The organism is Planctomyces sp. SH-PL62 (assembly GCF_001610895.1).
Lineage (GTDB): Bacteria > Planctomycetota > Planctomycetia > Isosphaerales > Isosphaeraceae > Paludisphaera.
This window is the reverse complement of the sequence record NZ_CP011273.1, coordinates 5,983,074-6,040,744: the sequence shown is the minus strand read 5'-3', so window position 1 is coordinate 6,040,744 and position 57,671 is coordinate 5,983,074. Positions and strand designations below refer to the sequence as shown.

At 67.1% G+C, this 57,671-nt stretch carries 36 protein-coding genes and 3 pseudogenes (2 of these 39 cut by a window edge); 12 read left to right on the top strand and 27 right to left on the bottom strand.

The annotated features are described in order from the left end of the window. The 8 genes and pseudogenes from VT85_RS27990 to VT85_RS23565 all read right to left on the bottom strand — a co-directional run. Positions 1 to 2,087: the 5' portion of a hypothetical protein gene (locus tag VT85_RS27990; protein WP_156513057.1), read on the bottom strand. 112 nt of this gene lie to the left of the window's left edge; the window shows 2,087 of its 2,199 coding nt (coding positions 1–2,087); the start codon lies at positions 2,085 to 2,087; its stop codon lies beyond the left edge, outside the window. Then, positions 2,084 to 2,500 (bottom strand): hypothetical protein, encoded by a 417-nt coding sequence (locus VT85_RS27985; RefSeq protein ID WP_156513056.1) that lies wholly within the window; start codon positions 2,498 to 2,500, stop codon positions 2,084 to 2,086. Before VT85_RS27985 ends, VT85_RS27990 begins: the two co-directional genes overlap by 4 nt. Before the next feature lie 490 nt (positions 2,501 to 2,990). Beyond that, positions 2,991 to 3,554, bottom strand: coding sequence for an IS5 family transposase (locus VT85_RS27085; protein ID WP_197490967.1), 564 nt, complete (start codon positions 3,552 to 3,554; stop codon positions 2,991 to 2,993). Then, positions 3,506 to 3,814, bottom strand: a pseudogene (locus VT85_RS29715) (transposase); the annotation flags it as partial. The pseudogene VT85_RS29715 and the gene VT85_RS27085, both read right to left, overlap by 49 nt. Before the next feature lie 480 nt (positions 3,815 to 4,294). After that, a complete protein-coding gene (locus VT85_RS23580; RefSeq protein ID WP_068420476.1) occupies positions 4,295 to 4,591 on the bottom strand; it encodes a hypothetical protein in 297 nt (98 codons plus the stop codon). Positions 4,592 to 4,655: 64 nt separating this feature from the next. After that, on the bottom strand, positions 4,656 to 4,937 hold the full coding sequence (locus tag VT85_RS23575) for a hypothetical protein (protein WP_068420474.1): 282 nt from the start codon (positions 4,935 to 4,937) through the stop codon (positions 4,656 to 4,658). Further along, entirely contained in the window at positions 4,934 to 5,221 is a 288-nt protein-coding gene (locus tag VT85_RS23570) for a hypothetical protein (protein WP_068420470.1), read from the bottom strand. The genes VT85_RS23575 and VT85_RS23570 overlap by 4 nt, the downstream gene beginning before the upstream one ends. A gap of 83 nt (positions 5,222 to 5,304) precedes the next feature. Next, the gene (locus VT85_RS23565) at positions 5,305 to 5,910 is read right to left on the bottom strand and encodes a hypothetical protein (RefSeq protein ID WP_156513054.1); all 606 of its coding nucleotides are present in this window, start codon (positions 5,908 to 5,910) and stop codon (positions 5,305 to 5,307) included. 307 nt (positions 5,911 to 6,217) lie between these two features. Between VT85_RS23565 and VT85_RS23555 the strand changes: the two are divergent. Beyond that, positions 6,218 to 7,272 (top strand): annotated as a pseudogene (locus tag VT85_RS23555) (IS3 family transposase); the annotation flags it as partial. Between the two features lie 656 nt (positions 7,273 to 7,928). Continuing rightward, a complete protein-coding gene (locus tag VT85_RS27080) occupies positions 7,929 to 9,320 on the top strand; it encodes a hypothetical protein (protein WP_082858841.1) in 1,392 nt (463 codons plus the stop codon). A 98-nt stretch (positions 9,321 to 9,418) separates the two neighbouring features. On the opposite strand, the gene VT85_RS23550 is transcribed toward VT85_RS27080, so the two are convergent. Further along, on the bottom strand, positions 9,419 to 9,655 hold the full coding sequence (locus VT85_RS23550; protein ID WP_068420468.1) for a hypothetical protein: 237 nt from the start codon (positions 9,653 to 9,655) through the stop codon (positions 9,419 to 9,421). Positions 9,656 to 10,187: 532 nt separating this feature from the next. Here VT85_RS23550 and dcm point away from each other — a divergent pair. The 7 genes from dcm (at position 10,188) to VT85_RS23515 (ending at position 23,310) form a co-directional block, all read left to right on the top strand. Continuing rightward, positions 10,188 to 12,257 carry a DNA (cytosine-5-)-methyltransferase gene (dcm, locus tag VT85_RS23545; RefSeq protein WP_068420466.1) on the top strand — a complete coding sequence of 690 codons (2,070 nt, stop codon included), beginning with the start codon at positions 10,188 to 10,190 and terminating at the stop codon, positions 12,255 to 12,257. Positions 12,258 to 12,261: 4 nt separating this feature from the next. Then, the gene (locus tag VT85_RS23540; protein ID WP_068420464.1) at positions 12,262 to 14,328 is read left to right on the top strand and encodes an ATP-binding protein; all 2,067 of its coding nucleotides are present in this window, start codon (positions 12,262 to 12,264) and stop codon (positions 14,326 to 14,328) included. Between the two features lie 110 nt (positions 14,329 to 14,438). Next, complete coding sequence (locus tag VT85_RS23535) at positions 14,439 to 15,956, top strand: DNA cytosine methyltransferase (RefSeq protein ID WP_082858838.1); 1,518 nt, start codon at positions 14,439 to 14,441, stop codon at positions 15,954 to 15,956. Between the two features lie 196 nt (positions 15,957 to 16,152). Next, on the top strand, positions 16,153 to 17,634 hold the full coding sequence (locus VT85_RS23530; RefSeq protein ID WP_197490966.1) for an ATP-binding protein: 1,482 nt from the start codon (positions 16,153 to 16,155) through the stop codon (positions 17,632 to 17,634). Beyond that, positions 17,631 to 20,435 (top strand): Z1 domain-containing protein, encoded by a 2,805-nt coding sequence (locus VT85_RS23525; protein ID WP_068420456.1) that lies wholly within the window; start codon positions 17,631 to 17,633, stop codon positions 20,433 to 20,435. The genes VT85_RS23530 and VT85_RS23525 overlap by 4 nt, the downstream gene beginning before the upstream one ends. Further along, entirely contained in the window at positions 20,432 to 21,436 is a 1,005-nt protein-coding gene (locus VT85_RS23520) for a PD-(D/E)XK motif protein (protein WP_068420454.1), read from the top strand. The genes VT85_RS23525 and VT85_RS23520 overlap by 4 nt, the downstream gene beginning before the upstream one ends. Further along, the gene (locus VT85_RS23515; protein WP_068420451.1) at positions 21,433 to 23,310 is read left to right on the top strand and encodes an AIPR family protein; all 1,878 of its coding nucleotides are present in this window, start codon (positions 21,433 to 21,435) and stop codon (positions 23,308 to 23,310) included. Before VT85_RS23520 ends, VT85_RS23515 begins: the two co-directional genes overlap by 4 nt. A gap of 1,095 nt (positions 23,311 to 24,405) precedes the next feature. Here the strand turns inward: VT85_RS23515 and VT85_RS29420 are convergent. The 4 genes and pseudogenes from VT85_RS29420 to VT85_RS23490 form a co-directional block, all read right to left on the bottom strand. Next, positions 24,406 to 25,526: pseudogene (locus VT85_RS29420) on the bottom strand (ATP-binding protein). 171 nt (positions 25,527 to 25,697) lie between these two features. Further along, the gene (locus VT85_RS23500) at positions 25,698 to 26,477 is read right to left on the bottom strand and encodes a hypothetical protein (RefSeq protein ID WP_068420443.1); all 780 of its coding nucleotides are present in this window, start codon (positions 26,475 to 26,477) and stop codon (positions 25,698 to 25,700) included. Positions 26,478 to 26,570: 93 nt separating this feature from the next. Next, a complete protein-coding gene (locus VT85_RS23495; RefSeq protein WP_156513052.1) occupies positions 26,571 to 27,401 on the bottom strand; it encodes a hypothetical protein in 831 nt (276 codons plus the stop codon). Then, positions 27,398 to 28,111, bottom strand: a complete 714-nt coding sequence (locus VT85_RS23490) for a hypothetical protein (RefSeq protein WP_156513051.1) — start codon at positions 28,109 to 28,111, stop codon at positions 27,398 to 27,400. Before VT85_RS23490 ends, VT85_RS23495 begins: the two co-directional genes overlap by 4 nt. A gap of 257 nt (positions 28,112 to 28,368) precedes the next feature. Between VT85_RS23490 and VT85_RS23485 the strand changes: the two genes are divergently transcribed. After that, positions 28,369 to 29,055, top strand: a complete 687-nt coding sequence (locus VT85_RS23485) for a DDE transposase family protein (RefSeq protein ID WP_068420436.1) — start codon at positions 28,369 to 28,371, stop codon at positions 29,053 to 29,055. Positions 29,056 to 29,301: 246 nt separating this feature from the next. Here the strand turns inward: VT85_RS23485 and VT85_RS23480 are convergent, their stop codons facing one another. The 3 genes from VT85_RS23480 to VT85_RS23465 form a co-directional block, all read right to left on the bottom strand. Beyond that, the gene (locus tag VT85_RS23480) at positions 29,302 to 30,105 is read right to left on the bottom strand and encodes an IS5 family transposase (protein WP_068420434.1); all 804 of its coding nucleotides are present in this window, start codon (positions 30,103 to 30,105) and stop codon (positions 29,302 to 29,304) included. 161 nt (positions 30,106 to 30,266) lie between these two features. Then, complete coding sequence (locus VT85_RS23475; RefSeq protein ID WP_068420432.1) at positions 30,267 to 30,704, bottom strand: hypothetical protein; 438 nt, start codon at positions 30,702 to 30,704, stop codon at positions 30,267 to 30,269. Positions 30,705 to 31,508: 804 nt separating this feature from the next. Next, positions 31,509 to 32,870, bottom strand: coding sequence for a hypothetical protein (locus tag VT85_RS23465; protein WP_156513050.1), 1,362 nt, complete (start codon positions 32,868 to 32,870; stop codon positions 31,509 to 31,511). Between the two features lie 263 nt (positions 32,871 to 33,133). Between VT85_RS23465 and VT85_RS28785 the strand changes: the two genes are divergently transcribed. Beyond that, positions 33,134 to 33,469, top strand: coding sequence for a hypothetical protein (locus tag VT85_RS28785; RefSeq protein WP_068420423.1), 336 nt, complete (start codon positions 33,134 to 33,136; stop codon positions 33,467 to 33,469). Positions 33,470 to 33,570: 101 nt separating this feature from the next. Here the strand turns inward: VT85_RS28785 and VT85_RS23455 are convergent, their stop codons facing one another. The 4 genes from VT85_RS23455 to VT85_RS23435 form a co-directional block, all read right to left on the bottom strand. Continuing rightward, positions 33,571 to 34,725 (bottom strand): DUF5677 domain-containing protein, encoded by a 1,155-nt coding sequence (locus VT85_RS23455; protein ID WP_156513049.1) that lies wholly within the window; start codon positions 34,723 to 34,725, stop codon positions 33,571 to 33,573. A 485-nt stretch (positions 34,726 to 35,210) separates the two neighbouring features. Then, a complete protein-coding gene (locus VT85_RS23445; RefSeq protein ID WP_068420415.1) occupies positions 35,211 to 36,680 on the bottom strand; it encodes a DUF1501 domain-containing protein in 1,470 nt (489 codons plus the stop codon). A gap of 10 nt (positions 36,681 to 36,690) precedes the next feature. Then, on the bottom strand, positions 36,691 to 39,984 hold the full coding sequence (locus VT85_RS23440; protein WP_068420413.1) for a DUF1553 domain-containing protein: 3,294 nt from the start codon (positions 39,982 to 39,984) through the stop codon (positions 36,691 to 36,693). A 180-nt stretch (positions 39,985 to 40,164) separates the two neighbouring features. Continuing rightward, entirely contained in the window at positions 40,165 to 41,496 is a 1,332-nt protein-coding gene (locus VT85_RS23435; protein WP_068420411.1) for a transposase, read from the bottom strand. A gap of 33 nt (positions 41,497 to 41,529) precedes the next feature. Here VT85_RS23435 and VT85_RS23430 point away from each other — a divergent pair, with 33 nt between their 5' ends. After that, positions 41,530 to 41,955: a hypothetical protein gene (locus VT85_RS23430; protein WP_068420409.1), complete on the top strand. Its 426-nt coding sequence runs from the start codon at positions 41,530 to 41,532 to the stop codon at positions 41,953 to 41,955. A gap of 189 nt (positions 41,956 to 42,144) precedes the next feature. Here the strand turns inward: VT85_RS23430 and VT85_RS23425 are convergent, their stop codons facing one another. The 7 genes from VT85_RS23425 to VT85_RS23395 form a co-directional block, all read right to left on the bottom strand. Then, positions 42,145 to 42,675, bottom strand: a complete 531-nt coding sequence (locus VT85_RS23425; protein WP_068420408.1) for a hypothetical protein — start codon at positions 42,673 to 42,675, stop codon at positions 42,145 to 42,147. Positions 42,676 to 42,858: 183 nt separating this feature from the next. Next, positions 42,859 to 44,187, bottom strand: a complete 1,329-nt coding sequence (locus tag VT85_RS23420; RefSeq protein ID WP_068420407.1) for a reverse transcriptase family protein — start codon at positions 44,185 to 44,187, stop codon at positions 42,859 to 42,861. 8 nt (positions 44,188 to 44,195) lie between these two features. Continuing rightward, positions 44,196 to 46,073, bottom strand: coding sequence for an SWIM zinc finger domain-containing protein (locus tag VT85_RS23415; protein ID WP_068420406.1), 1,878 nt, complete (start codon positions 46,071 to 46,073; stop codon positions 44,196 to 44,198). Next, positions 46,070 to 52,444 carry a HEAT repeat domain-containing protein gene (locus VT85_RS23410; RefSeq protein ID WP_068420405.1) on the bottom strand — a complete coding sequence of 2,125 codons (6,375 nt, stop codon included), beginning with the start codon at positions 52,442 to 52,444 and terminating at the stop codon, positions 46,070 to 46,072. Before VT85_RS23410 ends, VT85_RS23415 begins: the two co-directional genes overlap by 4 nt. Then, entirely contained in the window at positions 52,441 to 55,680 is a 3,240-nt protein-coding gene (locus VT85_RS23405) for a BRCT domain-containing protein (protein WP_082858836.1), read from the bottom strand. The genes VT85_RS23410 and VT85_RS23405 overlap by 4 nt, the downstream gene beginning before the upstream one ends. 504 nt (positions 55,681 to 56,184) lie before the next feature. Then, positions 56,185 to 56,883, bottom strand: a complete 699-nt coding sequence (locus VT85_RS23400; protein WP_068420399.1) for an ester cyclase — start codon at positions 56,881 to 56,883, stop codon at positions 56,185 to 56,187. 164 nt (positions 56,884 to 57,047) lie between these two features. After that, positions 57,048 to 57,671, bottom strand: the end of a protein-coding gene (locus tag VT85_RS23395) for a ThuA domain-containing protein (RefSeq protein WP_068420396.1). The gene runs 3,537 nt beyond the window's last position; 624 of the gene's 4,161 nt are visible here — the last part of the coding sequence; its start codon lies beyond the right edge, outside the window; its stop codon occupies positions 57,048 to 57,050.

Below are 57,671 nucleotides of genomic sequence, written 5' to 3'. Positions count from 1 at the left end.
GCCACTTCGAGAATCAGCATATTGTGGCGCTCGTACTGCGTCTCGGGCGTCGACCCTTCTGTATAGCGCTCAATGAGCCCGATAGCGCGTGCCTCGTTCAGCCGCTCTCGGGTATTCAGCGGGTGGATGCCATGTGACCGAGCCAGCTCCTCTAGCCATTTCCCCGTCAGAACGTACTCCTCTCGGCCTCTCAGATTCTTGTAAACCGCAAGCGCCGTGGGCGCGAATTCTGACGGGGGTGGGGTGTTGGGGGTTCCGTAGATACCCTCATCAGGGATGTCGAGTGCCGCGCAGCTGATCTCGGATAACCCCACGTAGGTCGTGAACGCGAACTTCCCGATGCTTTTAATCTCGTCCCGCGTAACCGGCTTGCCGACTGTCAGCTCATCGAGGAAGGACGTGAACGAAGGCACTCGGCAGAATTGCTCCTTGAGGGATTTCAGATCCGGGGTCCTGATTGCGGTGATCAGATCGTCCATCGCGGGGAGCTTCCTTAGGCCGCCCTTATCCCGCTCCGCGAATTGCCCCGACAGGAAGAAATTCCTGAAATCTTGATAGCGCTTAACTGTTTTCATTTTTACGATCTCGGTTCCGTCCTTGTCCGAGATGAAAGCCTTTCGAGCGAACGCCAGTGCCAACCTGAGAAGCGAACCGACCGGGAACCGGTAGGACCCCGTCAGTCCACCGGTCGCCTTGCCAGCGTAGCCGCGCGACTCGAAGCTCCTGTCGTCACTCCCGCCAACAGAATCGCCTTGCCGAGGAGCTACCGACGTGGGTTCGGTGGGGGGGGCCTCCACACCAACGGGCGGATCTCCACCATCATTTGCAGGCGGCGGCGGTGCGTCATCGGGCGGCTGTTCACCGGCCGGTGGCTCATCATCGGTAGGCGGAGCGGGCGGCGGAGGTATCGTCCGAAAGCTCCAAAGCAGATCGTCGTGAGAGTGATACGGATGCCAGGAGAGGTCCTCGCCGATAGCAGAAACCTTCAGCGATGCCGAGCCATCTTCGACAACGACTCGGACGCTCCCGAAAGTGCTCGCCAGCTCCCAAAGAAGCGATGTCATAGGGATGTGGTAAAGCGAAGATTCGTTGAAATTAAAGATGAATGGTCGAAAGCTTGTCCCCGAGAGCATCTTTCCGCAGATGCTCTCTAGAGGAGGAGTTGAGAAGAACAGGGGGTGAAGCCCTTCCGCCAGCGTCATCCGAGCGAGACCTTGGTCCGCCGTAAGCACCATGATCGGATGATCTGGACTCAGGCGATCTCGATGCTGAATAGCGGTCTCCAGGATCAGCCGATCGGCGAAGCTGCGTTGTATCACCTGGAGGCCGAGGCTCTTGTCTTCCGCGTCTGAGTCGGGCTGGACGACTCCTCGCAGGGGATCGGAGCCGAGCCTGGGTCGCTCGATTTCAGCCTCAGTCTGCAGTTCCAGGCGGAGCACCGTGCGTTGGGGACCCAGACCAGTCACGTGGTCGAGAAGTGTGGCGGCGACGGGCGATTTCTTCCTCGCTCTTCTCAGCGTGAGATAGCGGTCCGCCTTGAGCAGAATCTCCATGTGAACGATGGCTGGAATCTTAATCCGCGCCATCGGGTATAGATTCCTAACGACGAAGTCCAGACCACCCTGCATCGCCGCAGAAGTGTCTACCACAACGGTCGTCGGCCTCTTGAAGGGCATGTCGGTGACTGCGCGAGCATCGAAGATCGGATTAACAAACCCGCATTTGACCGCACAGTGCATAACCGATTCGAGTGCTCGTCGCGTCCTGTCGCCGTGCGAGGCTTCCTTCTCGCCAGCCCGCCCATTCTCCGGTAGGTAGGCCGCGTTTACTCGAGCTACGATGTCTGCATAGCCGGGAAGAGTCCAAGAATAGGAGCCAAACTGAATCGCTTCTTCGACCGGGGCCTCCACCGCACCTTGCTCATCTCCGGACGGATGAACGGCAAGCTTCCCGAGGCGCAGCCACTTATCCGCTTGGAAGCACACATCTTCGTGCACTTCCAAATACGCCACATTGCCCCCAGCCTCGAAGACTTCGGCCAGGTGCTCGATGGCTTCTTCGGGTGATCTGAGGCAGATACCATTCATCGAATCATCACCGAGGCTCCGGGAAGGTGCCCAAAAGTCTGGGATATCCATTTCATGTGATGCCAAAGGGAGAGCGAAGCATTACCACGCAGGTTCACCGGCTCCTTGCGACCGACGCTTACAGTCTGTATGGTGTCCGACCAGGAGCTTGCTGCCTCATCTTCGAGAACCTTGCCCAGATCATTTACCGCCTTTCTGAAGTGTCCCATCGACCGCTGCTCCGGGGAGAGTCTTGGGGCAAATCCATCAACGAATAGATCTCGCATCTTCGTCGCTACCCCGGAGCCCTTGAAACATCCCCACACGTCTTCAGATCCTGGATGCCAGAGATAGATCTCCTCAAGCAGTCGGGCGCTGTCGAAATTGATCGCCGTTTTTATTTGCTCGTCGTCTTTCCTGGCGTAGTCGAGCAACCTGCCTCGCCGAGCAGGCTGCCAGATAGAAAGACGGAAAATCGGACTATCCGCCCCCATAGACTGTGCACTCTGCGTAATTTGGGTTGTCTGAGGTGTTGGTAACTAGACTCGATGAGTCCAGTAAGTCGCAAGGTCGTGGGAGCCTTATCCCGAAAATCGCCTTAAAGCGAAAGACGGTTTCAGCTGCCCTGGTCTCCCCATGGACCGACAACGGGAGGTGCCGGTTCCAAGCACGGAAGACGAGCTTGCTGCCAGCAATCTCGTTCGTCGATCCAAGCTCCAACCGGACAGAGGTTTCGGCAGTTTGCCGAAACTGTCGAGCGAAGGATTCGACGGAGCGAGGCTTGGCGACGAGCGTGCGCCCGGCCGAGATGGTCACCCACGCGTAGTATCATACGAAACCGCCGCTACGCGGTCGATCGAGTAGCCCGGGATAAGGTCGTGCCGTTGACGGCGGGGCGCATTCAGCCGTCGCTCGGGCTCGTCTCTAGGCCGTCTTGACGGATTGAGCGAGCTTTCGGACATGGATGAATCCGAAGACGAGGCGGGCCACGCCCAGGTAGACATCCTTCAGCTTCTCATATCTCGTGGCGAAGCGGCGGAACTGCTTGGCCTTGGCGAACGCCCGCTCGACCCGGTTCCGCTGCTTGTAGATCTCCTGCGTCTCGTCGTCCCACGGCCAGGGCTCCTTGCGGTTCCTCCGGTTCGGGATCACCGGCAGGGCGTCGAGGTCGTCCAGGACCACGTCGCGGACCGCGTCGGAGTCGACCCCCTTGTCGCCGAGCACCTCGGCGACCTCGCCGACCGCGTCGCGGGCCTGGATCAGGACGGATTTCGCCAGCGGGGCGTCGTTCCGCTGCCCCTCGGCGACGTCCACCGCCACGACGCCGTCCTCGTCGCAGGCGACGGCGATCAGCTTCGTCGAGAAGCCGCCGCGGGACCGGTCGAGGGCCTGCGCCGCGGCACCCCCTTTTTTCGCCCGCCCCCCGCGGCGTGCTGATGGGCCCGGACGACCGTCGAGTCGACCATCAACCGGCGGGCGTCCTCGCACTCGGCCCGCTCGGCCATCAGGTCGAACAGCTTCTTGAGCCGCCCCGAGTGGATCCAGCGGCGGAGCCGGTTGTAGACCGCGTCCCAGGCCCCGAACTCCGCCGGCAGGTCGCGCCAGGGGACTCCGGTCCTCGCCCAGTAGAGGACGGCCTCGAAGAACATCCGGTCGGGCAGCTCCGGCTCGGGGCCCAGCTTCGAGCGGCAGCTCTCGACCATCGGGCCGAAGACGGCCCAGATCTCGTCGGTGATGAGATATCGCATGGCGGTCGGCTCCAAACCGGTTGTCGATCCGCCTTAAAGTCTTACTGAATCGGCCCCTGAGCCGTCAACACGGCCTAGAATGACGCTTCTCTAGCCCGATCCCCATCTGCCCTTCTTCCCGATAATCCCCGCAAATTCCATTAGCATCAGCTTGTCGAGAGCTGGGAAACGATCTAATCCTGGGGCCCATCCCGATCCGCGTCTAGCTGCCGTCTCAATCCTCATCCTCACCCTGACGGCCCGGGAATCCTCCCCAGCTCCAAGGCGATAGCCTCCCAGAGTTACAGGTCAAAGCCTGCAACACCCGTCCCGAAATCGGACCGGTCGCGGGTCGTGTCCCCACCGGGGCCGGATCAGGATCAGAGTTTTCGCCGTCGGGCTGGTGGCGACCACGCACGGAACCGACCTCTCCCTGGCTGCAGGGGCCCCGCGGTCGCACTCGGGACGATCCCCTGATCCCCCGCCCCTATCCGTGGAAGCTCAAATCCTCGACCTCATCTCATCCGGAGCTTCGATGACCTCGACGATCCTGACGGTCACCAGCTCGATCCTCCCATCGGGATAGCGAACCTCGAAGCCGCCCGTGCCCCGGCAACGCGACCATCCCCACCGTCTCTGCCAATCCCTCAGGTATTTTCGTGCGTCCCCGCGCCTGGCGAACCGCCTCGACTTCGCGGAGTCGCCGGTCTCCCCGCCGACGGCCGCGACGTAGGTCACGACGCCCGGCTCGAGGTCGCTCGCGACCGCGAGCGCGTACCATCCCCTTCGGACCTGCATCGCCCCGGCCCTCCTCGCGGTGTAAATCCCCCGGGCCGCGACCGCCCGGGGGCTCGTTCGGTGTTCAGTATTCCGAAGGCAGCAGGCAGCAGGTCGAACTGCGGTCGGCCTCCGTGATCAACCAGACCTTCACTCCGGTCCGGAGCGTGTAGGCGGAAAGGACGCGGAACCCGTTACGCACGGAGAGCTCGTTCTCGCGCCGGTCGTGGGCGTCGACCTCCCCCCAGTCCCCGGCGGCGTGACGCCGCAGGAGCTCGCCGAGGTCCTGGTCCGCCCGCCTCAGGGCCTCCAGGACCTCGGCGGTCGCGACCACGCGCCCGAGGACGAAGCGGGGCGTTGTGCTCATGGCACCACCTCGTCTCCATCCTCGTCCTCGTCGCCGTCGATCGCCAGCTCTCGCGCGAGCCGCTCGGCCTCGCGCCCCATCCAGTCGCCGTACGATTCGGCGAGGTGACACCCCTGGTAGTAGGCGAGCTCCACCTCCCCGTCCTCGGGGGTCGGGACCTCGCCGTGCGCGGCGAACCAGTCCTCGTCGTTGAGGTGTTCGGCCGCCCACTTCAGGTCCTCCTCGGACGGGTCGTACGGCTGCCCTTCGCCCCCGTCCGGGGCGTCGATGTCTTCGGTCATCATCGGTCCTGACTCCGGTGTCCGCGTTGTTCACACGCTGCATCCCGGCACCCGCGAGGTAGACGACTCGCGGGCGCCACGGCGAGTCAACCCAACTCCAGCGGCAGGTGATCGGGCGGGGATGCGCCCTCGGGGTCGTCGAGGATCGCCCGCCTCACTTCGGGGAGCTGGAGCGTCAGGTCATAGACGACGCTGGCGGTCACGGAGCCGTTGAAGAGCTCCGAGGGTCCTCCCACCTTCCCGCCGAGGATCGGCGCCAGGCGGGTCTGCTTGGAGCCCCGGGCGATGAACGCCAGGTAGCCGCGTCCGGGGACGTGGACCACCTTTCGGACGCCCGTCCCGGTGCGGTCCTTCGCGGGCTTGGCGTTCCGCGAGGGCTGCGCCCGCTCGACGATGGTCAGCAGATGCCGGGGTTGGCAGAGGAACGACAGATGCCCGGGACCGTCCTCCGGTGCCACCCGGAACTTCCCCTTCGCGCCGACGCCGACGACCACATGCGGTCTCGAGGCGTCCACCCCATTCCGAACGATCCTCACCTTGTCGCCACGCCGCAAGGCCTCGGCTCGCCCCGCCGAGGGATCGGTCCCCGTAGGCGCCTCGCCCGGAGGAGGGAAGGCCCCCTCCTCGACCTCCACGAGCTGCACGACCTCGGCCACCTTCACCTCTTTCACAGTCGTCTTCCGCTTCGCCATCGACGTGACCTCCGGAGCGGAGGCGCTGGGCCGGACGCGGGGCACGCCCCCCGCACTCGCCGCCCGTTTCCGCCTCCGATCCCCTTACTGCGGGATCGTGCCGCTGAGAACGGACTCACAGGAAAGAATGGGCGAGGGCCCGCGGGTGGAGATTTTCGACCCTGGGCAGTATGGTCGAGGGAGGCACCGGCCTGCGGCGATCAACCCTCCACGCGACACCAGGTCCAAGAACCCTCATCAGGCGTTCGCGAGAAGACTTGACCTCCCCCCGGGAAAGATGAGGCTCCCCCAAAAGGAGCCTTGATCCATGAGGAAGTCGAAGTTCAACGAGGAGCAGCTCCTCTTCGCTGAGGCAGGCGGAGGCCGGCCTGGGCTTCGAGGCCACGTGTCGGAAGTTGGGCGTGAGCCAGGCCACGTTCTTCCGATGGAAGGCCAAGTACGGCGAGCTCGGGACGCCCGAGGTGAGTCGGCTGCAGCTCCTCGAGGAGGAGAACCGGAAGCTCAAGCAACTCGTCGCCGACCTGAGCCTCGACAAAAAGACGCTCCGGGACGTCCCGGCGAAAAAGCCTGACCCCGCCGCAACGCAGGACGATCGTGGCGGACCTCGCGGTCCGCTACGGCGTCGGCGTGCGGCGGCCCTGCGAGGCGACCGAATTCCCGCGAGCGACCCATAACTACAAGCCCCGTCACGAGTCGCAGGAGGCGTCGCGGATGCGGCTCCGCAAGCTGGCGACGGACCGCGTGCGGTACGGATACCGTCGGCTCCACGTCCTGCTCCTTCGCGAGGGCTGGGCCGTCGACGTCAAGCGGGTCCATCGCCTCTACGGCCTGGAGCGGTTGACGTTGCGGCGGAAGAGCCCGAGGCGCCGGGTGAGCTCTCGCCATCGCGACGACCGGCCAGCCGTCGAGGCGGCCGATCAGGCCTGGGCGATGGACTTCATGAGCGACGCACTCGCGGACGGGCGCAAGCTCCGCGTACTGACCGTCATCGACCTGTTCACGCGCGAGAGCCTAGCCATCCGCGTCGGCGTCCGCTTCACCTCGGGCCGGGTCGCCGAGGTCCTGGCGGAGGTCGCGCGGGGACGAGGAGCCCCCAGTGAACTCCGGGTCGACAACGGCCCGGAGTTCACGGGCAAGATGCTCGACCTCTGGGCCTACCTCAACGGCGTGCCCCTGGATTTCAGCCGGCCGGGCAAGCCGACGGACGACGGCTTCATCGAATCCTTCAACGGTCGGGTCGGGGAGGAGTGCCTCGACCAGGGTTACTTCACCGACCTGGAGGACGCCCGGGAGAAGGTGGAAGCCTGGCGGATCGATTACAATGAAGTCCGCCCGCACAGCGCCTTGGGATACCTGCCCCCAAGGAGTTCGCCTCAACCCCGGCCGGGAAGAAGACCGCCTCGTCCGACCGAAAAACTCTCGTTTAGCCGGTCCAACTTCCCGGGGCAGGTCAGCCTATACGAGGCGTTCCCGCCGGAACAGGCCCGGCGGATCGCCGAGAGGCTGGAGATCCACCACACTCCGAAGCACGGCGCGTGGCTGAACGTCGCCGAGATCGAGCTGTCGGTCCTCTCCCGCCAGTGCCTCGACCGCCGGATCGGGTCGATGGACGAGCTGGAGCGGGAGGTCGCCGCCTGGGAGGAGGAGCGGAACGAACGCCGGGTCGAGACCCGCTGGCGGTTCACCACCGCCGACGCCCGCATCAAGCTCCACCGAATCTAGGGCCTGTTGACGGTTCGGTCGTAAATCCCGTAGCAGTCAAGATTGGCGGTCGGCCCGACCGAGTTTGCCTCTCGCCGTAAGGTCATGCCCGAAAAGGTCTTGCGGAATAATCCGTCAACAGGCCCTACCCATCATTGCCGTAGTGGCGGACTACTCGGAGGCCGCCTCTGACGCAAGCTGCTTCCGGCAAAACGATTAGGAAAACCGAGCGTTGCTGTCGTGACGAAAGCTTTCTAACATATTAGTCTTGTTGTCCGATCTAACCTTCGATTCTCAGGCTCCAAGAGAGAACGGACATGGCCGAGCGGTACGCAGACGTGTTAATCGTGACCGTAAATCCGCATGAGACCACCGCTTTGTCGAAAGCCCTCTCATTAGCAACCGGACAGCCCCATGCGCCGAAAACCATAGGAAAACGCGTGTACAACGATTTTGGCACCCTAAATGGCGCCAGTATTTTCCATCTGCTCACAGAGATGGGTTCTGGCGGCCGAGGAGGCTCGCAAAGATCAGTTGACATGGCGATCGACACGATCAATCCTGAGGTCGTTATCGCCGTAGGAATTGCATTTGGCGTCGACGAGAAGAAGCAGAAAATCGGCGACATTCTCATTTCATCGCAGTTGTGGACTTACGAACTCCGACGAGTCGGGACAGAAGAAGGAAAAGAAATTGTACCTAGGGGCGACAAACCCCACGCCTCGACTCGACTGATAAATTTCTTCGAGAACTTTAATCAGCTCAAATGGGAAGGGGCTAAAGCCAAGGCAGGTCTAATCCTAACGGGCGACAAATTGATCGACAACATCGACTATCGAAACGAACTCCTGAAGTATGAGGGCGAGGCGATCGGCGGAGAGATGGAAGGAGCAGGGGTCTATATTGCGTGCGAGGAGAATAAAGTCGATTGGATTGTCATCAAAGCGATATGCGATTGGGCGGACGGCAAGAAAAACTTGAGGAAGAATCAACGTCAGGCGAAAGCGGCCGCGAACGCGGCCGCATTTGTAGCTGAGGCCTTGAAATCGTTTGTGCTTATCGAGAAATCGCCTCGATCAGAATCGGCGAAAGCTCACCCGCCCGCTATCAGTGTTGATGCCCTCGATGAGACCCGGCGTAAGTCAGACTTGAAAACCCTAACTGTGCTGTTTGGATTAATGCCTAGGCCATTGGTAAGTCATTTCCTAGAGGAAGCAAACGAGGATAGGTGGATTTACGATATTCTCACAGAGGTCGAGCCTGCTGAGAAGTATGTGGGATCGGCGATGATTCATTTTTATGATCAACAGCTAAAGGCGAGGGTTGATGGTTTCTTCAAGTATTGGTTGCAAACCCAGGAGGATTCGGCGGGGTTTTTTGAGGATCCTCTGAGCACCGGCATCGCACGCCGCGTTCACTGGAGTCGCGAACCAACCGATTTCGATAAGAGATATCCGCGATTTCACAAGCGGGTTAAATTGGCCTATGAGTCGTTCAAGCAGTTGAATGCGTATCTAAGAGATAACTTTCCAGAGCTAGACCTGGAATCGCTCGATCGAGGTGGTGTCGCCAGATATGTCGAATGGACGGACGAGATCAAGAGAGAAGTCGCCGAGATTAGAAAATCTCTTCTGAAAGAAAAGCAGAAAGATAATGAAGGTCGATCCGCTTCTGCTGGCGAGACCTTGGAGAGTGATGGGGCGACGTGAGCTCCGACTATCAAAGCCCCCCGCCGTGACCTACCCCGTAGATGGCGCCAAAGGCTATGTTAGTGCCTGGGCCGGTTCGCTCGACCCCGGAATCGAATTCATCGCATTTGAGACCGGCAAGGCAATAATCGGTCCTCTAGGGCAAGGTCGATCCCGTGACGAAGTCGAAGTTCACCGACCCAGTCGCGGTAGGCCCAGCCGGCGTTATCCTCGATGGCCGCAAGCTGTCCGTCGAATCGCTCGATCTTCACACCCCAGAAGCGGTTCCCCGGCATCGGGAAGACGGCCTCGCCACCCACAGTGACGGCGAGCGATCTGGCTGCCTGTTCGGTCATGGCGTCCTCCTTCCGGCTGATCGATTATCGTCGGATTGATTTTACCCGAATCCACGACACGTCGTGAGCGAGCGCGGTGTACGAAATCGCAGTGCAGGGACGGGACGCCATCGCGTGAATCGCCTTAATAACCACATAAAGAATCACTGTTGCAATCAGAAAATCTGGTCCCGCAGACAAATAACGTTTCGTGGCCGCTTCCTCAGAATCGTCCGTCCGCAGGACATCGCCACGACCGCAACCGGCGTCTACAGGCGCAGAATGTTCCTGGTGGGATCTCCGCCGGTGCGGCCTGGACGGTGGGGCCGTATCCCTGCGAGAATGCGGTTAACAACGGTGGCGGCGGTCGATCCGGGGACATCGGTCGCCCACCGAGCCGTGGGGCTGCGACGAGCCCGTGAATCGGGTGGCGTTACCGGTTCGCGCCCGAAATGGTTGTCCTGGATTGGGATGGGTGATGAAGAAGGCTGGTCCGTCAAATCAATCAGCGGAGGTGGAGGCAGCCTCGGCCGCCGAGGAGGATTGCACGCCCGTGGCCCCCGACCGCTCGGGCTGGACCCCGCACCCGAGCGAGCGCCGCGATTTCTGGAATCGCATTCGCGCCTTCCCTTCCGAGGTCGTCCGCTGGAGGAAGCGGTTCCTGAAGGAGCTCCTCGAAACGCCCGGACGGTTCACGCTCACCTCTGGGCTCCCGTCGGAGCAACTGACCGAGCGACTCGATTCCGGCATCAGCCATCTTCGCGAGGTAGCCCGAATCCTCGCCGAGCTCTACGGTTCGCCCGACCTCGGCAACAAGAAGGATCCCACCGACGAGCTTGTCTACATCCTGCTCGCTCGGCACACCCGGGAAGGTGCCTACCAGACGGCTTTCGAGTCATTGAAACGCCGGTTCCCGACCTGGGACCAGATGCTAGACGCCCCGCGGGACGAGGTCGAGCGGCTCGTCTATTCGGGCGGCCTGTCGGGGAAGAAGACTCTCGCGCTCTACTCCGCGCTGGGCAAGCTCCGGGAGACTTTCGGTTCCTGCACGCTGGAGCCAGCTCGCGACTGGTCCGACGAGAGGCTCGAGGCCTTCCTTTGCGAGCTGCCCGAGATCCAGCGGAAGAGCGCCTACTGCGTGATGATGTACGCCTTTGGTCGTCTGGTCTTCCCGGCTGACACGCACGTCGGGCGGGTTCTCAGCCGGATCGGCCCTTACCGCGAGTTGGGGCTCTCCCTAGACGGTCTGGACCACAAGAAGCTTCAGCGTGAACTCGCGGATCTGATCCCACCCAACCTCCGCTACTCCCTGCACGTCAACCTCGTCGAGCACGGGCGGACCGTCTGCAGGAGCCCGAAGCCGCTCTGCGGCACCTGCGAGATCCGCAACCTCTGCCAGTATTACCGCAAGGCCGAGTCGGAGCGTGCCATGGCGGCGGAGTCGCCCACGGTCATGGATCTGTTCGCCGGGGGCGGAGGCCTCTCGGAAGGCTTCTCGCGGGCGGGCTTCAAGACGCTCGCGGCGGTCGAGATGGACGAGATGGCCGCTCGCACCTATCGGCTCAACCACCCTGGCGTGCCGGACGAGCGGGTGATCGAGCAGGATATCCGCACCCTCGCGACGGGCGACCTGAAGCGGCTGGCCGGGAAGTCGCTCGACGTCCTCGCTGGTGCGCCCCCTTGCCAGGGGTTCTCTTCGGTCGGATTCCGCTCGAAGAAATCGCTTCTTGGTTATCGCCCCCAGGATGACGACCGTAACCACCTGTACGAAACGATGGTCGAGGCCGCGCTGGTCCTCCGTCCGAAGCTCTTCCTGATGGAGAACGTGCCGGGCATGAAGTCCGCGAAGCGTGAGGACCATTCCTTCCTCGACACGGCGGCACGACTGCTCGAACAGAAAGGCACCTATCAGACCGAGGTCTGGCGCCTGAACGCTTCAGCGTTCGGCGTGCCGCAGGACCGCATCCGGATGTTTCTCGTTGCCTCCCGCCTGAAGGTCATGCCGCTCGTGCCCACGGCGGACTACCAGGACACTCGCAGTCAGCACCTCGACCATGACGCGTTACCTCCCGTCGGCCTGTCCGAGGCGATATTCGACCTGCCGGAGCGGGCCGCAGGGGAGGGCAAGTCGACCGAGGGCTGGTCGACGCCGCATGCCTTGACCGATCCGCGGTTCCGCCGTTACCTCACGAAATTCGGCATACTCCGCGCGTCTCGCCTCCTGTATCAGCACACCGTCCGCTACCACAACCCGAACGACCTCGAACTTTACGCCATGCTCCGGCCTGGCGAGGACAGCATCCACGCCCTCGAAAGACACGGTCGCAGCGACCTGATGCGTTACCGCCGGGACGTGTTCGACGACAAGTACGCGAGGCTCCGGGGCGACCGACCGTGCAAGACGATCGTGGCGCACCTCGCGAAGGACGGCAACGGCTACATCCATCCCACCCAGGTGCGGTCCATCAGCCTCCGCGAGGCGGCCCGCGTCCAGTCGTTCCACGACGGATACATCTTCTGCGGTTCCCCGTCCGAGCAGTGGGTCCAACTCGGAAATGCGGTCCCGCCTGTGCTGGCCGAGGCGATCGCCCGCAGCTTCCGCCGCGCCCTCGAAAGGAGCTGACCCCGTGAGTGTCGCAGCCAAGAATGGCAGCATCGCCTTCCAGCCCCGCGCCCGCCTGCTCAAGCTCATAGGTGAGGAGCTTATCAGCGACGAGGTCGTGGCGATCAGCGAGCTGGTCAAGAACGCGCACGACGCGGACGCCCACAGGGTCACCATCTCGTTCGAGGGCGTGACCGGCCCGGACGGATTCATCAGCATCCGCGACGACGGTCACGGGATGGACGTGGACACGCTGCTAGGACGCTGGATGGAGCCGGCTGCGAGCACGAAGGTCGGCAAGGGGAGGCAGGTAACGCGGCTCGGGCGGCGAGTTCTCGGCGAGAAGGGGGTCGGACGGTTCGCGGCCGACAAGCTGGCTCGCAACCTCACCATCGTCTCTCGGTGTCCGCGGCACGCCGAGGAGGTGCACGCCGTCGTCGACTGGGACCGATACGATGACGAGGCGATTATGCTCTCCGAGGTGTTGAACCGCTGGGAGGTCCGGCAGGCTCGGGAGATCGATGGACACGGGACGTTGCTGCGCATGGGCGGGCTCCGCTCCCAGTGGACGGAGCGTATGTTCCGACGGCTGTCGCTACGCCTTTCCCGCCTGCTCTCGCCGTTCAGGACGGACAAGGACAGGTTCGTCATTCACATCGAATCCGACGACTTCCCGGAATACTCGGGAGAGCTGCGCCAGGATTTTCTCGAGAAGGCCCCATACCGCGTTGAGGCGGAATTCGACGGCGAGCAGACCGTCACCATCGCGCTCAATAACCGCCGCCCGGTGGCACAGCGGTGGAACGGCCATGGGGAAATCTCGTGCGGGCCGGTCAGGATCAGGATCTTCGCGTTCGACCTCGAGGGCGAGTCTCTGGCCAGGATCGGCCCCCGCATGGAGGTGCGGGCGTGGCTGCGGGAATGGACCGGGGTCAGTATCTACCGCGATGGTTTCCGGGTCTGGCCCTACGGCGAGCCCCACGACGATTGGCTACGCCTCGACCAGCGGCGGGTGAACAACCCGGTCGAGAAGCTCAGCAACAATCAGGTGATCGGTTTCATCGACATAGGGAGGGACCGCAACCCCGACCTGATGGACCAGACCAACCGCGAGGGTCTGATCCACAATCAGGCCCTGGACGACCTCCGCAGACTCGCCGGCTTCGTCCTCCAGAGCATCGAGGCGGAACGCCAGTCGATCCGCCACCCGGTGAAGCGGGGGACGAGGCCCGGCGAGGAGCGAGCGGCCGAGGTGGATTCCATCACGGCGAAACTGGAGAAGCTGGCAGGCAAGGCAGGCGGCGAGGTCGGGCAGGAACTCAGGGCCATCAGGCACCGGCTCCAGGAACGGGCCCTGCGGGACGTCACCGACCGCAAACGCATGGTCGAAGGGTTTTCGAGCGTCGCGGCGATCGGGCAGATGACCGCCGGGATGCTTCCGGTCATCCCCCACGAGATGAAGCGAATTCGCGACGAGCTGGAGCGGCTGAAGGCCGTCCTCCACCACCGGCGAATCCCGGAGGTCCGCGATTCGATCTCAGGCCTCGATGCCTCGCTAGGCAAGATCGACGAGACCCTCCGCGTGATCACCGCTGCAACCGGCGGCTCCGAGCGGCGACGGGCGATCGACCTGGTCGCGGAGACCCGGGCTTTCCGGCAGCTCATCGAACCCCTCCTCGCCGCCCACGGCGCCGAGATGGAGCTGGTGATTCAGGAGACCGATCTCCTGCGGACCGAGATGCGGCCGGAGAATCTCTGCTGCCTGCTCCAGATCCTGATCTCGAATGCGCTCGACTGGAGCCGGGGTGAGGAAGGGCCGAGGATCAGGCTGACGCTGAAAGGGTCGAGAGACCATTGCGAGATGATCTTCTCCGATGGTGGGCCGGGCGTTCCCTTCGAGCTGGCGGAGCGAATCTTCGACCCGCTGTTCAGCAGCAAGGAAGGCGGCCGGGGTATGGGGCTGACCATCGCCCGGCAGATGGTCGAGGCACACGGCGGCACGATCGTCCTGATGACGGACGCTCGCAGGCGTGGCGCCAATTTCCTCGTCACGTTTTCCAGAAAGCGTTCCCGGGCGACGGGATACGCGTGATCCCGACCGCAAGGCGATTTGGGGGTATAATCCACCAATTCCGACGGGGTCCAGGATTCGCGCACGACGTGCACCTCACGCCCCGCCGACTTCGGGAACGGATTCATGGCATGCCGGTAGGCGGACCTGTCGTAATCGATCTATTTTGCGGCGCAGGCGGGATGTCCCTCGGATTCCAGGCGGCCGGGTGCCGAATCCTCGCTGGCATCGATGAGGACGACTCGGCGAATGCAACTTTCTTGGAGAACTTTACTCGCCTGCAGCCCGAGGCCCCACCGGTTGTACCGTCTCCCGGGGAGGGCGACCTCCATTCGTATGACCTGGACGGCATCCCGGGAGTCGAGAACGTCGATATCGTGATCGGCGGCCCGCCATGCCAGGGGTTCTCGCGGATCGGCCGGGCCAAGCTCGACTCCCTGCGCGACGAGGGGCAGAGGGAGGAAGGGTTCGAGGAGGACCCGCGGAACGAGCTCTACAAGATCTTCCTGTCGGCCGTGCGCCGCTGGAAGCCCAAGGCGTTCGTCATGGAGAACGTCCCGGGGATGCTCTCCATCGGCGGCCAGAACGTCGCGGAGGAGATCGGGGCCGACCTCGCCGAGTCCGGCTACCGCGTCGGTTATGCCGTCCTGAACGCGGTGTGGTATGGCGTACCCCAGTTCCGGGAGCGGCTGTTCTTCACTGGGGTCAGGGAGGACCTGGCTGCTCGGCCAGCCATGCCTCCGGCGACGCATCGCATCGGCGTGATGCCCTCCGGCTACTTCACCACCGCCGCCTCGGCGAGGACGACCCACTACGCGACCTATCTGCCGTTCGTCATGCACTACGACCTCGACGTGAGTCACGGGCAGGCCCGCTTCCCGGCCACCTCAGTGTTCGAAGGGCTCGATGACCTGCCGCGACTGGAGGACCACCTCAGCGAGGGGCACCTTCCACGCGGCGATTTCCGGCGCCGCATGGCATACGACCGGCCGCCGCACTCGGCCTACGCTCGGCTAATGCGATCCTGGCCGGGACTCGGGAGACCAGAGGGGATCGTCGACCACGTCATCCGCCGGACGCGACGCGACTACGAGACGTTCGGCCTGATGCGGCCGGGAGACCGCTATCCCGAGGCCATCGAGATCGCCACCGAGAGGGTGCGCTGCAAGTTCCGGGACAGGCTGGAGGGCGAGAGCGGGGAGGAAATCGACGCGCTCCGCGTCCTGCGGGAGGAGTTCGAGCGAGTCCGGAGCATCGGCCTGCCGTTCAAGGAGTGGTCGCCCGAGCTGGTCGGCTTCGCACGAGAACTCTTCCCGCCGTATCCCGAGGACAAGTTCGTCGACAAGTGGCGGAAGCTGGTGCCGGGCGGGCCGTCCTGGACCGTCACGGCGCACCTGGGGAAGGACTCCTACTCGCACATCCACTACGACGGGACGCAGAAGCGGGCGGTCTCCGTCCGGGAGGCGGCTCGTCTCCAATCATTCCCTGACGGCTTCGCGTTCTCGGGTAACATGGGCGACTGCTACCGGCAGATCGGCAACGCCGTGCCGCCGCTCATGGCCTGGGCCATCGCCCGCACCGTCCTGGGCCTGCTAGGCGAGCCGGCGAGGTCGCCGGAAGACGCTGGAAGGGGAGGAGAATCCGAATAATCCGGACCATGTGGCAGAACTGAACTTGCGGCGGAGATGATGGTATGCGAGCTCATTGGCGCGATCACCCAAACCTGCTTGAATTGAACGTCTAAACCGGCCATGTGCTGCTGGAAAGTAACAGACCGAGGCGATGCCAAGGGGTTCCCGGTCGGCGAAACCTGGCTACGACTTGGTGGCCCCGGATGCGGCGGCCATGATCGAGTCGCTGCGCGCCTTCGGTTACGACCTCCCCACCGCGATAGCGGATCTGGTCGATAACAGCATCTCGGCCGAGGCCAGGAATATATGGCTCACGTTCTTCTGGAACGGCCCGGAATCGCATGTGGCGATCGCCGATGACGGTGCCGGGATGGCGGAAGCCGATCTGGTCAATGCGATGCGCGCCGGGAGCCGGAGCCCGCTGGCCCCGAGGACTCCAGGCGATCTCGGCCGTTTCGGACTGGGCCTGAAGACCGCCTCTTTCTCCCAGTGCCGCCGCCTCACCGTCGCCAGCACGACTGATGGAACTCAGCCCGCCGTCCGGAGGTGGGACCTCGATCACGTCCAGAAGGTCCGCGACTGGCAGCTTTTGCGCGAGGCGGCCTCGGGGTCCATGCCGCGCCTGGCCCAGATCGGCAAGCTGCGACACGGGACGGTGGTCCTGTGGGAGCAGATGGACAGGCTGGTAACGGGGACCGAGACCACGAACAAGACGGACCACCAGAGATTCCTCGAACTGGTACAGCATGTCGAGGAGCACCTCGGGATGGTGTTCCACCGGTACCTCAAGGGGAAGGGCTCGATCAGGCTCTTCATCAACGGGCAGGGTGAACGGGAGCGGGTCGTCCCCTGGGACCCCTTCCTGGAGGATGAAACGGCCACCCAGGCCGGGCCGGTCGAAACGCTCGAGACCTCTTCTGGCAGCGTCGAGGTACAGGAGTTCGTTCTGCCCCACCACGACCGATTGACCAGGGACGCCCACCGCGCCGCCGGCGGGCCGGCGGGGTGGAACGCCCAGCAGGGCTTCTACGTCTACCGGAACCGCCGCCTCCTCGTGCCCGGCGACTGGCTGGGGCTGGGCTTCACCAAGGAGGAACATTACAAGCTCGCACGGATCCGGGTCGACATAAACAACGCCGCGGACCGGGAGTGGGACATCGACGTCAAGAAGTCGACAGCGAGGCCGCCCGCGCACCTTCGCAAGCGGCTCCGCTGGATCGCCGAGGGGGTCCGCAAGAAGGCGGTAGCGGTCTACCGGCACCGCGGTGGCGCAGCCGCGCCGCGACGGACCGGACCGGTCGATCCTGTCTGGAACGCGGCCGAGCGGGCGGGGAAAATCGGGTACGTCGTCAACCGTGAGCACCCGCTGATCGCCCGATGCCTCGCCGAATCCAAGGAACTCCGCCCAACTCTTGTCGCGCTCCTGAGGCTGCTCGAGGAGACCGTGCCGATCCGGAGGATCTGGCTCGAAGAAACCGAGAAGCCCGATGCGCACTCCCAGCCCTTCGAGAAGGCGCCCGACAAGGACATCTCGGGAGTCATCCGGCAGGTTTACGCCGCCCTGCGAGCGGCGGGGCTCTCCGATTCCGAAGCCTCGGAGCGGTTGCGGGGGATGGAGGCGTTCGCAGAGCACGGGCATCTGGTCGAGGCGATCCTGCCTCCTGCCTCGGTGAAAAAGAAGGGCACCAGGTCATGACGACACCGTACGAGCAGGTCAGGCAGGTGGCGCAGGTGCTCCTCAAGTCCGCTCCTCGCCCGCTCCCCGATGGTTGCATCCGGGAGCAGGTTGAGCAGGCACGCAAACTGGTACCGCTGGACGATGAGGATCGTGATCGGCTCGTGAGGGAGCTTGAGACGCTCTTCAACGTGACCATAGGTATTGGCGCGATCCTGGTTGATCAGGCCGGCCACGAGCCGTGGCTGGAAACCCGCCATGCCGAGATCGAGGCCGCCACGGGCTGGCGGTACTGGAAGCGGTACGCCCGGCTCCTCGAGGAGGAGGCGAACTGGCCCCCGAAGGTCATTGACCGAACGGACAAGCTTATCGAAGAGGTACTCGGCTGGATCGAATACCCTGCCCGTCCAGGCGCATGGGATCGGCGGGGCCTCATCTGCGGCAATGTCCAGTCGGGGAAGACGGCCCACTACACCGGGCTGATCTGCAAGGCGGCCGACGCGGGGTACAAGCTCATCGTCGTCCTCGCCGGCGGGCACGACAACCTCCGCAGCCAGACGCAGCTCCGCCTCGACGAGGGGTTCCTCGGCTACGAGAGTAGCCAGATCTTCCAGGAGGGGGGCATGAAGCTGGTCGGGGTCGGCAACCTGGACCCCAGTTGCCCCGCGCCGGACACCATCACCAACAGCTCCCAGAATGGGGACTTCAACCGGGCCGTGGCCGACAGGTTCAAGATTCAGCCGGGCGGGAAGCCACTCCTGTTCGTGGTCAAGAAGAACGCCGGAGTGCTGAAGAACCTGCTGCGCTGGGTGGAGTTCTATGCCACCCCGGGGGCCGAGGGCAGGAAGCTCGTGCGTGGCGTGCCCCTCATCGTGATCGATGACGAGGCGGATTACGCGTCCGTAGACACCGGCGTTGGCAACATCAATGAGGACGGGAAGCCCGACCCCGATCACGACCCGAAAGCCATCAACGGGCTGATACGGAAGCTCCTGTACCACTTCGAGCAGACTGCATATATCGGGTACACGGCGACGCCGTTCGCCAACATCTTCATCCACGAGAAGGGAAAGACGGCGAAGCACGGCGAGGACCTGTTCCCCCGCAGCTTCATCAAGAACATGCCGGCCCCCTCCAACTACGTCGGCCCGGCCCGGGTATTCGGCCACGACGCCGACCCGGAGGCCGGCCTGGAAGAGAGGGAACCCCTGCCGATCATTCGCCCAATCGCCGACTATCAGGGATGGGTTCCGGACAAACACAAGAATGGTCATGTACCCGGGGAACTCCCCGATACGCTCAAGGAGGCGATTCGGGCCTTCGTGCTTGTCTGTGCCGCCCGGCGCGCCCGCGGGCAGGCGATGAAGCACAGCTCGATGCTGGTCCATGTCACGAAATTTACAAACGTCCAGGAAACCATCTCACGGCAAATCGCTGAGGAGATGACCTGGATCGAGCAGGTGCTGAGGCGCGGCCAAGGCGCGGCGGGCGAGGCTCTCATGCCGCAGCTGAAGGCATTATGGGAGCGTGATTTCGAGCCGACCACTGACCGGATGAATGCTACGCGCCTCTCCGGCGAGGACGAGTACCAGGCTCTGGTGTGGGAAGAGGTCGAGGCCCACCTCCAGGACGCGGCCCGGTGGATCAAGGTCCGTGTCGTGAACGGGATGGCCGGGGACATCCTCGACTACTCCGCCAACGCCTCGCAGGGCCTGAGCGTGATCGCCATTGGCGGCGACAAGCTGTCGCGCGGGTTAACACTCGAGGGGCTGAGCGTCAGCTACTACCTGCGCTCCACCAAGATGTACGACACCCTTATGCAAATGGGCCGCTGGTTCGGGTACCGTCCCGGCTATCTCGACCTTTGCCGCCTTTACACCACGGACGAGTTGATCGGCTGGTACGAGCACATCTCAATCGCGAGCGAGGAACTCAGGAGCCGCTTCGACGAGATGGCCCTCGCCCGCTCCACGCCGGAACAGTACGGACACCGAGTCCGGTGCCACCCCGACTTGCTCATCACCAGCGGCGTCAAGATGCGGCATGGCGTTCAGATGGAGCTGACCTACTCGGGCGGCATCAGCGAGACGATCTCTCTCTTCAGGGACCGGCCGACCCTGGCTCGGAACAGGAGTGCGGTCGAGGACTTCGTCGCTAGCCTCGGCAAGCCGCGGGAACGGACGGACAAGAAGCCGCTCGCCACGCTCATCTGGGACGGCGTGCCGACCGAGAGGGTGCTGGACGACTTCCTGGGCCGGTTCAGGGTCCCCAACGACGTCGACAAGGTCCGCATCCCGCTCATCCGCTCCTACATCCAGAACTGCCTCAGGGAAGACGAATTGACGGAGTGGACCGTCGCGCTCATCTCCAGCAGCCAGAAGGAGGCGGAACAGCGGGAGATTGGCGGCCACCGCGTCGGCCTGATCAAGCGGCAGCACATCGGACAGGATTTTAAGGCGGACGATGAGAGGGCTCGCTACACGATCCGCCGCCTCGTGAGCCCGTCCGACGAAACGCTCGACATGACGAAGGCCGACATCGCAGCAGCCCTGGACGCGACCCGGCAGGCCTGGGGAGCCGACCCGAACCGGTCAGCCGACGGTAAGAAGGAGCCGGACGTGCCGGGCGGTGTCCAGATCCGCGACCGCCGACCCGTGACCCGCGGGCTGCTGCTGATCTACCCGCTCGAACCCGGCCCGGCAGCAGTGGAGGAGATCCCCATCGGGTTCGCCATCAGCTTCCCGGGTGGTTCCCGGACCGAGCGCCTCAGGTACCGGGTGAACAACGTCTACTTCGCCCAGGAATTCGGGGGCGAGGAATGAGCCTCGAGACGCTATGGCAGGAGATCTCTAACGACCCCGCGAGGCCGGAGGCCGGCTACCTCTCCCGCCGGGTGGGGATCGACTCCCCGTGCGACATGCGCGCGGCGATCGAGTTTCCCGCGGGGAATCGCGTCCTCTTGGTCGGCGTGCCGTCCGGGCCGCTCGCGAGGGCCGGGAAACTCCCCCGTTCTGCGGGGATCGAGGTATCGCAGATCTCGATGGCCAAACCCAGGGCAGGACAGGCGACCGTCGCCGTGCGCCTGATTGAGTCGCGGTACGCCGACATCTACACCGTCGTTTGCGAGGACCTCGCCCGCCATCTGGGGCGCGCCGCGGACGGCCCGGCTGCCGCCGAGGCACTCGTGGCGAGGCTGCGCAAGTGGCAGCAGTTCCTGGATCGGACGGCACCCGAAGGCCTCGCGCCTCCAGCCCGGCAGGGCCTCTTCGGCGAGCTGAAATTCCTCCAGACGTTGCTCGGCAGCAGCATCGATGCAAGAGTGGCGGTCGACGCCTGGAGGGGGCCGCTCGCCGCCGACCAGGACTTCCAGTTTTCCGAGTCGTCCGTCGAAGTGAAGTCGACGACCGCCAAGTTTCATCAGGTGCTCGAGATCGCTAGCGAGAGGCAGCTCGACGCGGAGGGGCTGCTCTTCGTCCTGCACCTCTCCCTGGAGGAACGGCCAAGTGGCGCGGAGACGCTTCCTGCGCTGGTCGCCGCCGTCAGGGCTTCGCTCGCCGGTGAGGCCCTGCCATCGGAATCGTTCGAGAGTCGGCTGATTGATGCCGGCTACCTGGACGCGCACTCGCCCCAGTATCTCGAAACCGGCTACGCGATCAGGGCCGCGAACTATTTTCAGGTGGCGGGCGATTTCCCGCGGATCGTCGAGGCCGGCCTGAAAGTCGGCGTCGGCGCGGTACGTTATTCCATAAGCGTGGCAGAGTGTATGCGTCACCGGGTCGATGAGGCGACGGTGATCGGCACGATAACGGGGGCCGGCCCATGAAGGTGGACGTGAGCCTGCAGGAATATGCGGATGAGTTGCGCCTGCAGGTCGATGACCAGTCCACCTCGGCGGAAGGGTCGGGTTACTGGATCAACACGTTCACCCGCGTGATGATCGAGCGGCTTGAGGGGCTGGGCGTGCTGGATGGCGGCGAGGACTGCTACCACAAGGCGCGCGGGATCGAGGTGAATGGGTATCACCTGAGCGAGGACGACGGGCGACTCGACCTGTTCACCTGCATCCACGCGAAGGGGAGCCCGCCGCCGACGGTCGGCAAGGACTTGGTCGACGCCCAGTTCCGGCGTCTCGCGGCGTTCCTCGGCAAGTGCTTCGACGGCCTGCACCGCACTCTGGAACAATCCTCCGAGCTGCACGCCGTCGCGCACCGGATCTACCAGCACCGGAAGTCGCTCGAGAAAGTACGGCTCTTCCTGTTCACCGACGGACAGGTCAAGCTCACCAAGTACGGAATGTCGGCCAAATCGGACGACGACCGGCTTGCCGGCATCAAGCTGAGTTGCGAGATCTGGGATATCACCAGGCTCCATCGCTTCGAGACCTCGGGCAGCCAGGCCGAGCCGATCGAGATCGACCTCAAGAAGCAGTTCGGCCAGAACCTGCCCTGCCTGGTCACCCCCGGGGCGGCGGGCGACTGCGCGGTCTACCTGACCTACCTCCCCGGCGAGATCCTGTCCGAGCTGTACGAGACGCATGGTCTTCGGATGCTCGAGCGGAACGTCCGGGCGTTCCTGCAGATCAGAGGCAAGGTCAATCAGGGCATCAGGCGGACGCTGATCAACGAGCCTCAGAGGTTCCTGGCGTTCAACAACGGAATCTCCGCCGTGGCGGACGCGGTCACCTTGGTCGAGGTCCCGGGCGGCGGACGTGCCATCACCCACATCCGAAACCTCCAGATCGTCAATGGCGGGCAGACGACCGCCACCATACACCACGCCCGCTTCAAGGACGGGGCGAAGCTGGACGGGGTCATGGTGCAGACCAAGCTGACCGTCGTCCCGGAGGAGGCCGTCGAGGGCGTCGTCCCGCTGATCTCGCAGTACGCGAACAGCCAAAACAAGGTGAGCGAGGCGGACTTCGCGGCCAACGAGGCCTTCCACGTCCGAATCGAAAAGCTGTCGCGGACGACCCTGGCCCCGGCTCCTGCGGGGGGACAGGAGTCCTACTGGTTCTACGAGAGGGTGCGTGGGCAGTATCTCTACGAACAGGGGCGGCTGGGAACGCTCGCGAGGAAGAAGCGGTTCCGCGAGCTCTACCCGCCGACCCAGCGTTTCTCCAAGACTGACATCGGGAAGCTCCTTAACTCCTGGCACCAGCTGCCCCACGTCGTGAGCTTGGGCGCGCAGAAGAACTTCCTCCAGTTCATGTCCGCGGCGCGCGGGGTGGCGGCCTGGGACAAGGTTGAGACGCGTGACTTCAACCGGATCGTCGCCCTCGCGATCCTGTTCAAGCGCACCGACCAGATCATCCAGGGCCTCGACCTCGGCGGCTACAAGGCGAACATCGTGACCTACTCGATCGCCTACCTCGCCCACTCAACGGGGGGCCGCCTCGACCTCGACAGGATCTGGAAAGAGCAGGAGCTGAGCGAGCCAGTCGAGCAGGCTATCGCGAGGATCGGCCTCGCGGCCCAGCAGTGCATCACGTCGCCTCCCGGGGGGCAGAACATCGGCGAGTGGTGCAAGGCTAAGCGATGCTGGGAGGCGCTTCGGGGCCAGACCGTCAACCTAGGGGCAGCCTTCCGGAAGAGCCTGGCCTGCGAGCCGGTCATCATCCCGAAGGGGCATGCCGACGATTCAGAGGTTACGGCTAACGGAGGGAAATCGAAGTCGTCTGGCCAAGTGGCAGTCGGCTAACCCAAAGGGCAAGCCGAGTTGACGTGGGCGCTTGCGCTCCGCCGGCCGACCTTCTAGGCATCCCCCATGTGCTCGACCGCCTGCCTCCTCACCCCACCGACGTCGGCCAACTCCACGGGCCGTCCGACGAGACCGTTTCAGTGTGAGCTGCGAGAGATCGATGCAAGCATGCGCGCAAACCGAGCGAAGTGGTTCTCCTTGACTTTCGATCCCGCTAAAATCTGCACAGGTGTATCTGGGCCTGCCGAGTCCGGGAAGCCCAGAATGCCGGCGGATGGCCAGCACGGTGAGAAGGATTGGCGATGGCTGATAAGATTCAAAAATGTCCCGACTGCGGCGTCTCGCCTGGGGCGTTGCACCAGAAGCGATGTGACCTCGAGCAGTGCCCGAACTGCGGAGGGAAGGTTCTGTCGTGCCCTTGCACAGCCGAGCAGAAGGCCGTCCGGCTGAATTGGTCTGGGTTTTATCCCGGCGTTGCCGAATGCATCGAATTCGGCTGGTTCGCCAAACTCGTCCCAGGCCGCGGCTGGGTGCCGTGTGGAGCCGAGGAGCCGGATGCCATGGAAGACCTGAACCGACTCATGTTGGAGGCTGAGTGGAGCCCGCTCGAGATGCGCTACGTACGGAAGAGCTGAGCCCATGTCGTCCGGGGTGGTTCCGGTTCGCCAGGATCAAATTCCCGAGAACGGCCTGAGCCGTTCCCTCGATCCGGGTTCCATTCGCTTCGCCTCCAACCCCCGCCCCGAGAGTCACACGCCCCGCACCAATTCCATGATCAAAGCCCTGACGGAAGGCGTCAGCCGACGCCATTTCCCGACAATCTCGCGGAATGCCACGTCCTCCCGGCACCCGTCCGACAGCCCCACCCAACTGTTTCCGCAATTGCATGCGGTTAAATCATTTGCGGAATCTGGAACACGGGTGCAATTCACGCGTCCTCAGTTCGCCTGTCTTCAGTAGCTTCCTGAGCGCTATAGAGTTGAGCATACCCGCTCTTCGGTCGCTACGTAGGAGATCGGGACAGCAGCCAGCATCTGACGGAGCAACTTATCCCTCTTTATCGCCAGCCGTTCGATATCGACGGATATGGGGATGCTAATGAGAAACGGCAGGAATCACTTGACGATCCTGACCCGCTACGCCATCTCGTCGGCCGCACGTTGGATTTCGCCGCTCCGCGACGCGTCGGGCGGCCGCGATCGTCCCCTCAACGCCTTGAGTCAGGCAACCACCGCGGGGTGCATCGACAGAGCATAAGTTACTGAAGGCAGGAGGGCTGCCCCTGGCGAAGTTCTCGACGATGTCCGAGACGTTCAGGACCGGTGGGACCGTGTGCTCGCGCATGGCCTTTCTCTGAGCACGATTCTCTGCTGCGGCCGCCAGAGACGTCATTTCCTGCGGGTCTATCGGGCCGTCATGAAGGGATATCGCTCGCCGTCCTTGCCCAAGGCGTGCGACTTCAGCGTCCGGTGGTCGTCGTTGGCGAACTCGAATGTCAACGATCGACTGAAATTGCCCCACTTTCGATCGTCTGAAACTGCCCCACTCCTCTGACCATGCGTCGCTGACTTCGCGGGGTCCGTCTCCGATCTCGATTCGTCCCCTCGTCGCGCTTTTGGCCCGGCGGCGGTCTTTGAGTCGGTAACTGTCCCCGCGGATGTTGATCACCGTCGCCCGGTGCAGGAGCCGGTCCAACGCCGCGGACGGCGAACACCTGCGCCCACTCGCCGAACGGCTTGTTGCTCGTCAGCACCACGCTCTGCTCCTTCTAGTATCGCGCTGGCAGATCACCTGGAACAGCAGGCTCGCCTGCGGCGTGTCGAAGCCTAGGTACCCCACCTCGTCGACGATCAGCAGCTTCGGCTGCGTCATCACCTGCGTCGCCCGGTGCAGGCGGTTGGAGTCCATCGCCTCGGTCAGCCGCGCCGCGAGGTCGACCGCCGTCGTGGACGTGACGCGATGCCCGCGCTCGGCCGTCATGATCCCCAGGCCGATCGCCAGGTGCGTCTTGCCCGCCCCGGCGGCCCGAGCAGGACGATGTTGCGGCCCTCGTAGATGAACCGCCCCGTCGCCAAGTCCTCGATCAGTCGGCGGTCCAGCCCCGGCTGCGCCTTGAAGTCGAAGTCCTCCAGCGGCTTCGCCGCCGGGAACTTGGCGAACTTCAGGTTCAATGCCACGCCCTTTCGCTGGCGCTCGGCCGGCAGCGTCCCAGACATCCGGGGGTAGCGGCGGTGCGGGCGACATACCTCCGATCTACCAGACCCGCAGCCCAGGCGCAAGTTACTACCCCCGTGAACTGCTCCGCGTAATGATCCCCCAGTTAAGTAGCATGTCACCATCCGACCCGGAACCCGAGGACGTGGAGTCCTCGGGTTCCGGGTCGACGACTACCCGAGGTGCGCGGACTCCGGGTGCACCACGAAGCCGGTCGTGTCGCCTCCGAGCCGCCAGCCCTTGCGACGGAGGCCCACCACCCTCGGCATGGGGTCGAGGAACCGGTAGTCGTGGTGGTCCCCGTCGATGACCTCGAATCCCCCTTCCGGGTCGGGCCAGCGCGTCGGCAGGTCCACGCCGGGCGCGACCTCGAAGACGACCGAGACGTTGTGGCCCCGGGAGAGCAGCTCCCGGGCCTGCGCGTCGTTCTCCTCGCTGCGCGAGAACAGCAGGCTGTAGTTCGGCGGCAGTTCGCTCGTCATGCGTTCGTACTCCTTCGTATAATCGAGGAATCGCGCGTCGTGGAACTCGGTGAAGAGGTCCGGCTCCAGGGTCTCCCACGCGAGGTCGCTGTAAGTGTTGAGGCGGACCACCAGCGTACGCCCCTCTCTCCGTGCCCGCTCGCGGAAGGCTTCAAGCTCGTAGAAGAGCTTCCACCGGAACAGCTCGCGATCCCGGAAGAAGAGGCGAGTCTTCGCGATCCGCGGCAGGCGGGTCGCGGCTTGGTTGCCGTTCCCCGCCGAGTACGTGCACTTGCCGCCCCCGCATCCCTCGGTCGCGAAGCGGCAGACCCGGTAACCCGAGCTCCGATCCGGCGCCAGAGACAGGTTCACCGGCAGGTACTCCGGGTAGAGCGAGAGGCCCAAGGCCTGCTTGTGATTGGTCTCGCCGTCGCTGAGCAGCGGGCCCACCCGATAGATCGGTTCCTCGTCGGGTCCGACGATGTCGCTCACGTCGACCTGCGCGATCGGTGGAGTTCCGGGGGAGATGGACGCCGAGGTGCCCCTCCTCCCCCCCGGGGCCGAGGGCAGCCCCCCGCCCGGCCTTCAGGGCGGGGCGGAGCCCCCGATGACGGCCGACTCGACCACGCCGCGGGTGAGCTCCCTCCGGTCGGGGTCGAGCAGGACGACCTGCGCGAGGACGTCGAGCGCCGACGAGGTCATCTGCGCCGCGAGGCAGCGGTCGATCAGCAGGGTCACGACCCCGGGGCCCTCAATGCAGATCCCGAACTCGGCGGCGCGGTCCACCACCCAATCCTCGAATTCCTCCTGCGCGGGCGGCTCGGTGCTCGCCAGGGTGAACCTCCGGAGGAAGGCGGGCCCCAGGCGGTGGACGTCGTCCGTCGCGGCCGCGAGCCAGACCGGAGGCACGACGCCCGGAGGGACCTCCCCGACCAGGAGCGGCAGGAGCACGTCTTTCCGGCCCCCCGTCTGAAGCTCTTGGGCCTCATCGAGAAAAACCAGCTTGGTGTGCTCGGCGGGGGGGAAGATCACGTTGTCCTGGACCCATCCGAGGTCATGGCGGAACTCCTCTACGGTCGTGGTTCGGCACTCGAAGACGTCGATGTGGGGCGAAAGTCCGTAACCCCAACGGCGCGTCCATCGGATCTTGCACGGCTCGCATGCGCCGCAGGGGTCGAGCGTCGAAGGATCCAGCCGCTGGCACCGGAGCGCCCGGAGCGCCATGAGCATCCCGGTCGTCTTGCCCGAGCCCGGTGGGCCATATAGCAGCAGGTTCGTGCCACGCCCCCCCGCCCGCACCAGGGCCTGGAGGAAGAGTTTCGCCCGAGTGTTGCCCATCCAGTCGGCCCAACGTCGTGGTGTATAACGCTGGATCTCCTGCGGCGTGGGAAGCGCCACTCGATTCGTCGTGCTCATGATTCGCCCCCCTTCTCGAGAGACTGGTGCAGTCGCGCGGTGATCCTCGCGAGGCGAGCGGCCTGGTCGTCGCCCGGTTTCGTCCCCCCGTGCGGGCCGCCGCGAGCGTCCTTCGAAGCGTCCTCGGAAGTGTCCCCCGAAGTGTCCCAGGACACCTCCGAGGCGTCGTCGCGGAGGTCCTTGAGGGTCCACCCGCGACGCGTCCCCCCCTCGCGTCTCCAGCGACGGAGCTCGACGCCCTCGGTCCGGAGCGCATCGACGAGGCCGCCGAACGCCCGGCCGATCGCGTCCTCGGTCAAAGGGACCAGCACGCCCGGGAACTCCTTCTTGGCGACGGTTGTCAGGGGACCCTTGAAGGAGATCGGCGGCCCCGACAGCTCGCCCATCGCTCGGGCCAGGGCCACGACCACCGGCTTGAGCTCCGTAAGCTGGGGGCTGAGCCGGACGACCGTTTGGAAGCGCGCCTTCCACGCTCGGCCCTCGAGGATTTTCAACGCCGCCTCCACCGAGCCTTTCGGCGGGAGGCGCTGCGCCCCCTCCTCGTCGTAGTACAGGGCCGTCATGTACTTCGCGAAACCGATGTCGCCCAGCGCCCAGCTCTTCTTGTTCGCGCCGCTCCCCTGCGTGACCCGCACCTGAGCGTCTCCGACCACCCGGAACCCCATGCCCTCGGCCAACTTGAGGAGCTTCGCGACCGCGGCATCCTGCATGTTCCCGGCGTCCGCCTTCGCCTCGGGCTTCTGCCTGTTGGCCCTTGAATCGTCTCCGTTTCGAGTCATTCTGGACATCGCACCACCTCCGGTCCGCCCCGCGTCGCGACGGGCCCCGACAGGGGCCCCGCCCGGGGCTGGCCGCTTTACCGCGGTAAAGTTCCGCATAAACGGCCCATGACGAAAGTCTGCAATTGCGCCGGCGTCGCCTGTTGCGCCAAGGTCTGCAATAAGGAGGGCCACGCTGAGGCCATAAGATGTTGCTATACAACACCCTTCGTCAGAAACCCGGGGAGTTCGAGCCGTTCTCTGGTTTGGCCGTCGCCGATTTCGACGCGCTGTTCCGGGAATTCGTCGAGGCCCAGGAGAAGCTGCGTCCTCTAGCCGCGCTTCGGACGAAGCGCGCCACGACCGAGCAGAAGCGCCAAGTCGAAGAGCATGTGGCCAAGCTGTGTCGGTTCATGCCCCTGGACGTACGACGCTATCTCGGCGAACTCGACCCGGAACGAGCCCACCTTGACGCCCGCTATTGGGAGATCGTGGGGCGCTACGGAGAGCCCCCGAGCTGGATCGAATGGTCGCTCCGGCATCGATTCGGCGTCTTCATCGATCAGGCCGAGCCCGTGAAGCCGCTCAGGCTCCGGAAGCGGAAGCCGGGCGCAGGCCCCAAGTCGAAGCTCGACGATCGCGACCGACTCTTGGTGACCTTGGTCTGGATCAGGATCCACCCGACTTACGAGCTCCTCGCCCAACTCTGCGGCCTGTCGAAGTCCAACACCCTCGCCCACGTCCGGGACGTGCTCGGCGTGCTCCGGACCCTGCCGACCCCCCCCGTCCCCATCCCCCAGAAGCGGAGGCGGAGTTCCTTGAGCTCGGGCGTCCAGGTCCGCAAGGCGTTCCCGGACTTACCGAAATGGGTGGAGGACTACCCGAGAAGATGGTGACGTGGCCCCGCCGATCGCCGAAGCCAAGGTGGATGGGCGGAGAATCGGTGAACCCCCGACCGTCTGATCGGCTCAGGCTGGGTTCACGTGGTCTCGGGTCCTACCGGGGGTCCCCGTGCCCATCGCCATGTCGTGGAAGTCAAGACAGTGGCCGTTCCGAAGGAGCGACTCGCCCGGGCCATGCGCGGCCGAAGGCCAACGACTCGGCGGCAGGAAACTCGGCGTGGCTGGAAACTCTAGAGCCTGTTATGAACTGTTGCCAGCTACCCTGGCCAGCAGGAGGCCGACGAAGGCGACCCAATGCCAACCCGTCAACGTTTCGTTCAAGCGTTCGTAGTCCCGGGCCAGGCGGCGGAAGCGACCGAGCCAACCGAAGCTTCGCTCCACGACCCAGCGTCGCGGCAGCAGGACGAAGCCGCGTTCGGCCTCGGTATGCTTGACCACCTCCAGGCGGACGCCTTCCGACTCGGCGGCCCTGGCGGCGTCCGCCCCCGTGTAACCCTGGTCGACGAAGGCGACCTCCACCGTCTCGTCGGTGGCCTCGCGGACCGCCTTGACGAGGTCGGCGACCTGGGCCCGGTCCTGCTCGTCGGCCGGCGTCGCCTTCAACGCCAGCAGGTTCCCCAGCGTGTCGACGGCCGCGTGGACTTTCGAGCCCTTCTTCTTCTCGGCCCCGTCGAAGCCGGCCCGGCCGCCGCTCTCGGGCGTCGATTGCAGCGTCCGCGAGTCGAGGATCGCGGCCGAGGGCTCCGGACCGCGGTCGGCGAGGAATCGCACGACGGCCCTGAGGTCGTGGCCGGCCTGCTCGAAGACGCCGGCCTGGAGCCAACGCCGGGCCTGCTGGTAGACGGCCTCCCAGGGCGGGAGGTCGTGCGGCAGGAACCGCCAGGGGCGGCCCGTCTCGACCACGTAACGCAGGGCGTCGAACAGCTCGCGAAGCGGGTGCTCTCGTTGCGGGGCGTCCTCCCGCATCAGCGTCAGGTACGGCAGCAGGAACTCCCACTCGGCGTCGCTCACGTCGCTGGGGTAACCCTTTCGTGTCGTGCTCATGACCTAACGTGAGCAAACGACGGGCGATAAGTCAATAACAGGCTCTAGCCGGCTCCGAACTCTCCGCCGCTCGCTCCGCGAATCTCTTCATCCAAAGGGTGGCTTCAAACGCCAGCTGGCCGAAAACTCTGCATCGCTCGCTCCGCGACTCGATTCATTCTTCACCTTACTTCGCCGAAAACACCAGATAAGTCCTCCGCAGCCTCGATCATCTTCAGGGTCGGGACGATCCCCGCGTCGTGGACCCGAGCGGCTTCGCCGGGAGTCCAGTCGGTCCAGGCCACTGGATGACCATTTCGGACCATCACCCCGCGCCAGGCGAGTTGCTTATCGAGGTCCGTGGCACCGGCCGCGAGGCTCCGCCTCTTCGTCGCCGCGCCGAGGCTTCGCCGAAGTTGGGCGATCCAGAGTATCCAGGTCCTCTGAGCCGCCGCCCTCAGGGGAGGACTTCCAGGGGTTTCGACCACAAGCCCGCCCGGATATGCGTAGAAGCAGTCAATCCCCGCAGCTAGAGCCGCCCGGACGTGCCGAGCCGTCATCCGTGCCAGCTCAAGGTCGCCGCCGATCTCCGCCAGGTCGACCGGGGAGGAGAGGGCCATCAGGAAGCCCCCCCTTCCGACCCGAGAGCCTCCGGCTCGCCCGGGTGAAGGGAGATCGGCTCAGGGACCCCGGGAAGATCCAGTCGCCCCGTCCCCAGCCTCTTCAGAATGATCTGCACCAGGGGGCCGAGTTCCATCCCACGAAGGCTCGCCGCAGCCCGGAGCCGGCGCCAGTCGGTCTCCTCCAAGGGGACCTGCAAGGTCCGATACCTCTCTCCGCGCACCGCCCTGGGCATTGGAAGTCCCCCCAACCTAGAAAGCTGATCCCCCCGAACCCAACCCCAGGCCCGAGGACCCCCGTCCGAGGGACTTCGATTCCGCTTCCGTTCTTCCGATTCGCGATTCCGCTTCGGCGACCGACGGGCCCGGGTGCCGAGGCCAGAGATCCTGATCTTTCATAGAGCCGAAGGCTCCTAACTAAGATCCCTGTCCCTCTCTCCGGGCCCCCCCTCCAACCGTTCGTAGTGGTAGTGCGTGTGCGTGTCTGTCTCGGTATTGGCGTCTTGGGCTCGCGTGTGCTTCTAGTGCTTGTACAGGTCTTTGAGTTGGCCGGGGCTTCGCCCGGCCGGCAAGGGGCTGTAAGGCGGGGCCTCGCTTCCCGCCCGGACCGCCGTGTCCGGAATTCAAAGCCATAGATTCTTGTGCTTGTACATATAGTATTCAAGGGTAATACCCTTATATACCTTACGCCGCACGCTTCCTACCCGCACCGACTCAGAACGTGTCTCGGTGCCCAAAAAAGGGCCCGAATTCCCTAGTAGGGAGACCGGGCCCTCCGTATCGAACATCTTCGCTGGCTCCCGCCTACGACCCGAATCCGTAGGCTTCGCGGAGCCAGCGCACGGCCGCATCAAAGCGGTCTTGAGACGGCTTGATGTAATGCCGATCGGCGATCGACCGCGGAGAATGGCCCAGGAAGAGCAGGGCGTACCTCGAGTGGGTCTCGTGAGTGTCCAGGAGGGAGGACGAAGTCTTGCGGATCAGCTTCATCGGGGTCTGGATCTTCAGGCGGCGGGCCAGGTGGGCGTAATTCGACTTCACCGCGTCGCACTTGTGGCGGACTCCGTCCTCGGTCGTCCACTCCCGCACCCAGGCCCGACCGGACTCCGTCTTCAGGGCGTGATCGCCCGTCCGATGTCCCGCCCCCTCCAACAGCTCCCAAGTCTCGGGCCAAAGGGGATACTCGACTGTCGGGACGGTCTCTCGATCACTAGTCTTGGACCGCTTCCGGGTGATCCTCCCCCTCCTCCAGTCAATCTCCTCCGGGCGGATGTCCGAGATGTCTTTCTGGCCCATCCCGCAATTCGCCATCAACAGCAGGTGAAGGCGGAGCTGGCCCGGGGCCCCCTCGATCAGCTTACGGACGGTCTCCGGCGGAAGCGTCGGGACCGCCGCGGGCGAACCGCCGAACCGATAGCGACGGGACGACAGGTTGGGGGGCAGGGGAACCAGCCGTTTCGACGCGAGCCACTCGATGAAGGTCCTCGCGTGGCGGAGGAGCTTCTTCTTGTACTCAGTCGAGAGCCGGGTCCCGACCAGATGCAGCCACCACCCTTCGAACCGATCAGCGTCGATCGACGAGACGTCCAGCTCGGGGCCGCACCAGTCTCTGAACATCCCCAGGCATCGCCGAGCCCCGTCGAACGAGGCACCCGAGATGTCCCCAGCGTCGAGGCGGGCCCGCTCAAGCTCGAGGAACCTCGCGACCCGGGCCGCGATCGTCCGATCGGGCGGGACCGCGTCGACCCGGGCGAGACGATCCCGCCAGACGCTCTCGGTCGCGTACAGCATCCGGAGCTGATCGATCGAAGGAGGAACCTGGCCGAACTGCGCCCGGAAAGCCTCCTCGAGGATCCAAGCGTCGTCGGCCGGAGACTCCCCCGAACGGATCAACCCGATCTCCGCCTCGATGTTCGCCGCAGCCGCGTCCTCCCCGTTCCGACGAGCCCAGTCGACCCGACGGGCCAGCTCCGACAGCCGAGGGGCGTGCGGATGCGCGACTTCCTCGGCCGCGGCCAACTCCGCCAGCTTCGCCCGCATCCAGGCGTTGGCCTTGGCGGCGGAGGCCTCCTTCGTCGGGGGGGCTCCCAGGGTCTCGGGGGTGACGAAGTACCACCTCCCTTTCACCATCTTCCGCCATCTAGCCTTGTCAGGCTGCCAGCTCATCAAGCATTTTAGAGCCATGGCCGAGTCTCCTGGGTCGAAGGTTGGGGTACAAAACCGCCCGCTCGCGGGCCCGATTGTACCCCGAATACCCCTGAAAACACAGGAGAATCGGCTAGGGTGGTTTTCTTACACGTAGGAGGTCGGGGGTTCGAATCCCTCATCGCCCATTCCTCAACCCAAGCCGTAGCCCTAAGTTAGGGCTCACCCTCCGGGCGGAGGTGGTGCGGCCGAAGTCGGTAGTCTACCGGTTTTGGAGCATCGCCATGCCTCGCAATTCCTCCCGCACCCCGTCCTATCGCCTCCACAAACCGAGCGGCCAGGCCGTCGTCACGATCGACGGCCGCGACATTTACCTCGGAATCCACGGCACCGACGCGAGCCGCGCGGCCTACGATCGCGAGAGGGGCCGGTGGCCGGCCGAACGGGTGGCGGCGACCCGGCTGACGCTGATGGTCCGCCTCGCCGCCGCCGGCGCCCCCTGCCGGGCGATCGGCGGCGTCCTCGGCCTCGGCCGCACGACCGTGAACGACATGCTGCGGGCCCTGCCGCCGGAGACTCGCCGCGAGCTGGAGGAGATCGACCTCGCCACGCTGCTGTGACGGGGAGCCGACGCGACGGAGCGTCGAACGGCCGGGCTCGTCGACGATGACGGGCCCGGCCGTTAGCATGCTCGTCGGACGGCTAGCTGTCTGAACGGCCATCAGGCAGGCGGAGCTTTCTTCTCCTCTCCACGTCTCTCGAACTCCTCTTGATACAAGGCTTCGGCTTCACTGAATGCGGCTTCGCAAAGCCCCGTCAACTTCTCGATGACCAGTCTCGACACAACAGCGGTTTCGCTCGCTCGAAGTCCCAACATCGCCCTTGAGGCATGCGTGATCGAGATGGCGGTGCTTACTCCGGGGTCGTAGAACCCGGCGTCGGAGGGACCGGCCAGCATGATCGGCATGTCTGGAGCAGGAAGGCCTATATCAAACCAGATCCCCCGGCTCCCAGCGTGGTTGCTGTGGCAGGCCATCTTAAAGAACGGGCGAAGGTACTCCAGTCCTACCGCCGCCTCGATGGCTGTGAAGTGGGGATTCTTTATGTTTAGGGCGTTCGCCGCCCAGCCCCATTGCTTCCAGTACGAATCTCCGAATCGCGAGCACAGATCACGTTTTCTGTCTTCGTGACGCTCCATCTCTTCGGCCGATAATGGCTCGTAGTCCGGACCGAGGGCAGCCGCTTGCTCCTGGAAGATCTTCGCATAGTCGTAAGCGTCTTTATGGTCGTGCAGGAGGTAACGCTCCGCAACGTCTTGTCCGCGGCCCGAAATGAAAAGCGAGACCACGGCAGCCTCGTGAAGCGTCCGCCAGCGAGACATCGCTGCTGACGGGAACCCCCCCTCTAGAAGCCATGACACTTCCTGAGCGAGGAGGCAACATCGAGCATGCAGCCGGATCACCGCGATGAAAAGTAAGTCCCCGTCTTCGTTCGCTTGATGCTGGTACTGGTTGTTGAACAGCTCGCCTGTTTCAAGTGATGCGGCGATGAGCATCTTTAGACTGGTTATCGAGTTCCCCCAGATCGATTGGATGTGCTTGCTGTACCTGCGTCGAATCGCTGCTCGGTTCGAGAGCATCTTTCGTGAGCTGGAAATCATGGCTTGGACGATCTCGTCGCCCCGAGAGTCGAGCGCTGCTAGCAATGGAGATGGATTGTCGGGTATATTAATGTATGAGTTTAGTGGCATATCAATGTTTTCAATGTCGCTTTCGCCGATCAAGCTGCCGAATTTGAAATAATCTTCATTTATGGAAGGTAAGGATTGGTTTAGGCCGAGACGTTCCCGCAGCTTCCTTCGGAATCGTCGAATCATAGCCCGCTCCACTCTGGATGATGTTTGTCTGCCAGGAACCGGCCGATCGACCGATTGGATTCAAACAACCATACAGCCTGTCCTCAATTGAGCATACCCCGTGTGCCTACGTGAGATCGACATTCGCTAGGTCTGGGGGCGTCATGTGGCTCAGGCTTTGAGTCCCGGGGTTGGATCGTCGAGGCCAAAGGGATGGTTCCAGATCCCGGTAGACTACCGGATTACCGTCGAAAATCGGCGAAATTGGACCAATCCGGGCGAGTTTGGGCCGGGTTGACGTGCGGGCTCGGCGAGGTACAATTCCTTGTGAAATCGGGAGTTGCCGACGCACTGACTGGGTGGAAGGTCGACGGCCTGCGGTGTCTTACACGTAGGAGGTCGGGGGTTCGAATCCCTCATCGCCCATTTCCTGCCTCATCGCGACTTGCGTCGCGATCTCCATCTCGCCTCGCACGCTTGTCGTCCTGATTCCCACGATTAGTCGGTCAGGCCAGGATCTCGGTGATGACGTCGCCTTCCACGTTGGTGAGGCGGCGGCGGACGCCGTTGTGTTCGAAGGTCAGGGATTCGTGGTCGAGGCCGAGGAGGTGGAGGATCGTGGCGTTGAAGTCGTAGAGGGGGTGGATGTTCTGGATCGCGCGCTGGCCGAGGTCGTCGGTGACGCCGTGGCTGATGCCCGGTTTGACGCCGGCGCCGGTGAGCCAGCAGGTGAAGCCGTCGGGGTTGTGGTCGCGGCCCTGCGCGCCCTTCTGGAACATCGGCATGCGGCCGAATTCGGTGCACCAGACCACCAGTGTCTCTTCCAGCAGGCCGCGCTGTCTGAGGTCGCGGATGAGGCCGGCGGCGGGCTGGTCGAGGATGGCGGCGTGCCGGTCGTACTGTTCCCTGAGCTTGCTGTGGCCGTCCCAGTTCAGCTCGCCGCCGCTGGCGTAGGCGCCGTTGAAGAGCTGCACGAAGCGGACGCCGCTCTCGATCAGTCGTCGGGCCATGATGCAGTTGCGGGCGAACGCGGCCTTGATGGGGTTGGTCGTGTCGTCGGCCCCATAGAGGCGGAGGATGTGCTCGGGCTCGGTGGAGAGGTCGCCGATCTGGGGGATGCTGAGCTGCATCCGCGCGGCCAGCTCGTAGCTGGCGATGCGGGCGGCGAGCTTGCCGTCGCCCGGATGGGCTTCCAGGTGGCGGCGGTTCATCCGCTGCAAGAGGTCGCGCGCGGCGAGGTCGGAATCGGGCCCGACGCCGGGCGGGGACAGGTGGCGGACCGGGTCCTTGGCACTCAGCGGCGTGCCCTGGAAGGCCGCGGGGAGGAAGCCGGGGCCCCAGTTGTTCGAGCCGTTCTGCGGCACCCCGCGCGGGTCAGGGATCGCGACGTAGGCGGGGAGGTTCTGGTTCTCGCTGCCGAGCGCGTAGCTGGCCCAGGAGCCGAGGCTCGGGAAGCCGTCGAGGACGAAGCCGGTCGACAGGAAGTTCTCGGCGGGGCCGTGGGTGTTGCTCTTGCTGGTGAGCGAATGGATGAAGGCGATGTCGTCGGTGAGTTCCGCCAGGTGCGGGAGCATGTCCGAGACCATCTTGCCGGTCTGGCCCCGAGGCCGGAATTCGTACTGCGGGCGGGCGAGATTCCCGGCGGGCCCCTGGAAGGTGACGGCCGGGCCGCCCGGCAAGGGCTGGCCGTCGTACTTGATCAGCTCGGGCTTGTAGTCCCACGTCTCAAGCTGGCTGACGGCCCCGGCGCAGAAGATGACCAGCACGTTCTTCGCCTTCGCCGGGAAGTGCGGCGGCCTTGGGGCGAAGGGGCGGCCCGGGTCGATCGCGGGGGGCTCCGCGGCGAGCAAACCATCGCGGCCCAGGAGGCTCGCCAGCGCGATCGAGCCCAGGCCCGTCGCCGCGCTGGAGAGGAACCGGCGGCGATCCAACCAGCCCCGGCCGATCGTGGAGAGGCCCTCGGATTGGCGAGTCATCGGGGGCACCTCAGGGCGTGAAGAGGAATTCGTTGCAGTTCAGCAGCACGCGACAGAGCGCGGCCGCGCCGAAGCGGACGACGACGTCCCGGGCGTCGGCGGCTTCCGCCTCCTCCGGGTCGCGACTCAGCGCCAGTTGATAGGCCCGTCGCACCTGCCCGTCCACGCCGCCGTCGCCGTTCTGGTCCCGCGCCACGCGGGCGGCGAAGGCTTCGGCCTGGTCGAGCGTGAAGCGGCTGTTGAAGAGGTTGAGGGCCTGGATGGGGGTGGTCGACTCGCGGCGGCGGGCGGTGCTCTGGCCGGCGTCCGGACAGTCGAACGCGCCGAAGACGGCGTCGCGCTCCCGCCGGACCTTGTGGGCGTAGATCATGCGGCGGAGGCCGTCCCCCTGGAACGACTCGACGGGGATGAAGCCGGTCAGGCCGCCGCGCTTGTCGAACAGGTCGAACCCCGGCCCCCCCATCTTCGGATCGAGCCGGCCGGCGACGGCCAGCATCGAGTCGCGGATCGTCTCGGCGTCGAGCCGTCGCGGCGGGAATCGCCAGAGCAGCCGCGCGTCCGCGTCTCGGGCGGCGGCCTCGGGATGGAACCGGGACGACTGGCGGTAGGTGGCGGACAGGACGATCAGGCGATGCATCCGCTTGACCAACCAGCCGGAGCGGACGAACTCGGCGGCCAGCCAGTCGAGCAGTTCCGGGTGGGACGGCTTGGCCCCCATCCTTCCGAAGTCGCTCGCCGTCTCGACCAATCCCGCGCCGAAATGCCCCTGCCAGATGCGGTTGACCATGACCCGCGCGGTCAGCGGATTCTCGGGCGACGCGATCCATTCGGCCAGCACGCGGCGACGTTCCTGCTCGGCGGTCTCGCCGTCGAGTGCGGCCCCCCCCAGCGCGGAGAGGAGGGCCGGGACGACTTCCTCTCTCGGCTGTTCGGGGTCGCCGCGATTCAACAGGTGGATCGAGTCGGGCTTGCGGAAGGTGCCCGCGAAGGCGAGATCCGCACGGTCGGCGGCGGTGATGCGAGCCTCGAGCGCCTTCCGGTCGGCCTCGATCGCGCGGACCTTGCGGGCGTCGTCCGCGTCGAGCCAGGCCGTGGAATAGGTGGGGGCGGTCTCGCGCGCCTCGGGGACGAAACGGCGGCGGTCCGAGGCGTCGGCCACGGTTCGCCACGACCCGTCCGGGGCCTGCACCTCGATCCGATAGTCGATCGCGAGCCGATCCCCGTATTCACCCCGGCGATCGCGTCCCCAGCTCACGCGCTCGATCGTCCGCTCGGTCCCCAGGTCGATCTCGACCCAGCCCTTGCCGGTTTCGTTCGACATCCAGCTACGGGAGTTGCCGTATTGCCCATCATTGATGAATTGGAGTTCATGGCGGTCGGCGACGACGGTGTCTCCCGACGAGCGGACCGAGACCCCCGCGCCCGCGCCGGCGAGCGCTGCGTTACGCCCGGAGACTTCGAAGACTTCGAGTTCGTCGATGCAGGGCTCGAGCTGATTCGTGGCGAGGACGGTGAACCGCACCCGACGGGTCGCGACCGGGGCGAAGCGGTCGTTGTTGACCTGCGGCTTCACGGCGGGACGCGAAGGGGCGGCGTCGACGAGGGTGCTCAGGGCGTCGAGCGAGGGGCCCGCTTCGATCGTGTAGGCGGTGGCGAGCCGATCGCCGAGGACCCCCTCGCGGTCGCGGCTCCAGGTGATCCGGTTGATGGGGGTCGGCTCGGCCAGTTCGACCGTGACCGTCCCCCGGCCCGGCTCGTCGGACATCCAGCTCCAGGAGTTGCCGAATCGGCCGTCGTTCAGATGCTCAAGCCGATGGATGTCCGAGGTCCGGCTCCCCGAGGCCGCGACCTTGCCCCCGTTGGCGGCCAGGGCCGCGTTGCGCGGGGTCGGCTCGTCTGTGAAGACTTCCAACTCGTCGATACAGGGCTCGATCAGGCCGAGCGTCGGGTGGAGGTTCGCGTCGTGGATGGTGAAGCGGACGAACCGGGCCTCGACCGTGGCGAAGGTCTCCTCGTTGAGCGTCGGGCTCGGCTCCCTGGCCTGGACCCGTCCGGGCCGGGCCGGCGGCTCGAACCGGCCGAGCGTCCGGTCGAGTTCGGCGACCTGCGACTTGAGGCCCGCGACCTGCCGTCGCCGTTCGACGGATTCGGGAGTCCGCATCTCGCGGTCGTCATACTCCACGCCGGCGACGAAGGCCTGCATCGCGTAATAGTCGCGGGCGGTGATCGGGTCGAATTTGTGGTCGTGGCAGCGGGCGCAACCGATGCTCAGGCCGAGGAAGGTCTGGCCGATGTTCACCACGATCTCGTCGATCGCGTCCTGCCGCGCCAGCCGCTTCGAGATGTCGTCCGCGCCGATCTGGCCCGGCAGGAGGACCGAGGCCGTTACCAGGAAGCCGGTCGCGGCGTCCGCGCCCATCGCATCGCCGACGAGTTGCTCGCGGACGAATCGGTCGTACGGCGTGTCGGCGTTGAACGATGCGATCACGTAATCGCGATACGGCCAGGCGTTGGGGCGTTCCGTGTTCACCTCGAAGCCGTGCGTGTCGGCGTAGCGGACGACGTCCAGCCAGTGCTGCGCCCAGCGCTCACCGTAACGGGGCGAGGCGAGCAGGTCCTCGACGACGCGCTCGTAGGCGTCGGGGCGGCCGTCGCCGAGGAAGGCGGCGGCCTGTTCGGGCGTCGGCGGGAGCCCGATCAGGTCGAAGTAGACGCGCCGGAGCCAGGTGACGCGGTCGGCCTCGGGAGCCGGCTCAAGCCCTTCCTGCTGCAACCGGGCGAGGATCATCCGGTCGATCACGTTCCCGGCCGAGGCGTCGGCGACGGGCTCGCGCTCGACGGCGGCCGGGGCCTGGACCGGCTTGAACGACCAGTGGTCGAGACGGTCTTCCAGCTTCACCAGGTCGACGCCGTCGGGCCAGACCGCCCCCTGTTCGATCCAGGCCCTCAGCGTCGCGATCTCGTCGGGGGGGAGCGGGTCGCCCGACGACGGCATGCGGTCGCCTTCATCCTCGGACTCCACGAGCTGAAGGAGTGGGCTCTCCTCCGCATCGCCCGGGATGACGGCGGGGCCGTAGGCGTCGCCCCCCTTGAAGGCCTCGGACTTGACGTCCAGGCGGAGGCCCCCCTTCTGCTTCGCGGCGCCGTGGCAGGAGTCGCACCGCTTCTGGAAGATCGGCCTCACGTCGCGGACGAAGTCGACGCCCTGGGCGTGAGCCGAATGGGCGTCGGAGGCCGCGACCACCCCGAGCCCGATCGCCAGGACCCAAAGCGTGCGAAACGATGGGTTCCAGGTCTTCGGCATGACGAGTCTCGCAGATCGTGTCTCGACAGTTCGGATGCGTCGGCGACGGTCGCGACGAACGACTCCGGGAGGGCCCCTGCTCTCGTGGAGGGGGGGCGGCTCCGGTCGTGCGGGAAGATTCTTTCATGCCATGATAACACGCCCTTGGATGATTCTGCACTTTCTGAGATTGCATAAGCATCAGGCCGCGAGCCGCAGCAGCCTGTCGGCGGCGGCTTGAATTTCCGCGTCGGTCGGGCCGGACCGCAGGATCGCGAGAATCTCCCCGGCCAGGATCTCGCGGCGCCAGGCCCGGCGCTTGTCGGCATGGCTCGGTCGGCGCAGCTGCGAGTCCCACGGCGAGTCGGAGCGGTCCACCAACTCGGCCTCCGACCGTCTCCACGCCCAGGCCTCCGTCAGGGTGTAGGTCCAGAGGCAGACGTGGAAAGCCCCGACGCTCGCGTGGATGAACCGCACCTGCTGCTTCCCCGCCCCGACGACTTCCTTGATCTCGCGGAAGGCTACCTCCAGGCTGAAGCGATCCGCGATCGTCGTCAGGACGTCGGCGACCGTGGCTTCGGGGTCGGTGCAGAAGTAGGCCCGCCAGCCGTGCGGCTCGTCGACCAGCACGACCAGGATCACGCCGCCGGCCGGCCGCCACGTCGCCAGGAACGTCTTGTAACGCTTAACCTCGGCGCCGTCGTAGAGGTCGAAGGAGCCTCGCGACCAGCCCCGCTTCTGACCGGCCCGCTTGGCCAGGTCGACGACTCGCTCGCCGTAGACGCGAGGGCGACCCCGCCTGCCCGACGGCCTGGGGCCGGGGATGGTCCGCAGCGCCGCGTCCTTGCGGAGCCGGCTGACGACCGTCATCCCCAGGGCCTTCGCCGGCTTCAGCAGCTCCTTCTTCGCGTAGGCGCCGTCGGCCACGACCCAGATCGGCCTCTTCATCAGGCCGAGCCACGGCCTCGCCCATCGCAATAGCTCGACGGCCATCTCCAGTTTGGTGCGGAACGCGGGCCGATGCTTGGGGGCGATCGCCGGCAGGTCCACCCGCCGGACGTACAGCCGCGACAGCAGCGGCAGGCCGATCACGCCCCAGGACCGATGCTCGACCAGCAGCGCCAGCACCACGAAGACGTGGCCGTAGACGTGCGGCGATCCGGCCGGGCCGGGCGTCGGGTTGTGATGCACGCCGGCGGCCTGGACATACGGGCCGTAGCGCCGCGTCGGCGTATCGTCGAGCGCCAGCGTCAGCCGACCCCGCCCCGTCGCGAGCGGCGCGACGACCTCGTTCAGCAAGCGGCCGGCGATCGAGCTGGCCTCCCTCCCGGCCGCCGCGACGGCGATGTAGCAGGACTGGAAGCGGCCGCTCAGCCCCGCGGCCCGAATCCACGTCGTGACGGTCCGCCGGCCGTGAGCCAGCACCGCGCCGACGAACAGCAGGGCGAGCCGGGGCGCCGACCGTCGGTCGAGCGGGCCGGAGAGACGGACGAACCACTGGCAGGGGGCGGGCGTCGGATGCGAGGATGTCATCGGGGCCGGCTCCGCTCAGGTCGATGGTTTGGTGTGGTAACCTCCATCGTCCCGGGCGAGCCGGTCCTCGTCCACCTGATACCTTCGAGCCGGGAGCTGCGGTCGGACATGGGCCGGATCGAGGATTGCGACCTCTGGTGGTTTCGCGAGCTGTATTCGATCCTCGCCGCGTTCGCCGATGCACCCGAGAATACCATCGCCCGGATCGGTGGGGGCGTATCCGTCCCCGACGATCAGGCCGAGGACCTGGACCACTTCCGAGGCTGCATCCTCGCGAAGTACCCGGACGCCCGCGATCTCGCCGTGATGAAGGTCGTCGAAGAGGTCGACGCGATCCTCGAACGACGAAGTCTCGGGGGAGAAGCCTTCGAGGAAGGGTTCTGGACGAATCAGGGCTTCCGGGAGCACCCCGACTGGAAGGCGATCCGGGGCCGGGCGCGGTCGTTCCTGCTGCGGTGATTCCGCGCCGACTCATCCCGCAACGCTCGCCTCGTTCGAGCGGCGACCGATCAGAGGTCGGCTCAAGCCTTCAACCAAGGAACGACCAGGGTTGGCCCATTTATCAAATTCCCGGAAAGTGCAGATGATTCTCATCGCCCGATTTCGGGCTGATCCCGGGCGGTCCGACCCTCCGGCTCCCTGCTTGCCCTAATCGAGGTAACTCCAGCTCCGCCGATCAAAATTGTAGATTTTCCGATAGTACGGCGGAACCACCTGCCACACGAGCAGGGGGGTTCCAGAGTTGTAATAAGCAAAGCTGCCCGGCGGGCCCATGCAATACTTGGCGGCTGGAACGGAATTCAGGTATTGCGGTACGAGTTCGTCGAGATTCTTGGGGAACCTGCCGTTGTCGTCGTGATACTCCTCGCAAGCCGCCACGATTCGCTGAGCGTTCACCTCGGCCACCCTGAGTTGAACGGCGTCGTTGGCCTTGAGAAGCCCCAACGTCAACGCGGGTATTCCGATCCTGACAAGAGCGAGACCCCAGCCGGGGCGTTGGATCGCATTCTTCACGAGGCTGACGAGAAACCAAATCGGACAGATGAGCATCGAGAAGAGGAACGTTCCGAAAAACGCTCCGTCCCAGACCAACAAGACGCCGGCGGCGACGACGCTCCCTCTGATGCCACGAAAGAACCCTCTCACGCCAGCCACGTGCGCAACCGTCTCCTTCCGCATCCGTCCCATCTCGTCGCCGAACTCCGCCCAAGACCATCGTAGTCGACCAGCCGGTCGCCGACGGCTGGGGCGGTTTCGCCTTTCATCCACCATAAACATGGTTGTCGGCGTGGTCGATCCCCACGCCGGAATCGCTCACAAGATCGCGAGGCTGGCCGGGATCGACGGGGCCTGCGCGGTCGCTCACGACCTCGGAGGCGAGCCGGCCGCGGCCTGGTCGACGGCTCGCGAGAGTTCGTCCAGGAGCGCCTTGCCGAGCGCCGGGTCGGTCATGGCGACGTACGCCGCACGGCCGGCGAGGACCTGGGGCGGCTCGGCGTCCCTGGGCTCCTTGCCCGAGGCGAGGTTGTGGATCGCCGCGCGGAGGTTCCGCTTGAACTCCCGGTCGACGCGCGGGGGGCGGTCGCCGTTGACGACGAGGCCGGTGATCGACTGCCGCCCTCCTCGACGCCCGACGGCCGTCTTCTTGTCGTGGACCGCGAAGCCTTCCGCCTCGACGATCCGGCGCACCGAGCCGCGCAGCCGTCCGACCGCCGGGGGCGCGTCCGACCCCGAAGCTCGGCTGAACGTGAGGTCGTCGGCGTAGCGGGTGTAGCGCCAGCCCTGACGGCGAGCGAGGCCGGAGAGCCGTCGGTCGAGCCGGAGGCAGAGCGCGTTCGTGACGGCCGGGCTCGTCGGCGCCCCTTGCGGCAGGCACCTCGGCCCGAGGGCCACGTAGTAGGTCTCGCCGTCCTGCTCGACGACCTCGCGGGGCGACTCCGTGCAGATCAAGGCCAGCAAGGTCGCGACGTGCTCGCGGTATCCGGCCTTGCGGAAGAGCCCCTTCACGCGACGCCAGGTGACGGTCGGGAAGAAGTCCTTGAGGTCGATCCGCACCACGACCTTCGGGTCGTGATGGGCGGCGGCGTTCGAGAGGATCGACCGTCCGGGGAGGAAGCCGTGGGCCGCGCCGTGCACCGGCAGCCTCTCGGCGATGTTGCGGAGGATCCAGTGTTGCGCCTGCTTCAATCGGGGCATCGGCGCCCAGATGGCCCGTTCGGTGCCGTCGCGCTTGGGGATGGTGAAGCGCCGGTAGTGGATCCGCCTGGCGGCGTCGCGGTGGAACGCGAGCCAGCGGAGCTGGGGGATCGTCAGGCCGAGCGCCTCGGCGAGCTGTCGGGGCGAGTCGAGCGGGGGGAGCTCGTTCTCGGCGGCCTGCACCTCGGCGTTGGGGAGGTCCCATTTGTCGGGGCCGGGCTCGTCGCTCCAGAAGACGCCGTCGCCGAGGTGGACGATGTGCTCGGCGCGATAGGCGGCCCAGGTCTCGCGCCGCAGGCGGTCGCGCTCCTTCGCCTCGGCTTTCAGCGACTTCTTGTAGTCGGCCAGCTCGCGATCCGACAGGCCGTCGGTCTCGCGGCGGGCGACGAGGAAGCCGCGCTCGGCGAGCTGGGCGTCGATGTAGGGCTGGACCCCCCCGGCCTGGACGATCGCGCGCCAGAGGTCGGACGGGTCGGTCTGACGTTGCGTGGCCATGTCGGGGGTCATCCTGCGGAGGCGTCGAGGAAGCCGCGGGCGGCGAGGTCGGAGACGCGGCCGAGGTAGGCGGCCCTCGCCTCCTCGACCGAGTCGAACGCGAGGGTCTGGAGCCGGGGAGGGCCGTCGTCGCGGCCCCAGCGGACCTTCAGCCGACGGCGATCGAGCGTGACCTCGTAGACGTCCTCGCCCTTCGCGTCGCGACGGCTGAAGGCGCGGGTCTCGGCGGTGATCGCCTCGGCCGGCGTCCGGCCCGCGGCGCGGTCGGCCTCGCGGGCGGCGTACGCGAGCCGTAGGGCGACGAGGTGGACGCAGGGGCCCGCCTTCAGCCCTTGCTTGCGGAAGAACCCGCAGGTGCATTCCGCGCGCGTGACCTGCCCCTCGTCGGCCAGGAGCATCTTCGGGCGGTACTCCCGGTCGTCCTCCCGGACCGTCACCCGGCCGGTCAACTCCAGCCCCGCGCCGGGGAGCCGATTTTCGGCGACGACCTCGACCGCCCCCCGGCGCACCAGAAGGTCGTGCGCCACGCGCTCGCGGGCGTCGCGGAACTCCAGGCGGCCGAGGTCCAGCGGGGCCTCGGTCAAGGGACGCAGGCGGTAGACGTCGGCCGCGACGTCGTACATGATGCGGCCCTGCTGGCAGCCGAGCTGCAACGCCTCGGTGAGCGCCGGCCAGGGGAGCTTCGTCGACTTCGCCAGCTCGCCGATCCCGGCCGACCACCGCCCGGCCAGGTGCGCCAGCACGGCGTCGAGCGACTTGCCGCCAGGCTCCGTCTTGCGGGGCAGCAGCAGGTCGAAATTCAAGGCCTGCGACCAGTTCGCCGCGGTGAATCCGGTCAGCCCGAGCGTGAGCGTCATCCCCCGCCCGCGCAGGACCCAGAAGCTCGGCAGGCCGCTGCCGAGGAGGTGGACGTCGACCTCCTCCACGAACGGCAGGAACCGCTGGAGCAGCATCAGGCGGCGACGGCCCCAGACGCGGGCGACCTTCGCCGACTTCCCCTTGTACGGCCCGGCCGTCGTCGGGATGACCACGTTCCAGGGCTCGAGCACCAGCCGGGGCGCCCGACCCGGCATCAGCTCGACCCTCAGCCCGCGGCGTCGGCCCTTCTCGTCGGCGTGCAGCCGCAGGTGCCGAAGCGCGTTGTACAGGTCGATCGGCGCCAGCGAGAACGAGTCTCGCGGCAGCGCGGCGGCCGACTGGACCTGCAGGAACCCGCGAAGCCAGGAATCCGGGACCCGGATCGTCTTCTCCAGCACCTGCCCGGCCGCCTGCGTCGCGAGCCCCACCCCTTCGGAGCCGATGGTCAGGCGCGTCTCCCGGTAGGAGCGCATCTGCTGGAGGCCCCGGTACAGCGACTCGCTGAAGTCGATGTTCGTCGTGCCGTAGGTCGGCTCGGCCTCCGTCGTGAAGCATTCCCGGTCGACCCCGAGCTTCGCGTACGCGCCCTCGTCCTTGCTGAAGACCTCGAAGAAGACCTGATCGGGATGGACCGTCACCACCGGGTCCAGGATCACGAACGCCAGCGGGTCGTTCCGCAAGAGCCACGAGAAATATTCCCGCTGCGCCTGCCAGGCGTCGAGCCCCGACGACTCGCGCCTCATCCGTACATACGCGAGGTAGGCCGTGCGGTCCTTGGGCTGATAGCGCATGTCGCTGGCGACGACCGCGTGGAGCGCCGACATCGCCTCCCGGAAGCGGATCGGGTCGTGGATCACGCCGTCGAACCGCGCCGGACTTCGGAGGATGTTGGCGGCGAGGGCCAGCCGCGCCGAGCCCTCGGAGGTCGACATGCGGCTCGCCCCGGCGTAGGCCAGGTGGAGTTCGGTCCGCTCGACGGCGGCGGGCTCGTCGGAGGGGACGTCCGGCGGGGGGGAGTCGTCGCTCATCCGCGCACCTCGGCCCTCGAAGGCTTGGGGGTTTTCGGCGTCTTCGGCGTCCTGGCCCGCTTCGATCGTCGGAGCCCTCTCCAGGCGGCCTTGCGGAGGTCCTCGTCCAAGCGGTCGTCGAGGCCGATCTCGCGGAGGACCGCCTCGGCGGGCTCGGTCGCGAGGGCGGCGAGGGCCTCGACGGCGCCCAGCTTCGCCCCTTCGTCCAGGGAGCGGTCCCCGGCCACGGCGGTGAGGCCCTCCAGGTCCCGGCCGGCGATCAGGTGCGGCAGGGCCACCCCCTGATAGCGCCCCTGCCGGGCGGCCCGGCGGAGGAGTTCGGAGAGGCGAGGGCCCGCGTCGCGGGCGATTCGTCCGAAGGCCGAGCCGTCGGCCAGGAGCTTCTCGGCCAGGGACGCGATCTTCTCGGGCGCGTCCTCGGCCACGGCCTGGGCCGCCAGGGCCCGAAGCTCGGGGGTCGAGGTCTCGGCGGCCCCCTCCAGGGCGTCGACCGCCCCCTTCCTCGCGGGCGACGCCGCCAGGGCCTCGATCGCCGATCGCCGCAGGTCGGCCGCGTCGAGGTCGGCGCCGGGGGCCTTCGCCATCGAAGTCAGGGTCTCGATCCCGACCCCCAATCGTCCGGCCGCCCAGGCGACCAGGCCCAGGCAATCGACGATCGGCCGGTCGGGCGAGTCGTCGTCGTCGGGGTCGATCCCGCGCCAGGCGGCCTTCCGGCGTTCGAGCCAGGCTTTCCACCAGCGGGCGAGGGCCGAATCGATCGCCGACGCCGCGTCGCGGGCCGACTCGCCGGCCCTCCCCAGGACGTGCGCCGCGAGGCCCGAGACGATCGGGTCTCGGTCGTCGATCGCCTTCCGCGCCTCGGCGACCGGAAGTTCCTTCCTCGACAGGACCGCCCGGCTCAGGTCCTTGCGGGCGTCTTGATCCTCGCAGCGGGGGAGGATGGCGAAGATCGTCGCGGGCGAGGACCGCTCGCAGACGCGCTCCAGGGCCTTCTTGAACACGTCGAGAAAGGAGAGTTCCGGGTTCTGGATCAGGGCCTCGTCGGGCTCCAGGGCGTCGGGGCCGGCGAGCCGGCGGGCCGCGTCGTACGCCGATTCCCCATGCGTGAGATCCTCGCGGACGAGCCGGAGGAGCAGCTCGCGGGTGGCCGGGTCGTCGTTGTAGGCCAGTTGTTCGATGGCCGCCCAGCGGTTCGGGGCCGCCGGATCGGCCGCGCGGCCGCGCAGCAGCGCCCACCCCGCGGCCGTGTCGAGCCAGCGGAGGCCCCTGTTCGCCTGGAAGGCCACCCCGCCGTACCCCCGCGCGAGTCGCTCCAGCAACCGCCAGACGACCTCGGCGTGCTTCGATCGACCGAGGTGGCCGATCGCCTCGGCGGCGACCTCGTTGAGGGCGTGGGCGTCGTCGGAGGCGAGCTTGATGAGCAGCTCCGCGGCCCGCTCGTCCCCGAGCTCGCCGAGCGCCAGGACGGCCCGACGGCGGAGGCCCAGGTCGGAGACCAGCTCCACGCTCGCCAGGAGCGCGGAGAGCCCGTCCGGTCGGCCGATCCGGGCCAGGCCCTCGGCCGCCAGCAGCTGCGAGACCGGGTCCCGCGAGGCCAGCGCCTTGACGAGCGCGGTCGGGTCGCCGGTGCGCTTGCGGAGCCTCCAGCCGATCGCCTCGATCGCCCCGCGCCGGGTCGCCTCGTCCGGATGCGCGACCAGGCCGGACAGGACCGGATCGACCGCGCTCGAACGCGACCATCGGGCCGCGGGGAGGAACGCGGCGGCGCCCTTCTCGCCCGGCGCGGCGAGTCGGGCGAGGAGGCGGGCCAGCACGTCGTCGCGACGCGGGCGCTGCGTCTCCTCCCACCGCCGATCGGGCGCATCCTCCTCGGGGTCCTCGATCGCCTGGTCATGGCCGCTGATCGAAAGGAGGGCCTGCCGGATCGCCGCGCCTCGCTTCGGCTCCCGGTCCCAGAGGGCGAAGAGCCGGTCGACGATTTCCGGTCGGCCGAGGTCGCCGACGGCTCGGATGAGTTCCTCGGTCGGGGCGGTCCCCGAGGGGTCGTCCTCCACGCGGTCGAGGAAGACCGAGGCGGCGCGGGGGTCGCCCAGGACCGTCAGGGCGGCGATGAAGCGACGCGCGGCGGCGGGCTCGGTCGCGGCCCTGAGCCCTTCGACCAGGGCGTCGAAGGCCGTCGCATCCTTCCGGGTGGACAACGCCATCGCCGCGGCCTCGCGGACCGACGGGTGGCGCGAGCCGAGCGCCCGCCGGAGAGCTTCGCGGGCCTTCTCGTTCTTGTCGGACTCGTCGGCCAGCCAGGCGACGGCGGCCCGTCGGAGCGGCTCGTGGGAGCCCTCCAGCGCCCGGCCCGCGACGGCCGCGACCCCTTCGTTCGCCATCAGCAGCCGGGCCGCCTCGATCGCCAGGTCGTCCCGGCGCGTGAGCATCGCCTCGTCGAGCACGCGACGCCCCTCCGCCGCCGACCCTCCCGAGGCGAGGATCTCCAGGGCCTTCACGCCCAGGTCGAGGTGGCCGGTCCCCAGCGCCTCGGCCGCGAGGGCCGTCGGGTCCAGGCCCAGCTCCGGCAGGCTCTCGAAGGCCGGGAGGCGGATCGCCGCGTTCGGGTCTCCCAGGACCTGCACGAGCACCGGGAGGGCCGCCGAGGCGACCGCGGGGTCGGCCTTCGCCAGGTTCACGAGCCGCCCGAGCGCCGTCCGCCTCACCCGTGCGACGGCCGGCTCGGCGCCCTTCTTGCGAGAACTTCCTCGCTCCCGGACCAGCCCGACGTAGGCGCCGAAGGCCAGCTCGCGGAGACGTTCGGGCGCGGAGGCGGGGCGGGGGGGCCGTCGCGACTCCGCGGCCCGGCGCAGCGCGGCGATCTCGGCGGAGTAGCGCTCCGAGTGGATCGCCCAGGCCTGGTCCCACCCGGCTTGCTCCTCGTTCTCAAGCTCCCGGAGCAGCTCCGAGGAGCGGGCGCGGAGGCCGGGGGCGGCGTGGACGAGCAGCTCGGCCAGGTCGTCCACGACCCCCTCGGCGATCGTCCAGGCGGGCTTCTCGCCGCGGTCGTTGAACGTCTTCGCCAGGAACGCGGCGAGCCCCGACGGGCCGGCCGTCGCCTCCAGCGCCTCGGCCGCCGCGAGCCGCGTCCGGGCCTCCCGGGCCGCCAGGGCCGCCAGCATGAGCGTCGAATCCTCGCGGGGCTCCTTCCATTCCCTCATCAGGAGAAGCAGGAACGCCCTCGCCCGCGCCGTCTCGTCCGGGTCGTCGAGCGCGGCGACGAGATGCCCGTCGCCGGCCGCCGCGCCCGAGAGCGCCAGGGCCGCCGCGAGCTTCTCCCAGGGTTCGAGCGACTTCGCGGCGTCGGAGAAGACGAGCGGCCCGGCCGAGGCGTCGCCGAGGATCGCCAGGCCGAGCGCCGCGAGGTCGCGGACGACCGGGTCGTGGTGCCTCAGCGCGTCGTGGAGCGGGGCGGGCCGGTCCGGCGGCGCGAGCCAGGCCAGGGCCCTCGCCGCGGCCCGTCGGATCGGTGCGATCGGGCCGTCGATCAGGGGGATGAGGTCCGGGAGCGCGGCGGCGTCTCCCAGCCGACCGAGGCCGATCAGGGCCGACTCCGCGAGGCTCGCCCAGTCCTTTTTCCGCTCCTCCTCCGCGGGCTCGGGAGCGGTGGCCAGGGCGAGCAGCGGGGCGAGCGCGGCCGGGTCGCCGTGCCGCGCCAGCGCGAGGGCCGCGCGGAGCCGGACGTCGGCGTGCGGGCTCTCGACCGCCGTCCTCAGCACCGGCCGGGCGTCGGCCCCGACGAGCGCCTCCAGCGCGGCGAGCCGTACGTCGCCGTCCGCGTCGTCCAGGGCGCGGGCGAGGAGCTTCTGCGCGGCGGCCGTGCGCTTCTTGATCAGGCCGTCGACGGCCGACTTCCGCAGGTCGGGATAGCGCGAGCCGAGGGCCGCGTCGAGCGTCTCCAGCCCCTTCGTCTTCTTCGCCGCGAACGCGTACGCCTCGGCGCGGAGGCCGGGGTCGGGGTCGTCCAGGAACTCGAACAGGACGTCCCAGCCCCCCGGCCCGGCCACGTTCGCCATCGTCTCGGTCATCGCCTCGCGGCGGACGTCGGCGTGCCGGCTCTTCATGACGAACCGCAGGGTGGCCGCGCCTCCCCCGCCGACGTTCAGGTTCAACGCGGCCTTGAACGCCTCGGAGCGGACGGTCGCGATCGAGTCGTTCAGGGCGTCGGCCAGCATGGCCGCGGGACGCTCTTCCAGCTTGCCGGGCGGGGCCTTGCGCGCCTCGGCGACGAGCAGTTGCAGCCCCCTCTGGCGGACGTTCTCCGAGGGGGCGTTCAGGCCCGCCTCGGCCGCCTTCAGGGGCTCGGACTCGTGCAGGCGGGCCAGGGCGGTGAAGGCCGCGTCGCGGACGTTCAGGCCGGGGTCGTGGAGCAGCGACCTCAGCCGCTCGGCACCTCGGGGATCGTCCAGCGCGGCCAGGGCGCGGCAGGCCTCGACGCGGGCCTTCTCGTCCTCCTCGCGGCTCAGTTGCAGGAGGAGGCCGAACGCCCGGGCGTCCCCCAGGACGGCCAGCCCTCGGGCACCCCGGAGGCTGGTGTCGACGGCGCGGGCGGCGGCGGCCTGGAGCAGCGGCGCGAGGTCGTCGTCCGTCAGCGTTTCGGCCTTCGTGGACGCCTCGCCCCGGCCCTTCCGCGCCTTCTTCGCGGGCTCGGGCGTCGGCCCCTCATCGCTTCCTTCCAGGTCGGCGAGCTGGCGTTGCAGCTCGGGGTCGCGGGACCGGAGGGCCTGGAGCAGGGCGGGGCGGGTCTGGAGCGAGAGCAGGAAGGCGACCCGACGGACCTCGGCGTCGGGGTCTTCGGCCCGGCGTCGGAGGGCCGCTTGCGCGGCGGGGTCGCCCAGCAGCCCCCGGGCGGAAAGCCGCAGGAGCGCGGCCCTCCTGACGTCGGGGTGGGTCGTCCCCATGGCGGCCAGGTTCGCCTCGGGCGATCCGGCCGGGTAGGCCGATTCCAGCGCGACGAGCGCCGCCAGCCGGACCTCGGGCGTCTTGGCCGCGAGGGCCCTGGACAGGCGGTCCGTCGCCCGATCGTCCCCTGGCGCCAGCGCCTCGAGCGCCTCGACGGCGAGCTTGCCGATCTCGGGCTTCTCGGCCTTGAGGGCGAGGTCCAAAACGTGGAGGTCGGCCCGACCCCGGATCCGCCGCAGGCCCTCGAACGCGGCCGAGCGGACGGCCGCCTCGGCGTGGGCGAACAGGCCCTCCAGCCGCGCCGCCGCCCTGGGATTGTCGGACTGGCCGAGCGACCGAGCGGCGAGGAGTCGAAGCCCGTGGTCGGGGTCGACCCCGGCCTGATCGGCCAGAAGGTCGAGCGACGCCGCATCGTCGAATTCGGCCAGTCGGCGGATCGCGGCTTCGCGGGCGCGGGGGTCGTCGCCCGCGAGGTCGGCCTTCGTCGCGGCCATCGCGTCGCAGCCCCGGAGCAGCAGCGCCGCGGGCTTACCGGCCGCGTCGATCGCGAACGTGCAGATGGTCTGGTCCTCGCCCGCGACGACCAGGTGGTCGCGGTCGTGCCGCTGGACCAGGGCGAGCCCGACGACGCGGGCGACCCCCTCCTTCTGGGTCGCCGGCTTGACCCCCCCCACGCGGGGCCACGACTTCACCACGGCGTCGAGGCCGCCGGTGAGCAGGCGGTCCCCGGGGCCCCAGATCATGGCCGTGACGCGGTCGGCGTGGTTGTTGGCCCGTCCCTTGTCCTCGGGCTCCAGCTTCCCTCGCGCGTGGGTCGAGAGGAGTTTCAGGTCGGCCCCGGCCGAGAAGAACCGCAGGTCGTCGCGCTCGAAGAGGATCGCCGTCACCTCCCCTTCGTGCAGCCGCGCGGCGTCTCCCGCGACGAACTCGGGGGTCGTCTCGGCCTCGAAGATCGCGACGAGTCCGCCGGTCGTACCGACCGCCAGCCAGCGGCCCGACGGATCGCTCGCCAGGACCGAGCCGGGCTCGGGGAGTTCGAGCGTCTGCGCGAGCTTGCCGTCCTTCCGCGACAGGATCTTCACCTCGCGGCCCGACAGCACTCCGAGGCGGTCGTCGGAGAGCAGGGCCAGGGACCTCGGCGGTTCGTCGAACTTCGGTCCGATGGGTTGGGGACGGCCGCCGGGCGGGGCGTGATGGATCCGGCCGTCGCTCCCGGCGATCCAGAGCGTCTCGCCGTCGGCGACGATCGCGAGCCCGCCGGGGAGGTCTTCGCTCTCGGATCGGGGGCGGTCGTCCCCCAGGTGGACCCGGTGCAGACCGGTCGGTCGGCCCTCGGGGTGGGAGGTCACGAAGGCGGCCGACGAGCCGACGCCGACGAGCGCCTTCAGGTCGCCGCGGAACGGGATGGAGTAGTCGATCGTCGTGCTCACGAGGGCGCCCCCTCGACCCCTCGGCGGAGTTCGGGCCAGGCGTGTCGGATGCGGGTCACGGCCACCAGGCAGGCGGCCCGTTCGCTCGGCCCGCGCGAGGGGAGGAACTCCTCCAGGAGCGGCGTCGCGCCCCGGGCGAATGCGACGTCCTCGACGGCCAGGTCGCGCATCACCTCGATCAGCGCGAGCTTGGCTTGCCGCGCGGGCAGGGGCGAGGCCTTCTCCGGGGCCCCGCCCCCCTCGCGCTTCTCGGGCCTCGGCGGGGGGATCTCGAACAGCGATCTCCGGAGCAGCTCCCACATCCCCCGGGGGCCGGTCGGAAGGCCGTCGGGGCGGGCCGGGACGCCGGGGCCGCGATCCTGCGCCGCGATCGCCGCGGCCTTCCTCGTCCCGGCGCCGACCGTCGGCGCCGGCGGGGCGGCGGGCTTCCAGTCGGCCGTGATCCCTCGATCGCGATACAGCGACCACAGGGTCCGGATCACGAACGCCCGCATCCGGCGGTCGGGGCTGTCGGTCAGGCGGAACAGCTCCTCGGGACGCCTCAGCCGCGGGGAGCGGTCGAGGAGCCGCATCCCGAGGTCGCGCGTCGAGGCGTCGGCCGACTCGCAGAAGGCGTACGCGGCGGCGGGGCTCAGGCCCTCCGGGTCGATCCGGCGGCGCCGATTCTCGGGGGAGTCGTCGGCCAGCAACGCCCCCTCGACGAATCGGCGGACGTCCGCGTGGGGGCTCTCGGCCAGCCTCAACAGGGCCTCGGGCGGGGGGGCCCAGCGGGCGAACTCCCACCGCGACAGCTCCAGCGCGAGGTCGCGCAGGGGCTTGCGGCTCTCGTGGAACAGCGGCTCGACCCTCGCGAACGTGAGGAACTCGGCGGGAATCTCCGCGCCCGGATCGACGGGCCTTTCGGTCTTCTCAAGGGCGACGTCGGGGTGATGCGCGAGCAGGTACTCGATCGCGAACCGGGCCCTCGGGGCGTCGGCCGGCCCCGCCGCCGAGGCCATCTCCCAGAGCCGCTCGCAGCCGGCGAGCACGGCGTCGGCCGAAATCTCCCGCACCCCGCCGGCCAGCATCTTGAGGAAGGCCGTCTCGGAGATGATCTTGATGTTCGCGCCCGAGGCGTTCAGCGACTCGGCCTTCGTCTGCTTGTCCCCCTTCTTGCCGTGGCCGTACAGCGGCGAGCCCTCGTCGCCGATCACGAGGTAATGGAGCCTGGCCGAGACGCTCCCGGACACCGACCCGCCCGACGACCGCACCTGGTCCTCGGCGTCCTTGCGCTTGAGGGTCGCCATCTTGCCCGTGAACAGGAACGACGCCCCTTGCAGGTCGACCGTCGCGGCGGCCTGGGGCTCGGGCTCGGACGCCGAGGCGGACGGCTCGCGGGGGGCGAAGTCGGCCGGCGTGAACGCCTTCGTCAGCACGCCCACGGCGAAGTCGTGGTAGCTCGGCTCGGAACGGGCGACGAGCGACAGGAGCCAGTCGAATCCGAGGTCGGCCGGCGGGACCTTGCGGACGTCGGCGAGCCAGGCCCGCACGCGATCGGAGAGCCCGGGGTCGAACGCGAGCGCCCTCGCCCAGTCGGGCCCCGCGCGGCGGAACTCGGCGATCCAGGGATGGGCCGCGAAGTCCGGCTCGTAGGCCAGCGCCTTGAGGAACTCGACGCCGAAGGTCGGGGCCCGGAGCTTCCCCTGGTCGACCCACCGGGCGGCCTGTTCCTGGGTCATCTCGTCGAGCAGGATGCGGCGCAGGAAGTCGACGGGCTGCGCGTCGAGTTCGAATTTCGCCAGCTCTCCCAGGGCGAAGGGGGCCACCATCTCCGAGGCGTCGTCGTCCGAGCCCTTCAGCGCGTCGATCAGATCTCGGAAGAATCCGGGGCCGAGCTTCTCGGTCGGGTGGATCCTCGCGAGCAGCCCCTTGAGCAGGTCGAAGGCCGCTGCGCTCTCGGTGAAGAGGTGGGCCCGGAACCAGTCGGGGGTCAGCTCCTTCGCGCCGAAGTGCCTGGAGACGGCGTCGGCCGCGAGCTTGAGGCCGTGTTCGGATTTCAGGAGACGCCCCCAGGCTTCCAGGCCGACCTCGGCGCGGGGGTCGCGGTCGCCGAGGAGGTCGACGGCGAGCTTGCGGACGGCCTGGTGGTCGTTGTCGATCAGGCGGATCAACTCGTCGACCGACAGGTCGCGGGCGTGCGCCCGGGCGTAGCCGGCCGCATACGCGCGGGCCTCGTCGGAAGGCGAGTCGAACAGCCGCAGGACGGCCTCGTGGAGCCCGAGCGAGCGGAACGCCGACTGCTCGAACCGGGGCACGTTCGACAGGACCCAGACGAGGAGCACGTCGACCGGCCGGCTCCGCACGTCCACCAGTCGGGCGACCCACGCCGGCTCCACCTCGCGCAGCGAGGCGCGGAAGTCGGCCTTCAGCGCTTCGGCCGCGAACATCCGGGCCCGGTCGCTGCGGGCCTTCTCCAGGAGCCCGAACAGGGGCCTCGGGGTGCGCTTCCACAGGTCGGCATAGGCGCGATGCTTCAGGAAGTCGCCCGAGTACAGGGCCGGCGAGCGGCCGAAATTCTCCCGGCCGTAGCCCCCGGCTTCGTGGAAGAAAATGTGGTTGGCGATCCAGGTCCGCGGCCAGGGCGTCCCTTCGCTGTAGCGGGCCAGCACCTCGCAGGCGAGGTCGGCGTACGACGAGGGGAGACGTTCGGCCGCGCGGCGGAGGGCCCTCCAGCCGCGACGCCGGAGGTAGGCCAGGGTGGCCCGGCCGACCTCGGCCCCCCCCTCCGCCTGGAGCTCGTCGAACCGGGCCGCGAGCGCGGCGAAGACCTCGACGTCGCCGCGGGCTTCCGCCTCCTTGAAGATCCGCTTGAGCGCCTTCCACGGGCCGTAGCGCGCCGGGATCTCGGCGATGATCCGCAGCAGCCACGATCGGGCCGCGGGGCCGCCGTCGACCCAGAGTTCCTCCAGAACGGCGTGCAGCTTCAGGCGATCGGGCGGGGGGACCTCGGCGTCCGGGGCCTCCAGCGCGCGGAGCTTCGCCTGACGCTCGCTCGCCTGCTCCTCCAGCGGCCTGCGTCGGAAGTCGCGCGAGCGGATCTCGGCCAGGTAGGAGGCGAAGGTGGGAGCCCCGGCGCGGAGGGGCGGCTCGGGCTCCGGGTCGTCCTGCCCCGCGAGATCGACGACGAGGGAGACCGTTTCCGGGTCTCTCGCCTCCCACGCGAGTCGGACGTCCTCGAGGCGGATCGACGTGGCCACGAAGGGGGGCCTCCGCACGTGGGCTTCTGGGGCCGATTTGGGACGAAGGGGCGGGCGACCCGGAGGCCGCCCGCCCCTGCCTGGGAGAGTCGTCTACTACATGACCTGGGACACCGAAGGCTCTCTGACTCGCCGGGGTAACTACTACTCCGGCCGCGGCGGAACCCCGTCCGGCGGGGTTGCCCCAGGCCCGCCGCGGCCGGAGTAGTAGTTACCCCGAGCAGCGAGTCTGAAACAGCCTTCGCTGTGACGGATGGCCGACGGACGACTCGGGCGGCGCAACGCCGCCCTGGCGCAGGGCGCCGAGCTAGAACAAGACCTCCCAAGGCCGCTCATCGTCTTCGAGCGTCATCTTCTTCTAGCTCGCAGGTCGCGTGGCTGCAAGCCTCTGGTCATTTTTCGCGACATGTCTCGATCCGGCGCGTCGATTCGGGGCATCGTCCGCTTCTCGACGGGGATCAAGCAGGGGGCCCGGGCCGGGCGGGGCCCTCCTCCCGGCGGGGTTCACGGGGTCGATTCCTCAGGCTTCGCACCCGGAGCCTTCGCGTCGCGAGGATACCGGGGGCCCTCGCCCGAGCGGAGCCAGTTCGGGGAGACGCCGGATTCCTTGATGAAGTCGAGCAGGACTTCCGCGGGGATCGTGACGCCGGTCTCGTAGCTGTACCAGGTGCGCGCGGGGAGCCCCAGGAGGCGGGCCACCTCCGGGCCGCCCGTCGGGCCGAAGACCTCTTCGCGGACCTCCCGGATCCGCTCGGCCAGTTCGATCCGGCGCTTGATCCGCCGATCGCGGTCCACGTCCGGGAGTTCGCTGAGGTGTTGCAGCAGGGCGCCCTGGTTCCAGTTGTCCCAGGCCTCGACCAGCAGGCCGTCCTTGAAGCGGTGCCAGGTCATCCCGCGAACGGAGACGTGGCGGTGGCAGGGCTCGATGCCCAGGGCGTCGCCGGCGTGGGTCCCCGAGGCGCTCCAGCGTACGACCACGTCGTCGCCGACGCCGATCAAGTCCTCGACCACGAACTTGAGGTCGGGGAAGGCCGTCAGGAATTGCTCGCGGAACCGCTGGAAGGCGTCCAGGCCGGAGATCTCGCCGGACTCCGAGTGGCCCAGGACGTCGACGCTCATCAATTCCTCGATGGCCTCCGTCCGGCGCTCGTTCCAAACCTCCTCGAACCATCGCCGCGACAGGGTCCGATTCCGGTCGCTCATGTCCGCCTCTCAATGGGGTGTGGGTTCGATCGCCTGACGCCGGCGGCATTCAGGATGACGACAGAGAATGCGTATGAAAATGATTTTAGCACGATTCGCCTGTCCGCTTCCGAACTTTTTCCCACGCCGAGGCGTCGCGGCCGACACGGGTCGACGAGCGGCGGTTACTCCATGCGCGCCCCTTCGGTCGCCAGGTCGATCAGGCGGTCGACGGGCTGGTCGGCGGTCCAGGAGATGGCGCGGAGGAGGATGAGGCGGAACAGGGGGTCGTCGAAGGTCCAGGTGTAGTGGCCGGGGATGGAGACGAAGACGCGGCCTCGGCCCTGGCGGCGGGTCCACATCAGGGGGCGCGGGGCGCCTTCCTCCGGGGCCGTGGCGAGGATCTCGATGCGGCTGGGGTCGCCGTGGAGGTTCCAGTAGCTCTCGTCGACGAGGTGGAGGCCGGCGGGGAGGCCCGCGAGGATCGGCGACTTCGCCGCGTCGGCGAAGGTCAGATCGAGAGGGCCGTGGCGGTATTTGATCGCGTCGGTCGAGACCAGGCCGATCAGTTCGGCGAGCGAGTCCGGGCCCTTGCGGCCGTTGACGCCCCAGTGGATCACCACCAGTCCGCCGCCCCGGTCGAGGTAGGCCCGGAGCTTCGGGGCCTGCTCGTCGGACCACGTCCCGTTCGCGGAGTACCAGACGATCACGTCGGACTCGTCGGCGAGATCGAGGCCGGTCCCGTCCTTGACCTCGCGGACCGTGACGTTCGGGGCCGACCGCAGGAGGGGGGCCCAGCGTTCGAGCCA

Bases quoted from the DNA above. Each gene is read 5' to 3' on its own strand.
- VT85_RS23435 (WP_068420411.1), bottom strand. From the start codon at position 41,496: ATGACATCCTCGCATCCGACGCCCGCCCCCTGCCAGTGGTTCGTCCGT.
- VT85_RS23420 (WP_068420407.1), bottom strand. From the start codon at position 44,187: ATGGCCACGCAACGTCAGACCGACCCGTCCGACCTCTGGCGCGCGATC.
- VT85_RS23400 (WP_068420399.1), bottom strand. From the start codon at position 56,883: ATGAGCGACCGGAATCGGACCCTGTCGCGGCGATGGTTCGAGGAGGTT.
- VT85_RS23440 (WP_068420413.1), bottom strand. From the start codon at position 39,984: ATGCCGAAGACCTGGAACCCATCGTTTCGCACGCTTTGGGTCCTGGCG.
- VT85_RS23575 (WP_068420474.1), bottom strand. From the start codon at position 4,937: ATGAGCACAACGCCCCGCTTCGTCCTCGGGCGCGTGGTCGCGACCGCC.
- VT85_RS23580 (WP_068420476.1), bottom strand. From the start codon at position 4,591: ATGCAGGTCCGAAGGGGATGGTACGCGCTCGCGGTCGCGAGCGACCTC.
- VT85_RS23465 (WP_156513050.1), bottom strand. From the start codon at position 32,870: ATGAGCTGGCAGCCTGACAAGGCTAGATGGCGGAAGATGGTGAAAGGG.
- VT85_RS27080 (WP_082858841.1), top strand. From the start codon at position 7,929: ATGGCCGAGCGGTACGCAGACGTGTTAATCGTGACCGTAAATCCGCAT.
- VT85_RS23480 (WP_068420434.1), bottom strand. From the start codon at position 30,105: ATGAGCACGACACGAAAGGGTTACCCCAGCGACGTGAGCGACGCCGAG.
- VT85_RS23490 (WP_156513051.1), bottom strand. From the start codon at position 28,111: ATGCAGGATGCCGCGGTCGCGAAGCTCCTCAAGTTGGCCGAGGGCATG.
- VT85_RS23535 (WP_082858838.1), top strand. From the start codon at position 14,439: ATGCCGGTAGGCGGACCTGTCGTAATCGATCTATTTTGCGGCGCAGGC.
- VT85_RS23425 (WP_068420408.1), bottom strand. From the start codon at position 42,675: ATGCGGAAGGAGACGGTTGCGCACGTGGCTGGCGTGAGAGGGTTCTTT.
- VT85_RS23570 (WP_068420470.1), bottom strand. From the start codon at position 5,221: ATGATGACCGAAGACATCGACGCCCCGGACGGGGGCGAAGGGCAGCCG.
- VT85_RS23515 (WP_068420451.1), top strand. From the start codon at position 21,433: ATGAAGGTGGACGTGAGCCTGCAGGAATATGCGGATGAGTTGCGCCTG.
- VT85_RS23415 (WP_068420406.1), bottom strand. From the start codon at position 46,073: ATGAGCGACGACTCCCCCCCGCCGGACGTCCCCTCCGACGAGCCCGCC.
- VT85_RS23520 (WP_068420454.1), top strand. From the start codon at position 20,432: ATGAGCCTCGAGACGCTATGGCAGGAGATCTCTAACGACCCCGCGAGG.
- VT85_RS28785 (WP_068420423.1), top strand. From the start codon at position 33,134: ATGCCTCGCAATTCCTCCCGCACCCCGTCCTATCGCCTCCACAAACCG.
- VT85_RS23445 (WP_068420415.1), bottom strand. From the start codon at position 36,680: ATGACTCGCCAATCCGAGGGCCTCTCCACGATCGGCCGGGGCTGGTTG.
- VT85_RS23455 (WP_156513049.1), bottom strand. From the start codon at position 34,725: ATGATTCGACGATTCCGAAGGAAGCTGCGGGAACGTCTCGGCCTAAAC.
- VT85_RS23475 (WP_068420432.1), bottom strand. From the start codon at position 30,704: ATGGCCCTCTCCTCCCCGGTCGACCTGGCGGAGATCGGCGGCGACCTT.
- VT85_RS23485 (WP_068420436.1), top strand. From the start codon at position 28,369: ATGTTGCTATACAACACCCTTCGTCAGAAACCCGGGGAGTTCGAGCCG.
- VT85_RS23550 (WP_068420468.1), bottom strand. From the start codon at position 9,655: ATGACCGAACAGGCAGCCAGATCGCTCGCCGTCACTGTGGGTGGCGAG.
- VT85_RS23495 (WP_156513052.1), bottom strand. From the start codon at position 27,401: ATGAGCACGACGAATCGAGTGGCGCTTCCCACGCCGCAGGAGATCCAG.
- VT85_RS23525 (WP_068420456.1), top strand. From the start codon at position 17,631: ATGACGACACCGTACGAGCAGGTCAGGCAGGTGGCGCAGGTGCTCCTC.
- VT85_RS23530 (WP_197490966.1), top strand. From the start codon at position 16,153: ATGATCGAGTCGCTGCGCGCCTTCGGTTACGACCTCCCCACCGCGATA.
- VT85_RS23565 (WP_156513054.1), bottom strand. From the start codon at position 5,910: ATGGCGAAGCGGAAGACGACTGTGAAAGAGGTGAAGGTGGCCGAGGTC.